Here is a 57,671-nt window from a genome sequence, read left to right as displayed (position 1 = left end):
TGCAAATCAATAGATAGCTAAATCCAATCTCAAGACCGGCAATGCAAGCACTTAAAAAAACGGCTAATTTTTTAATTTTAAATATTTCTTCACCTTCATGAATAACACGACTGAGGATATCCGTATATTTTTCTGAACCCTCTACTTCATTGGATCTTTTCTCCAGATCTTGCTGGTGTTCTTTTTGGTCTTTTTCCTCAGCCTTCATAAATTCAAAATGGTGTGATAAATTGGCTCTACTGTTCTTTTAACTAACTAAGGTAAACAAATTATGTTTGTACAAGAGGATGCAATAGTAGAACAGGTGCTAATTGATCAGCTTTTCTACCTTTTCTTTGTATGCCTCCCCAACAGAAAACTCCATCTCTCCTAAAAATACACTGTTTTTTCGAATGGAGGTAATTTCACCAATTGCTACTGCATAGGATTTGTGAATTCTGATAAATTGATCTGCTGGTAATGCGGATTCAGCTTCCTTGAAACTCATGCGTACCAGCAAAGGTTGTGGGTTACTTTTTAAATAAAATTTGATATAATCTCCATAACCCTTAAGCCATAAAAGGTCTACGAATTTTATTTTTACCTGGCTGTAATCCACGTTTACGAAAAAATGATCGAGCACTTTTTTTGCTTGGACAGGAGTGTGGGCTACTTGTAAATCGAAGCGGTCTTTGGCCCGGTTACAGGCTTTCAGGAAGCGCTCCATAGGTACTGGCTTGACCAGATAATCTACAACATCAAGCTCAAAACTTTCTAAGGCGAATTCTTTATAGGCCGAGATTATGATTGCCAGTGGTTTTTTTTCAAGACTTGAAATAAACTGTAACCCCGTTAATTCCGGCATTTGGATGTCAATAAAGATAAGGTCTATTTGTTGCTTTTGCATCTCCTCCATTGCATCAAAAGCATTGTCACAAGTGGTCACCAAATTAAGGAATGCTATTTTGCCAATATAGTTTTTAAGTAATTCTAGGGCAAGAGGTTCATCATCTATGGCAATACAGTTTATCATGAATTGTTTTTTTTGGCAGGATCTACCTTCAATATATTCGTTTTTGCTTTAAAATGAAACTTATGTTCTTCTGCTTTTGATCCTTTGACCCACTTCTGCAGTCTGTGGCTTTGTTTGAATTAACCCGGATTATGTAATAGGATTCGTGATGAGTGTTGCAATCGCAAGAAAATCAGGCTGTTTGGATATTTTAGCATAGCACCGCTATGGTGAAATTCAAAACAGCAACGAAGTGGCTGATTTTGAAGCGATTTCAGCACGTAATAGATTGTCAATTGCATATTTCGGGATTAAGCATTTCAGGTCATTTTCTGAGCTTTGCTGTGTGCTAAGAGATGTTTAGCTGGTAGTAAAAATGGAGAAACCCCTACACGATACAAATGTAAAGGTAGAGGCGTCTCCATTATGAAAATCTTAAATTTCGAGTAGGAAATTCAGGGCTAAGTATTTACTCCGAATTTAATCTACGCGTATATTTTGGTAGTAAACTTTATTGCCATCTTTAACGCTGATGATATAGTTTCCTCTGATGGCTTTTTCAAAATTGAAAGTTTTGTCAATGTTTGCCTGGCTAGTTAGTGTTTCACCAAATACCTTGGCTTTGTCTTGATTGATAATTTTAATATCCACATTATTTAAGTCCTTGTTGCTAAGATTGAGACGTACTTTTTTGCCTTCTGTTTCAAATACATTTGATTTCTTTGTCACCTCTTTGTTTATGATTTTCACTGCAGTATCTTCAATGTCAATAGTGTAAACCACTGATTGAGTCTCATCGTTTACTTTAAGGAAATAGGTGCCAGCTTCAAGGTTCTTGAAGTTAAAACTCTTTGCGTAATTTTTATCTGTGACATCATCGTAAAATAAAATATTGGCTTTGGAATCATTCAGGGATACCACCGTTTCTTTAGAAGTGGAAACCATTTCAAATACCAAACTTTTGGCGGCTATTCCATTGACCAGATTGATGCTTGGCTCATAGGCCATGGAAGTAAAAGAGATGAACATAAATGCGGCTACTGCGGTACTTTTTAACAAATTTTTCATGATAGTATTTTTAGAATGTTTGATTAATAACTGTCTGTTTGTGATTGAGTTATAGGTCAAACATAAGCAGCTCTAGCCTGCCTATTTATTAAGTGCGATGAAAGGAGAAAAGATTGCGACAAAGACTTAAAATGTTGCGATGAAAAATTCGAAGAAGATATAATTTACCTAGAAAATCGGTTTCAGCTCAGGTTTCAAAACGGTGAAAAACAATAATTAGGGTAGTTAGCAATTGGGATTTTAGATTTATAAAATCCCCTAGGAAGGAAAGATAATATGAGGCAAATTACCTGTTGTCCTTCAAGATTAGTATTTTTAGGCTCGATGTGTGAAAGTTCAGTCACTTCAAGTATTATGAACTTTAGTCAGGTCTCAAAACCGTGCTATTGTATTTTTTTTAAGAATAGCCAAATTCAGAGGATTTCATCTTAGGTGAAAGTATAAAAACGAAATAAACCCAATTTAAAGAATACATGAAATTTTTAAAAGTACTTTATTTATTGACCGCATGTGCATTGCTAAACGCCTGCAACAATGAAGTTAATCAAAATGTTTTAACTACTGACATTTGCATTCTGGGTGGGAGCGAGGCTGGATTTACGGCCGCTATTCAAGCTTCCCGGCTTGGTAAGAAAGTGGTGCTTATTGAACCGACGGGGCATCCGGGTGGGATGGTAGTAGAGGGATTGGGGAAGGACATGCGGTTTGGAAATGCACGCGTGATTGGAGGAATAGCACGCGAATTTTATGAAAAAGTGGAAGCGCATTACGGGCTAAAAGCAGAATTTGAAAACCCAAAATGGTATTCAAAATATGAGCCTTCAATTGCTGAAGCGGTAATTGAGCAGATGTTGGAGGAAGAAAAAAACATTACCATTATAAGAAATACTCGGATAAAGGAACAAAACGGAGTAGAAAAAAAAGGGAATAGAATAGAAAAGGTTATTCTTGAAAATGGCTCAGAAATAAAGGCCAAAGTATTTGTTGACGCTTCCATAGAAGGTCATTTGCTGCATTTTGCTGGAATAACTACTGAAACAATTCGGGAGGGGAATGAAAAATATGGGGAGAAGCTTAACGGCGTTCAGGAAGTAAATACTTTTAAGCAGTTTACGGTAGATGTTGACCCTTATATTATAGAAGGCGATTCTACAAGTGGACTAATCCCTACCATTCAAGCTGGGGAATTAGGAAACCATGGAGATCCCAGCCATTATATTCAGGGCTTTTGTTTTAGGATGTGCCTGACAAAAGATGAGCAAAACAAGCTACCAATTAATAAACCTGAGGACTATGTATCTGAAAGGTATGAAATTTACAGAAGGCACCTGAAAGAAGGAGGCCAGCTCTTCAGGCCTGAGGCCAATAGGCATAATGGTAAAACGGACATAGGCAGTTGGCACGATCTATCAGCAAATCTTTATGGAGAGAATTGGGAATACCCACAAGGGGATTATGAAAAACAAGACAGTATTATCCAATATCACCGTTCTTTTACTTTAGGATTGCTGTGGTTCTTACAAAACGACGAAAGTGTGGATAGTCTTACCAGAGCCAATTGGGAAGGATGGGGTTTGCCTAAAGATGAATTCACAGACAATGGCAATTGGCCACGTCGCTTGTATATTCGAAGTGGAAGACGAATGGTATCTGAATACGTCATCACTGAACACAATGTCGATATTAAGGTTAAAGATACGGTTTCAGATCCGATTGCGATAGCATGGTGGCCGCCGGATGTGCACCACGCCAGAAGAATTGTAAAAGATGGCAAAGCTTATAATGAAGGGTTTACCCATGTAGAAAACGATGGAACTTGGAAACCTTTTAAAATCTCATTTCAGGCCACAGTGCCAAAGAAAGATGAATGTAGTAATGTATTGACGCCTACCTGTCTTTCCTCAAGCTATGTGGGTTATGGAAGTATTCGAATCGTTCCTACTTTTATGATAATGGGTCAGAGTGTTGGTGCAGCAGCGACTATTGCGGTTAATGAAAATTTGGATGTACAAGATATACCCTTCCCAGAATTGGAAAAGGTCTTGCTGAGTCAGAATCAATTGCTTGCTCTTCCGGATGATTGGTTGGAAATAATCACCAAAAATAATTAAATCAAAAAAGCCTCTGCAATTGTTGCGGAGGCTTTTTTACTATTTTGATTTATTTACTACCTACGGAAGTAATAAAAATGTCCATCTTCGGCTCCTGCCAAAACGTCCAGTATCCCATTTTTATTCCAATCAACAAAAGTAGGGCTTGTGGTATGTCCAGCAAGGATTACTTCAGATATAGGGCCTTTATGGTTAAAGACTACCTTATCAGGGCTTTCGCTAATGTTTTCAAATAAGGAAATATTTACGCTATTGATCAATAGGTCCAGGTCACCATCATTGTCCCAATCCATAAAGCTGATTTTCCTTCGCCCACTACTACCAGCGTCTGAAATGTTAAGTCTTAAGACGCCAGGGTTTGTATCTTCCACTTTGTCTTTGTTGGTAAATGTGGAGCCATTTTCTCCGTAAAAGATGCGTTTTCCGGGCTGAAGAATTGGTTCACCATTACCTTGTTTCCCTTCAAAGTAGGCAAGGTAGCCTTCATGATCTAGCATCACCAAATCCATAACCCCATCTTTGTTCCAATCGATAGCATATGGAGTAGTTCTCCACTGTGTCGCCAATTCATTGGCTTCAGGTTTCCACCAGTTCCACGCTGGATGTGGGGGTGTTTGGTCTGCCCAATCTATTTTTACAGGTTGAGGAGCCAATAATCCATTTCCAGTGTTTTTGATCCATTCTACTCTACCCCAGATGGAGTTGAAAACAATGTCTTTGTGGTTGTCGCCATCCCAGTCAGCTACGGTCAAAGTGGTGTAACCCCATTTTGCTTCGGCAGGTCCTTGAATAGATCCGTTGTCACCGGCTTGGATCCTTACCGGTTCACCATCGATTTCCAATAGTTTTGGCTCAGCCCATTTTGGATTCGCCGCCCCATCCAAATTTTCTATAAAGGCAAAGTGGCCAGCAGAGTTACCTGCAATGATGTCTTCATCGCCATCATTGTCCCAGTCAACACTAACAGGTGTTACCAAAGCCCCAAATTTAAGGTTGTCTGCTTGTTGTCTGAAGTATTTTGGGGAATCAAAAATAGGAAGTCCATTTTTAGTTTCTCCTGTGTTTTTTATTAATGCCACGCGGCCATCTTCATCACCTACTACCAAATCTACATGTCCATCTTTATCCCAATCCAAGGCTACGGGAATGATCATTTCTAGATTCATGGTAATTATACCCTCCTCGTTTTCTAAAAATTTACCTTCTTTGTAAATAGGTTTTTCTCTGGTGCCTGTGTTTTCAAAATACGTCATTTTATCCAGAAACTCTCCACAAATAAGGTCAAGGTCTCCATCTCCATCAAAGTCTGCGAAATTAGGTGAAGGAGCACCATATACATTTATCTCTTTTCCTCCAGCTTTAATTCTTCCACGGTTTTCGTAATTGCCGTCTTTGTTCTCTAATAAATATACATAACCAAAAAGCGGTCCATTGGTCCAAACACCTTGGTCATTGTAGGCATCGTCCCAGCCGTAAGAAGACCAATCATCCATGCCAACAATAATATCAAGGTCACCATCTCCTTCATAATCTATCATCTTCCACTGGTTGAATCTAGGCTTTTTACCCAGTTCCTTGGTAAGTTCCTCAATGGGAAAAAGGTCTTTAGGTGTTGAGGCCAAGTCAGTTTTGAAGTTCATTAACTCTGCACCAGGAGTCAATACCTTAACACCTTGGTCTGTATGGGAAACTTGTACTTTAGATATGGCATCTCCTATTCTAACAGGAGGTGCGAAATCTGGGAAATCTTCACCGCTGGTATTTTCAAAAAAGTAAAGTCCATTGAAAGGTTTGTCCGGACAGGAAACAAGCATGTCCATGTCACCATCCCCATCATAATCCATAGGCAATGGCCAAGCCCATAATCCCACACCTAGAAATGAAGTGGCTCCAGGGTTATTGTATTTTACGATTTCGAAGTCACTAGATTCTTCAACTGCCTCTTCGGTTGCTTTAGGACTTGAGCAAGCTGCTACCAAAACCAGCATGGCAAGTATTAAAAAGTTTTTCCTAAGGGGGTTCTTTAATTTTCTCATTTTAATAATTTGGGTTTCTTCTTTCATATTATTAATCGTTGTTTGCAAAGCTGTGTTTTATTAGTGGCGGACATTGGCAAAAACTTTGTTTTACTCAGTTTTTCATTAGCAATGTATCTGTTTAGAAAATTCGCCTTTATTATTGTCTATGTGCCAAAGCTGAATTGTCTTATTAGGTACCCTATTATAATGAAAAAGACCACCCAAAACTGAGTGATTGTGTGCATTTCTACCGTATTTTCCCTTTGCCTTCATTAAATATCTAAAATAATATTTTATTCACATAATCATATGTTGTTTTCATAAGGTTAATTGATGTAAACCCTAATACAATCCTTTTAGGTGGTGGGAGAGGGCTTTGCCTTTCCTTTCTTGCTTTGCTTAGTTTTTCATTTTTAGGGAATGTTATGATTGATAAGGAATAGGGTAACTGATAGATTTACAGTTGTGTGAAAAATTAGAACCAATCAATTGGCGCCTTTAATAAAAGAAGGGGATCATGATCTTATTCGACCTTAGCTGAATAGCATTACTTTTTTCCAGAAGTTAAAAATCTTATTATTTTTATTTGGAATTAATCCAAATAGATGTACATTCGCTTTTCAATAGTTTATTAATAATTAATCTAAATAAATGAAAGGCTTATTGCTAACTTGTTTAACTACTATGATCCTTTTGGCCTGCTCTACCGGTGAAAAGAAAGCCAAGGACAGTTCTGAAGTAGCAAATCCTAGTATTGTTACTGCAGGGGGTACCCTAACTGAAATCGTGTATACGCTTGGTTTGGGTGACAGGATCATTGCAACTGACCGTACTTCTACTTATCCGGAAAAGATGCAGTCTTTGCCTAGTATAGGTTACAGGAATCAAATTAAGGCAGAGGGGATCTTGTCCCTTGCTCCGGATATCATTCTTGCTGAAGAGGACTACTTGTCAGAAGATGTGGTGGATCAATTGAAATTGATGAACCTGGAAGTTCATTTTTTCAAAAAACCAGAAAATCCAACAGACACCAAGACGCTTGTTAGTGAATTGGCGACATTATTTGAAGTGCCTGAGCGTGGGATAGAAATAAATGAGGGAATAGACGAGGATCTGCAAATATTGGCAGATTACTTGGCTGACAATGAGGAAAGGCCAAGCGCAGCCTTTGTTATGGCAAGAGGACCGGAGACTTTATTCGTGGCTGGTGAGGAGACCTTTGCAGAAACAATCTTCAATTTGGCTGGTATTCGTTCTTCCGCCCAAGGTTTCGAAGATTTTGTCCCCTTGACACCAGAATCGCTGGTAACCATGTCACCGGAATACTTGGTTTTATTTGATTCAGGTTTGGAAAGTTTGGGAGGCATAGAAGGTATGGCTAGAATTCAAGGGATCAAGGAAACAAAGGCCTATCAGGAAAGCCAAGTACTTAGTTTTGACGGACATTATTTATCAGGACTCGGGCCTAGGGTAGGACAAGTAGCATTGGAACTAGCTAAAGCAGTAAGAAACAAATGATAGCGCTTCCACTAACTTTCTCAAAACAGCGATTAAGTCGGTGGGTGCTAATCGGATTGTCTGTGTTACTTGTTGGCATTGTAATGCTCTCCCTTACGAAAGGAGCGTATTCCATAGGCCTGTCCCAAGTTATAGCGGCTTTAATTGAACCTTTCGGTTACCATTTAGATGCATTTGACCTAAGAGCTGCCAATGTTTTGATGCAGATAAGACTACCCAGAATAATCCTCTCAGTATTGGTTGGTGGAGGTTTGGGAATTGCCGGAGCAGCATTGCAGGGTTTGTTTAGGAATCCTTTGGTAGAGCCAGGGCTAATAGGAGTGAGTAGCGGGAGTGCACTGTTTGCCGTTATTTTTCTGGTCGTTTTTCCAGGAATAACAAGCATTTTTCCAATACTGGAACGTTTAGGCTTGCCAATGTTCTCTTTTTTGGGAGGCTTGGTTAATGTGTTCGCAGTGTATTATCTCGGGGCGAAAAAAGAAGGTGAAAATACGGCCACTATTATTCTAGCGGGAGTAGCCATTAATGCTTTGGCTGGGGCTTTGATTGGACTCACTTTGTTTTATGCGGACGATACCGCATTGCGGAGCTTCACTTTCTGGAGTTTGGGTGATTTGAGTGTTGCTTCCTGGGAGAAGCTTCCGATTGCAGCGCTGCTAATTTGCATTCCTTCCCTCGTATTATTGAAAGGATCAAAGAATTTGAACGCATTGGCTTTGGGAGAGAAAGAGGCCTTTTATATGGGAGTAAATGTAAACCGCACAAAGGTAACCTTACTTGTTTCCACCGCTTTGATTGTTGGGGTGGCTGTTTCTTTAACCGGAATGATTGGTTTTGTGGGTTTGATTGTGCCTCATTTGATGAGAATAAGTTTTGGTGCTGATCACAAGTTGGTTTTACCAGGTTCTTTTTTACTAGGAGCCATCTTATTGAATTTCGCTGACCTATTGGCCAGAACCATTGCCATACCAGCAGAGATGCCCATAGGCGTAATAACCTCCTTATTGGGAGCACCTTTCTTTATGGGATTGATTTATAATTTAAAAAAATAAAACGCCAATGCTAACTGCCTCAAATATTCAATTTCGAATAAGAAATCGGACCATATTGGATACCACTAGTTTAGAAGTGGCAGCAGGGCAGATTATAGCCATATTGGGGCCAAACGGTGCAGGTAAATCAAGCCTATTTAAATTGCTTTCAGGTGAGTCTAGCTGTACATGTGGAGAAGTAAGCTATAATGGCAGAAGTATAGCCAAATACAAAGCCAGGGATTTGGCAGAGCTGCGAGCTGTAATGCCCCAGCACTCTTCCGTTAACTTCCCATTTACGGTTCGGGAAGTGGTAGAGTTGGGACTTATCTCAATTCAACCTAAAAGTCCAGAAAAGACAGTTGATGAAGTCATGGCTTTGGCTCAAATCAAACATTTGCAGGGCCAAGAATATTATCAATTGTCAGGAGGAGAAAAACAACGTGTGCAACTCGCTAGGGTTTTGGCCCAGGTTTGGGAAAGAAAGCCTTATCCTCGCTATGTATTGCTGGATGAGCCAACTTCTAGCCTTGACATCGCCCAGCAACATGCAGTTTTGGAGATTTTACTTCAACTCAAAAGCAGAAATATCGGGGTGTTAATAATTCTTCACGATCTAAATCTTGCCGCGCAATATGCAGATGAAATCATCCTCTTGAAATCCGGTAAAATTTGCTATTGTGGCCCTATGAAAGAAGGAATGGATGGCTGTTTGCTTGAAAAAGTCTTTGACCATCCCATTAGAATTATGAATTGTCCAGTAACCAATCAATTGATTGTTCATAGTACCAATAAACCAAAAATGTATTCTTCATCCCGAGCTATGCAATAATATAGGTGTTGCTTATTTCGGGTTCAAATCAAACTTTATATTATAAAAACAAATGGAAGGCATACCTACTTCATTGATTAATTTAAAAGCTTCTTGGGAAGAGCTTAAAACGGAAAACCCTAAACTTAGAATCAGGGATGCTGCAAAGCATTTGGATGTTTCAGAAGCAGAATTGCTAGCAACAGGGCTAGGACAAAACGTAGTTCGACTGTCAACAGATTTTGTCGATCAGGTTAAGAAATTTCCTCGACTTGAAAAAGTAATGTCGTTGACAAGAAGTGAAGGTTGTGTATTGGAACATAAAGGAAGGTTTCAGAAAATAGAAATCCATGGTTCAGCCCCTCATCAGGTTGGTACAGTGATTGGCCCCATAGAACAAAGAATTTTTTTTAACGCATGGAAATATGGCTTTGCAGTAAATAGCGATACGCCACGTGGGCCTATGTTTAGCCTTCAGTATTTTGATGCCCAAGGTGATGCTATAATGAAAGTATACCTACAGGAGAAATCAGATGATGATTTTGCAAAGACAATGGTTTTGGAGCACCTTCATAAAGATCAAGTTTCAGCTTTGGATCCTGTGCCTTATGCCTTGCCAGAATATACAAGCGAAGATGACTTGGATAAAGCCTGCTTCTCTTCTGACTGGGAAAACATGAAAGATACCCATGATTTCTTTGGGATGTTACGGAAGTACAAATTGAATCGCCTGAATGCAGTAGAGTGGATTGGTGACAATTGGGCCCATCAGGTGGATAGATTGTCGGCCAGACAAGTGGTCAATACTGCTTCTGAAACGGGACTTCCCATCATGGTTTTCGTTGGTAATAAAGGAAATATTCAAATTCATCAGGGTAAGGTTAAGAACATCAAACAATTGGAAGATTGGCTTAATGTAATGGATCCGGATTTCAATATGCACCTTAATGAAGAGGTGATTGACAAGGCTTTTGTAGTGCATAAAAACACAGTGGATGGCTTGGTATCAGCGCTGGAGTTATTTGACAAGAAAGGAGACATGGTTTGCCAATTTTTTGGATTGAGAAAACCAGGCATTCCACAAAAAGAAGCGTGGAAAGATTTGCTTGATAGCTTGAATTAATAATAGCGCAGGGGAATGGTGCCCTTGCGTAAAAAATTTAAACCAATGATTAGAATTAATCTAATTAAACTTAACATGATGGTTTTATTCCTTCTTCACCCCTTAATTGGACATGGAGCGGAGGGAGATAAAATCATTGTAGACAATTATGGCAATCCACTTCCACAGGCAGTGGTTCAAGTGGATCAGTTGCCTCCTATTGTTGCTGGGCCTTCGGGAGAAATAAGCCTGGCTCAATTGGGGACCGGAGATTCCGTTTTGGTATTTGCATTGGGGCATGAAAGCAAGCAATTCAGCTGGGCAGAATGGAGCATGGCTGATGTCATAGTCCTGAAAGAAAAGGAAGGAGAATTGAATGAAGTGGTGGTTTCGGCTACCCGAACTGACCGTACTGTTGCGGATTTGCCCATGCCGGTGAGTGTTATTGGTAAAAAAGCCATACAGCAGACAGGAGGGATTCGGCTTTCAGAAGTACTAAGTGAGCAGACAGGTTTACAGATTGTCTCTAATCATGGTACAGGATTGCAAATGCAGGGCTTGGATACGGACTATATCCTTATCCTTCTGGATGGGGAACCCTTGATTGGCAGAACTGCCGGAACATTTGATTTGAACCGGATTTCTGTTTCCAATATTGAGCGAATAGAGATACTCAAAGGACCTGCCAGTGCAATTTATGGCAGTGAAGCCATGGCTGGTGTAGTAAACATCATTACTAAATCTGCTGGTCAGGGTAAAAAAATTGACCTTGGATTGAGGCAGCGATCCTTTAATACTTGGAATCCTTATTTGGATTTTGGAATAAGAGAAAAGAAGTGGAATGTAGATGTTTTCTACGATTACTATAGGACAGATGGGTATGACCTGAGCCCAGAAGTAACGGGAAAAACCCAAAACCCTTACCAGTCTCACAGTGCACAAGTAAAGCTGGGAACCAACCTAGGCGCGGGCTGGAATTTTAATGTGTTTTTTCGAGGCTATACTGAGCAAGCCACAGGTTTATTGGAAGTGGAAGAAAGTTCAGGCCCAGAGGTACTTGATGTCGATGACAAACGAAAGGAAATTAATATTAACCCAACCTTAAGGTACAAGCCCAACAATGACTGGTTGATCACCCTTAGGAATATGAGTACTCTGTTTAGTACCAATTCAGATACGAGGTACCAGAAGGAAGGAAAGGTGTTTGATATACAGGAATTCGATCAAATTTTTCAGCGAACGGAATTGCAGTCGGATTATCAGATCAATCAAAAACAATTGCTCACATTGGGTTTGGGATTCTCAGGCGAAACGGTAGAAGCCACCCGATATGATGATAGAAATCATTTTGACGCCACTTATTTTTACTTGCAACACCAATGGGATGCTTCTGATAAGATCAATATTGTCAGTGGTGCCCGTGGTGATTTTCATAGCGTATATGGAAGTCGTGTAAGCCCAAAACTTTCCGGACAATACAAGTTTTCGGATACTTTTAGCTGGCAGTTGTCAATTGGTTCCGGCTTTAAGGCACCTGATTTTCGGCAACTACTATTGAACTTCAACAATGCCTCTGCTGGCTATTACGTGTTTGGCTCCAGTGTGGCAAATGAAGCCCTAGAAAAATTGGAGGAAAAAGGGCTGGTAGCAAAACGACTTATTCAGCCAGAGAATCTTGGAGAGCTGAAAGCAGAACATTCCTGGGCCGTTAATACAGGTTTTCGATGGAAACCTGCGGAGGCTGTATTGGTACAGTTGAATGGCTATAGAAATGACTTGCAAAACATGATAGAAACGGCCCCAATTGCGCAGCTGGTTTCCGGCCAAAATGCCTTTTCTTATTTCAATATCAGCCAGGTAATTACTCAAGGGGTCGATGTTGACCTGCAATACAAATGGAATGATAAGCTAAGCTTTGGTGCTGGATATGCCTATTTGGATACTCGTGATTTGGATGTATTGGGTCAAATTGACAATGGGGAGATTTATAAAAGAAATACAAGTAACCAAACTGTTCGGGTAACGAGGGCTGATTATGGAGGGCTGTTTAATAGAAGTGCTCACAGTGGCAATTTCAAGGTGAATTATTTAGAAAACCGAACAGGAATAAACTGGGCTTTAAGGGTGCTGTATAGAGGGAAGTTTGGGTTCTCGGACTTAAATGGTAACCTGATATTGGACGATGAAAGAGAGTTTTCCCCTGGTTATTTCAATGTCAATTTAACAGCTACAAAAAAGTTTGACAATGGATTCCTGATAGAATCAGGAGTTAACAATCTGCTTAATACTACCAATTTAGCCCAACCGAATATGCCGGGAAGGTTACTGTTTGTCGGGATAAAAATACCACTATTAAATTTATAACTATAACACAATACTTCATATGAAAAATTTATCAATGCTATTGTCTCTTTTCTTAAGTTTATTTGTTTTTATGGCCTGTGATCCTGCCGATGAGGATGAACCTCAATTGCCTTTGGTGGCTGAAATGGTAGTAGACCTTTCTGCTCCGAATGATGTAATAGATCGAGGTACAGGGCAGGTAGTGGAGGAAAAGCCTTTCCAATACTATAGTTTAAGTGAAAATAAGTTACTGTCCGAAAATGAGAGCTGGGACCTTGCTTTCAAAGGCACTACTATCCGTACGAATGCTGCCAAAAATGTCAGGGCCACTTTGGTAGATGGGGTTTTCCAGGAAATTAAGGAAGTGCCTGAAACCGCTACTTTTACTTTGGATACAGAAACAGAATTGGCAATTCCTACTGGTAGCGGTAATGGCTGGTACAGTTATAACCCAAGCACTCATGCAATTAAACCTATTCCGGGCAAGGTGATTTTACTGCAGACGGCATCAGGTAATTACGCAAAAGTAGAAATCCTGAGTTATTATAAAGGAAGTCCCTCCGATGAAGAGCTGGATCCCCTAACGGATGAAGGGGCCACTTATACTTTCCAGTTTGTGCTACAACCGAACGGGACAACCAAATTCGAGTAATTAAACCCGATATAGTTTTATTTGCAAGTTTCAGTTTTCGAGTCCCTGTTAAAACCATTTATTTCTGGCAGGGACTCTTTTACTTCTTTCAGGTCAGTGTTTATTTTTTTTAAGCGATTTAGAAAGTCCTCATAGAAGTTCTTTTTTAAATTTTCCGCTTGGATAGTCTGATTTTTAGGCTTCATAAAGTACTCAACTTTTTAATGAAATTGAATGTCATAATTAATCTTTCAACCCATGGCAGTAACCTTGGGTTTGTACACTACTTTTATAGACGCATTTTACTTCAAAATCCCTCGGGTTTAATTGATTTTTTGAATTTCAGCTTCCCTATCAAATAATGCGTTGACAGGTCATTGATCTGAGGTGAAAAGACAAAAAGAAGAAATGCCTATCTTTAACCCGGATTATGTAATAGGGTTCGTGATGAGTGTTGCAATCGCGAGAAAATCAGGCTGTTTGGATATTTTAGCATAGCACCGCTATGGTGAAATTGAAAACAGCAACGAAGTGGCTGATTTTGAAGCGATTTCAGCACGTAATTGATTGTCTATTGCATATACCGGGTTTAAGATTCCTATTCCACACTCGGTAAAAACTTTGAGACCTAATGGAGCCTTTTATAAGACATGTACTGTACGACTATTCCTACTTTATTTTGTTTGGGCTTTCCTTGGGCTACTTTTTACTGCTATATTTTGGTATAGGAGCTCTTTTTTTAGCCATTTGTAGATTTTTGGAATCTCGTAAACTGCTTCACAAAATTCGGCCCGAGGAAGTTTCTCGCCGGCAGATTATTTTTGAAATCAAACATTCTCTGAAGTCCATTGTGGTCTTTGGGTTTTCGATTATACCTGTTATTTACTTTGTACGTTTAGGTATTATAGAATTATTACCCAATACCTGGCTTACGGGATTGGCTGGGCTTATTGTACTTACTTTATGGAATGAGGTTCACTTTTACTTCGTGCACCGATTGATGCATCAAAAATTCATGATGAAACAGGTGCATTACATTCACCATAAATCGCATGTCCCAACAGTTTATTCTGTGTTTAGCTTTCATTGGGTGGAGGCCTTATTATTAAGTACGGTACCTTTAACCATATTGCCGTTTATTCCATTTTCTATACTTGCCGTTTTCATATTCCCTCTGGTAAGCATTTTGTTGAATTTTGCCGGGCATTGTAATTATAGGTTTGGAAATGGCAAAGGGAATGGGTGGGAGCACTTTGGCACCTGTCACAATGAGCACCATAGTAGAGGTAGAAAAAACTATGGCTTTGCACTTAATCTTCTGGATAAATTGTTTTCCAGACAAAATAGATAACAAATGAATGAAGTATATATAACCGCATCAGGTGCCTTTTTACCTAATAAAGCTGTTTCAAACGAAGAAATGGAGGATTTTCTGGGGAGGATCAACGGGAAGGATAGTCGTGTAAAAGAACGGATTTTAAAACAAAATGGTATTAAAACGAGGTTTTACGCCCTAAACAAATCCCAGGAAACCACCCATTCCAATGCTCTTTTAGCTGTAAATGCGGTGAAGAATGCCCTCAAAAAAAGCAATTTACGGTCTGCTGATATTGAGTTATTGTGTACAGGGACAACCCAAGGAGATTTACCAATACCAGGATTTGCCAGCATGGTGCATGCTGATTTGGACTTCAAGCGCTGTGAAGTAGCCAGTTTTCAGAGTGTTTGTGCCAGTGGGATCATGGCATTGAAAAATGCCTTTAGTCAAATTAAAAGTGAAGAGAAACAGAATGCAGTCTGTGTAGGAAGTGAGCTTCCGAGTAGAATGTTTAAAGCCTCAAGATTCGAGGCACAGGGAGTAGAAGCTTTGCCTTTTGATGCGGAGTTTTTGCGTTGGATGTTATCTGATGGAGCTGGTGCTTTTGTGCTTCAAAACAAGAAAAATCATGAGGGGATTTCTTTGAGAATAGACTGGATTGACATTAAGTCTTATGCCAATGAATTCCCGGTGTGTATGTACACCGGCAAGTTGGACAATAAAAATGAAGGAGGAAAATCATGGCTAGATTATTCAAGCTATGAGGAAGCTTCTAAAGCCGGAGCAATAAATTTGAAACAGGATACCAGGCTCTTGGAAAAGGTAATTAAAACCGGTGTTTCGCATTACTTTGAGTTAATCGATCAGGGGAAGATTAGTGCTTCTCAAATTGATTGGTTGTGTTGTCATTATTCCTCTGAGGTTTTCAAAGATACGATCAAGGAGCTGATGGAAAAGGGAGGAGGAGCCGTAGCCGAAGAGAAATGGTTTAGCAATCTTACATCCAAAGGGAATACCGGGGCAGCCTCAATTTTTATTATGTTGGAAGAATTGATGTATTCCGGAAAGCTAAAAACTGGTGATACCATACTCTGTATGGTACCTGAAAGTGGTCGATTCATCACTTCTTATATGCGATTAACAGTGGAGGGAAATGCTAATTTGAAGACCAAGGCTTACCCAATTAGAGAAATAGAACCACCTGAATTGATTATTGATAAGAATGAAACTTCAGAGTGGTTGATACGAAATCTTGCCCAAGTTTGGATTGATTTTGAAACGGACTTGCTCAAAGTACCTGTAGTCGCCAAGATTCATGATGGGAAGTTGAGTATGGCTGATTATAAGCTGTTGTTAATAGACCTTAGACAACAAGTCATAGATGGTTCTCAATGGATTTCCAGAGCTGCCTCAAATATAGACATTGACTTGTTTGAACTGCGTTCCGCATTTATCAAACACACTGCAACAGAACACAAAGATTACCAAATGCTTGAAAGGAACTTTGAGGCTTTGGGGGAGAGTATGGAAACCATAAGGTCCGGTGATAAAAACATTGGTACTGTTGCCTTGACTTCTTTTATGTTTCAGCAGGCAAGCAAACCCAATCCCATTGATTTGCTAGGGGCGATGTTTATTATTGAGGGGATAGGAAAACGATTGGCCGGTTTTTGGGGTGAAATGATTCAAGACCAGTTGGAGTTGAAAGACAGTCAGGTTTCTTTCTTTACTTACCATGGCACGGCTGATGAAAATCATTTTCATAATTTAGAGCAGGCATTGAATCATCCCAAAATGAATATAGATATAGCAAAGGCGATCGTTAAAACAGCGAAAGCAACGGCAAGGTTATACAAGATGCAATTGGAAGAATTGGGGAATTATTAGCGAGAAGTATGAAAGACAATATATTAGATTTATCGAAACATGATGAAAGGGATCCCAACCCTTGGTTGGCCTTATTTCTTGATGATAGCATTCCGATTAACCAAACGACCAAGTTGGTTTTAATGAGGGACAATTCTTCACGCTCTGTAAGGTACTTGCTGCCCTTTATTGAAGTAGGATCTAAGATCACCATGTTCTTCATTCATATTTTCAAGTTTTTTTTTCCCAAACTTATCAATTCTTCAAAAGTTCTTCATAGGATCTTGGCTTGGGGACTCAAGCGCTTTGTAAGCCCGGATGCCAATTTGCTTATTTTTAGGCATTTTCATATTGGTACAGAGATATTACAATTTATTGGAGGCAATATTCCGAATGTGGAAGTTGCGGGAGACCCGCTTAAACCACGAAATTTTGAGGATGTAAAAGACGACTTGTTTTTAAAACATGATTTGAATTTGTACAACTTTGTAATTCGCCTTAACCGTCAATTGAGAGAAAAAAACATAACAATAGGCCCGCCTGAACAGATGAACTTAAGTATGATCACAGAGGATCAATTTGATCATATTGATTTCCCCGACCGGTGGACAAATATTCTGGACTTGAGGTCTGCTATAGAACTTTTCACTCCTTTCTATCAACTGTTCCTTACCTCCAATGACTTTATCAGGGCTTCCAATTCTTTGCAATTGGATGAAACAATCGCCATATATGCTTCTCAAATTCTAGGTACGCCAGGCCACCTTGGTTTGATCAACAACAAACACCCTATGGTTCCTGTCACCACATACAGTGCAGCCTATAGGTTGGTGCTCCATGGGCTAGCCGCTGAAACACTGCATGAAGTTTTGGTGAAAATGAAGTTGAATAAAAATGCCGATGGGGTGGTGATGCCAAAGAGGTAATTGTAAATCAGGCTTATGCAATGGCTGCTTTATCGCATAAGCCTGATTTAGGATAATTAACGCTAATTTTTAGCGTATTTCTGCTCGCTTACTCTGCTAGCTTTACTACAGTCCTTCCTTTTAATTTTCCTTTAAGCATTAGCGCAATTTTTTCAGGCAGTGTCTCAAGTGTTACTTCATCACAAGTAGCCGTCAATTGTGAAGGTTTCCAATCTTTGGCCAATTTGTTCCAAACTTGCTCTCTGTAGCGCATAGGGTAATTCTGCGAATCGATTCCAATAAGCGAAATACCCCTTAGAATAAATGGGAAAACGGTCAAGCTTAGGTTAGGGGAGGCCACATTGCCACAACAGGTAATGGTGCCCATTGCAGCTGTGGATTTGATAATGTTCTCAAGGATAACGCCCCCTACGGTATCTATTCCGCCTGCACAAAGGGGTTTTAACAAAGGGCGTTTGTCTAAATTTTCAAAATCAGCACGTAAGATTATTTCTTTGGCCCCTAGATCCGTAAGGTAATCTTTTTCATGCTCTTTGCCGGTGATGGCCACAACAGTGTAACCCAATTTAGAAAGGATCGCCACAGTCAATGCACCAACTCCGCCCGAAGCACCGGAAACCATGATTTTACCATCCTCGGGTTTAACCAATTCGGTTAGTCGCAATACGGAGATTCCAGCGGTTAAGCCTGCTGTCCCGTAAATCATTGCCTCTTTCATGCTAAGGTTTTCGGGTAACTTTACTGCCCATTCTGCAGGAACCCGAATGTATTCACTGAATCCCCCAGCCGTATTCATCCCGAGATCATAGCTGGTAACAATTACCCTATCCCCTTCACTAAAGCCAGAATTATCAGATTCAGCAATAATACCTACAGCGTCAATGCCGGGTGTGTGAGGGAAATTTCTTGTAACCCCTTTATTTCCTGAAGCGGAAAGCGCATCCTTATAATTAAGGGAGGAGTAGGATACTTTGATTAGCAAATCACCCTTAGGTAGCGCTTCAATATTTCTTGTTTTAATGGATCCAATAAATTCACCATCCTTATCTTCAACAACAAAAGCCTTAAATTCTTGGTCATTCATATACTGCTTTTTTTAGTTTTTTGGAGTTAATAAAGTTTTGATATCGTATTTGATAAATAATTCTAAATCAGTTAGCGACTAGGCGACTTGCATTTCCACAATTTGTGTGCCCTTAAGTTTAATTCCTTTTATAAAAGCTACATTACCTCCTCCTTTTTGGCCTATTTACCCAAAGTTGGTGGTGGTAATACTGCTAATATAGGTTTTGTCTAAAGCGTTTAAAGGGGGATCTTATAATGTCTTTAGCATAAAGTTTTTAAGCATTGACTTTTTCATATTGTTCTCTGGAGGCCTTAATGTCGCTCATATTATTGTTTGCCCATTCCGTTAAGGCTAAAAGGTGTGGCAGTAGTGATTTTCCTCTCTGGGTCAATTCATACTCTACCTTGGGTGGGATTTGGGGGAAGACGGTTCGCTTCACCAATCCATCCGATTCCAGAGACTTTAAGGTTACAGTAAGCATTTTTTGAGAAATTGTTCCAATGCATTTATGGATCTCGTTAAAGCGCAATACTTGCTCCTCTGCCAATAACAAAATTATTAGCATGGACCATTTATCACCTATCCTGTCTATTACATTTCGGACCGGACAATTTTCAAGATTTTCGTTTTTTTCAAATATTTTTTTACCCATAACTAATTGATTTATTGCATTACTTACCTTGACGTAAGTATCCTACTCGTACGTAAGTTCTTGTTAAATATATACTTACTATTTACCTTTGACTTACCAAAAGTAACTAGAATACTTTAGGTAATCAAAATAAATTGTGTTTAAATTAAAACTTAAAAAGATGAAAATAGCAGTAACAGGAGCATCAGGAAAGCTTGGACGTTTGGTAATTGAAGAATTGAAAGAAAGAACGTCGGCAGAAAATATTGTGGCATTGGTTAGAAACCCACAAAAGGTTGCAGATTTAGGTGTGGAGGCACGGGAATTTGATTATGATCAAGCAGCGCAACAATCCGCTGCCTTAAAAGGAGTTGACAAACTTTTGTTGATCTCGGGAAATGAAATCGGGAAACGATTGCCCCAACATATCAATGTGATTGAAGCAGCCAAAAATGCTGGAATCAAGACTATCGTTTACACAAGTTTGTTAAAGGCGGACAGTTCCACATTAGGTCTTGCGGGCGAGCATATTGGGACAGAAGAAGTATTGAAAAAATCAGGTATTCCTCATGTGATCCTACGCAATGGTTGGTACACAGAGAATTATACAGAGTCGCTTCAGGCAGTAATTGGTTTAGGTACATTGTATGGAAGTTCTGGAGACGGGAAGATTTCTTCTGCTACCCGAGGAGATTATGCAGCAGCAGCGGCTACGGTTTTAACCTCAGAAGGTCAGGAAGGGAAAGTGTACGAACTTGCCGGTGACGAAGCTTTCACCATGAGTGATTACGCGGCTGAAATAAGTCGTCAAACCGGAAAAGACATCCCTTATGTAAATTTACCTGAGAGTGATTATGCTCAGGCACTAATAAAGAGTGGTTTACCAGAAGGCTTGGCCCAATTTCTAGCCTCAAGTCATGTTTCCACAGAAAAAGGAGATTTGTTCGATGCTGGTCACCAACTTTCAAAATTGATTGGCCGACCAAGCACCTCTTTAAGCAAAGCCATTTCAGCTGCATTGGCTTAAAAAAACAGGTAGAAAGATTGATGCAAAAAGGTTACAACTACCGAAAGGCAAAGTTGTAACCTTTTTTTATTAGAAATTTTTTTTCTGGGAGTTAAAGAAAAATTGGGGGATTTATGATTTTTTATCCAATCACCCTCTCCCTATATATGGCATGCCATTGGCCATAATGGTCATAAAGGGAATATTGGCGTCAGGAGGGAGGCTGGCCATATAGACGATTGCCCTGCCAATTTCATTGACGTCCATGGTGGGCTCAACTTTTCGGGAACCGTCCGCTTGTAGGGTGCCTTCTTCCATTTTTTTGGTCATGTCACTTTTGGCATTGCCAATGTCAATCTGACTGCAGGTAATGTTTTGATCTCTTCCATCAAGAATAGTGGATTGGGTCAGTCCTGTTACTGCATGTTTGCTTGCGGTATAAGCCACGGACATTGGCCTGGGAGCATGAGCGGAGATAGAGCCATTGTTGATGATTCGACCACCCTTTGGGCTTTGGGTCTTCATTAATTTAAAGGCTTGTTGGGTGCATAGAAATGCTCCCGTGAGGTTGGTGTCGATCACCTTTTTCCAATCTTCATAACTCAAGTCTTCCAAAGGAACGGCTGGCGCATTGATCCCTGCATTGTTAAAAAGCAAGTCCAAACGTCCGTACTTTTCCCGTACTTTATCAAACAATGCATTCACACTTTCAGGTGATGTGATGTCGGAGGGGTAAATCAAAACATTGTCTTGGCCACAAATTTTGGCGGTTTCCTCCAATGTTTCTTTTCTTCTTCCGGTTAATATGAGTGTCCAATTGTCCTTGGCCAAGGCTTGCGCCACGGCCCTTCCTATACCTGAACCTGCTCCGGTGATTAGCGCAGTTTTTATCGTATTCTTCATAAATTGGGCTTATTTTTTGGGTACTTGTATGTGCTCTTCCTGAATGTAATTGGTGATGATCTCCGTGGTATCTTTGTCAGCAGTGAAACCTAAAGCATCTGCCTTTTTGGTGTCAAAATTTGGAGGCCAGGTAAGCACAATGCTTTGAAGAAAGGCATCGGGTTCATAGGAGATAAGGTCGGTTATGCCTTTATGGGTAACCTGTTCCAGACTGTCAATCATCTCCTGTACGCTTACAGTTATGCCAGGAAGGTTAATGGTTCGGTCGTCTCCTATGTCTTTGCCGGCTAGTTTGGCCGCATGAATAAAGTTACGAACCACCTGTTTGGGTGAGAGTATCCAAAAAGGCGATGAAGGAGCAACAGGGTAACTCGTAGGCTTACCGTTTAATGGTTCCCGAATGATGCTACTTAAAAAAGAGGAGGTCGCTGCATTTGGTTTTCCTGGCCTAACGGTGATGGTTGGGAGCCTTAGGCACCTGGCATCTACAAAACCACGTCGACTGAAATCATTCATTAGCAAATCTACCATGGCTTTCTGGGTACCATAGGAGCTTTTGGGTTTCGGTGCAGTTTCTTCGGTGAGTACTTGATTTACATCACCACCAAAGATTCCACAGGAACTAGCAAACACCACTTTTGGGCAATAAGCCAGTTCTCTACATTTCTCTAGCAGGTGCAGGGAACCGTATAAGTTGACACGCATTCCTAGGTCAAAGTTTTTTTCTGCTTCACCACTGACCACTGCTGCCAAGTGAAATATCAGTTCGGGCTTCTTTTCTATTAGCGGATCAATTAACGATGGGTCGCTAAAATCGCCTTCAATGCATTTAAATCCTGGGTTATTTTTGATGTTGTCCAAAAAGGCCTGGTCAACTAGCGTTATTTTTCCTTTGGATTCGGGGTGTTGTAGTAGCCATTCTGTAGCCAATCTGCTACCAATAAATCCGCCTCCTCCTATGATGAGTACATTCATGTATTTGGGTTTATGTTTAGACAAAAGGGAATATGTAGGAAAGCAACCAAACCTGCGCCATCCCTACCAATGAAATGCAAGCGAGCAGAAAGGTCCAGGTTTTGAGGGCCTCTTTTTCTGTTAGTCCGCTCATTCTTGCTACCACCCAAAAAGCGCTGTCATTCATCCAAGAAATAAACAGTGAACCAAAGCCCATGGCCATCAATAAGTAGACGGGGTGAAAACCCAGGGATTGACCATCTCCTATAAGTGCAGACATAATGGCCACACTGGAAATCATCGCCACAGTTCCTGATCCCTGTGCAGTTTTTAATACCGCGGCTATCAGCCAGGCAAGGGGTATAAAATGTAGCGGAAAATTTTCTGTAGCCAATCTAATGGCCTCTCCAATGCCACTATTATTGATCATGGCGCCGTAAGCACCGCCAGCACTTGTGATAAGAATGATTATACCTCCTATTTCCAAAGGCTTGCCTACCTTAGTCCATAATTCTCTGGAGGCCATTTTCTCAGATTTGGCCCACAAATACAAGGCTGCCCCTGCTCCTGCAGCCATGGCTAGATTTTTATTACCTAAGAAAACCAACCATTCAGGAACGTGTCCGGTAATGGCCTGAACCATTGTTCCTGAACCTATCATCAGGATGGGTAAAACAATGGGAGCGAGTGCCCAGGTCAAGGATATTTCTGAAGCATCGCCTGTGTTTTCTGGCAATGCTATCCGGATGGGCACATCCATTTTTTCATTGATTCTTTTACCAATAAATAATACCAATATGGCGGGGATAATCCCTAAAATCATTCCAGAAAGGATCACGGTTCCCAACTCTATTCCTAGGCTTTCGGCCATGATAAGTGGGCCTGGTGTAGGAGGGACTATACTATGGGTTATGGCTGCACCACCTCCTATGGCAATTACATAAAGGATATAGTTTTTACCCGTTTTGAGGGCCAGGCTAATACCTAAGGGGATAAGTAAGAAAAAAACCGTATCTAAAAAAACCGGGATGGAAAGCAAAAAGGCTGCAATAAGCAGGGCCAAAGCGGCTTGTTTTTCACCCAGTTTATTAAGCAATTGGGTTACGATTTTTTCTGCGGCACCGCTCTCCAGCATGGCAGTTCCTATAATGGCCGCCAGTGCAATCACCCAAGCTATTTTCCCTGCCATTACACCAAAAGCGATCATGGGTTCATCGAGTGCAGCAACAATGCCTTTGTTCTCCATAAGGTTTGGCGTCATAAGACCGACAAAAACAGCAGCCAGTACCAAAGCAACAAAAGGGTGAAACCTCAACCGGGAAACCAAAGCTACTACCAGTGCAATACTGGACAATAGAATGGCAAATGGCCAATAGTCAGCATGATAAATAGATTCCATGCTTTAAATAAGGGAAAATATTCTGAAAACTAATGGCTAGGCATTTTAAAATCGATATTTTAATGGAAAGATTTTCATTTTTTGTATAAATGTAGTTTGTTTGCTCAATTCGGATGGTTTACATTAGGAAAAAATTATTGGTTTTATTTTAGATGTTTAGTTTTTGATTTGATGAGAATGGACGAAGGTAAAGAGGAGGATAAAATAAGAAGGGCTTTTAAGGAAAAAGACTGGGCTGAAATTAAAAGTGCAGATTCCTGGGTAATTTTTAAAGTAATTAGTGAATTTGTTGAAGGTTTTGAAAAGCTTGCCAAAATTGGGCCTTGTGTTTCTATTTTTGGTTCTGCCAGAACAAGGTCAGACCACCATAATTTTCAGAAAGCTGAGGCCATTGCCGCAAAGCTTGTGAGGCATGGTTATGGGGTAATAACCGGAGGTGGTCCAGGCATCATGGAAGCAGGAAATAAAGGTGCTCATTCAGAAAAAGGAAAGTCTGTAGGGTTAAATATTGTCTTGCCCTTTGAGCAATTTAATAATATATATATTGACCCGGACAAACTGCTTACCTTCGATTACTTTTTTGTCCGTAAGGTGATGTTTACCAAGTATTCTCAGGGATTTATCGTTTTGCCGGGAGGTTTTGGGACCATGGATGAATTGTTTGAAGCTTTGACCCTTATCCAAACCAAGAAGATCGGTCGTTTTCCAATAGTACTTGTTGGTAAGGCATATTGGGAAGGATTGATCGAATGGATCAAGACCACCATGTTAGAGTCCAACGCCAATATCAATAAGGAAGACCTAGATCTTTTTGTGCTTGTGGACTCTGCAGATGATGCAGTTGCAGCCATAGACGATTTTTATAACAAATACCTATTATCACCAAATTACTAAGCCATTGAAAAAGAAGCATACTTATAATTTATACTTCCTTGTAGCGCTGCAATTTGTAATTATTGGCTATTTGCTATACCAAACCAAAGAGGAAAAACCTCAATTAAAAGTCAATGATGGTGAAGCTGCTGAATTGCGTGAAGGAAAGGCAAGAAGCATTCCTCGTGTACGAATATTTGATCTTCCAGACAAGCCTGAGTTTGCTGGGGAAAAAGTTCCTATAGATCAACCTGATGTTTTTGAAAGGTATGAGAGGGAAATTTATGTCAATGCCTATTGGGAATCTAATGCCTTGCTGATGCTCAAAAGAGCAGGTAAATATTTTCCTTTCATTGAACAGACCTTGAAGGAAAATGGTATTCCTGACGATTTTAAATATGTGGCGGTCATTGAATCAGGCTTATTAAATGTCACCTCCCCGGTGGGAGCCAAAGGTTTCTGGCAATTTATGAAAGGGACGGCTGGAGATTTCGGATTGCAAGTCAATCGGGATGTAGATGAAAGGTACCATTTCGAAAAATCAACCATAGCCGCCTGCAAATACATCCGGGCAGCCTATGGCAAATTTGGAAATTGGACCAGCGTAGCCGCAAGTTACAATATGGGTATGGCAGGAATTGCCAGGCGTAAAAATCAGCAACTCAGTCCTGATTATTACAATCTTTATCTTAATGAAGAAACCAGTAGATATATTTTTAGAATTCTTGCAATGAAAGAGATTTTTGAAAACCAAGCGAAATATGGTTTCGAACTTCAAAATGACGATTTGTATTCCTTACCCCCACTTAGGGAAATAGAAGTGAGTGAAAGTATTGACAATCTTGCATCTTGGGCAATTAAACAAAAGAGCAATTACAAGGAAGTAAAAATCTACAATCCTTGGCTAATTAACTCCAAACTTATTGTCAGAAAAGGACAAACTTATGTAATAAAATTGCCCTTGTAAAAACCTTTTCTTAAAGAATTGGTTTTTATCCTTAACTTGAATGGAATAAAAACCTGTTATATGAAAAAACCTGTCATTATTACCTTTATAATTGGGCTAGTTTTGCTTGGTTTTTTTTATTTATTACCAGTATTGGTAAATAACTACCTGAATAAAAACGCAGAGCGAATTGTCAGTAATATGATCCTCCGGACCAGCGATTTTGTGGGGCATGAGGTTAATTTTGGAAAAATTAGGTTGGATTATAATTACCGTGGTACTTTTTTGAAAATGGACTCGGTTAGTATTTACCCGGGTAAGGAGTTGATGGAGGAGGATAAGATCAAATTCAACCTTTCTTTCAAAGAAGCCAGCTTGACGGGTTTTCAATGGGTGGATTTTTTGTTTTACAATAGCATCCATCTGGACTCTGCCTATATAGCTGATGTGGTCTTGGAGACAATTACTCCCGATCTGGAAGAAATAACTGATAAGATGGGGCAAGATGAAGGAAGTCAGGGAGAAAACTACAGGCTGATTGAACTTAACCATTTTCGGGTCAATAAAGCCGATTTTATTAATAAAGACAGCAAATCAGATTCTACTAGACTATTGATAAATGACTTATTTGTATTTGCTGATGGGTTTAGTTTAAGTGATGAGGACATAAAGAGTCAGGAGGCAATATTTTCAGTAGATATTATAGAAGGTTATTTGGGTGAGGTGCAGCTTCATGTCAATGATTATATCAATGTGATACAAGCCAATGACCTATCCTTCAATACTGCAGAACAAAGGCTGAGTATTGATAAGGGAGCCTTTAAAAACAAATTGAGAAAATATTCTTATATCAATCGGTTTGATAAAGAGACCAATTGGATGGAGGTGAACAATGCCAGGCTGGAGATAACAGGCATGAATTTTCAATCCTATTTTAGAGAGGGAAAAATAGACGCAGATAATGTACAATTGGATCATTTGGAATTGGAGGTTTTCAGGGACAAAAGAAAAGTGGAGGATACCTCAAAAAGGCCCAAAATGATTCATGATATTATCAAGGACTTGCCTAAGAGCATATGGTTGAAGGCAATCAATTTTGAGAATGCGACAATTAGCTATCAGGAGAGGCCTGACACCAAGGCCCCTTCTTCTGGAAAGATTTTTTTCGATCAAGTCAATGGGGAGATTTTGGGCTTTACCAATTATGCGGAAAAGCTTTCGCAAAATGATACCCTAAGGATCACTGCTAAAGGAAGGTTAATGGGGGAAGGGCAGATTGATATGCAGGCTGATTACCTGATCAATGACAGGGATGGGAAGTTCTTATTGGAGGGCAATATTGGAGCAATGAATCTGACCAGTCTCAATAATATGATTATGCCAGCCACAAGAGTGGCGCTGAAGCAAGGAAGGTTAGACAATCTTTACTTTAATATTACAGCAGATGACCTAGATGGCACAGGAGATGTCGTGGCAAGGTATTCTGATTTGAAAATAGAAATACTGGATAAAAATTATAAGCGAAATAAAAATGTTTTTAGGGATATTGGTGCTTTTCTTGCCAATACACTTGTGATTAGGACGCATAACCCACAAAAATCGGGAGACCTTCAGAAAGGCGAAGTGTATTTTCAGAGGGAAAAACACAAGTTTATTTTTCATTATTGGTGGAACCTGATATTAAGTGGGCTGAAATCAACAATTACTGGAGACACTGAGCAAGACCTACGCGAGAAGGCCGCCAATTAGATCCTTTACTAAAAATGAACCATTTGTATAATTTAAGGCTTATTCTAGTTATGTTCTTTTCAGTCGGGTTTATCTATGATTATTATAAATTATTCTGATCCATAAGGGTTGTGATGAGGTTTATGATTATGGAATTCTTCACCCTTCTTAGGATTGAAAAAACCTTCAAAGAACAAAATTGTCCGGTGCTAGGACAGTAAATTTAGCAGCAATTAGAACAGTTAATACCTAATTTAGGTTAAACCAATACAAGCGAAAATCTATCCGATGTCAGCAGAAAATCAACCTTCTCAAGAACATATTGAAATATATGGGGCCAGAGAGCATAACCTCAAAAACCTTGACCTTACTTTACCTAGAAATAAATTGGTGGTGATTACTGGATTGAGTGGCAGTGGTAAAAGTTCACTGGCATTTGATACCATTTATGCGGAAGGCCAAAGACGGTATATGGAAAGTTTTTCTGCCTATGCACGATCTTTTTTGGGGGGAATGGAAAGGCCTGATGTAGACAAAATCAATGGGCTTTCTCCAGTTATATCCATTGAGCAAAAGACTACATCAAAAAATCCCAGATCCACTGTAGGTACCGTAACTGAGATTTACGATTTTATGCGTCTCCTGTATGCCAGGTCAGGTGAGGCTTATTCCTACCTTTCAGGTGAGAAGATGGTTCGGCAGACTGAAGATCAGATCGTGGAGCAGATTTTCAATGTCTTTTTGGACAAAAAACTATCCATTTTGGCCCCGGTAGTAAAGGGTCGGAAAGGGCACTATCGAGAATTGTTTGAGCAGATCCGTAAGATGGGGTATTCAAAAGTTCGGATAGATGGAGAAATAGTAGAGTTGGAGCCTAAAATGCAAGTAGACCGTTACAAGATCCATGATATAGAAATTGTGGTCGATAGGGTTCTTGCAGAAGAAGGAGACCGGTATAGGATTTCCCAATCATTAAAAACTGCCCTACAACATGGGAAAGGAGTAATGATGCTACTTGATGAAAAAGGGGAAATACATCATTTTTCCAAATACCTGATGGACCCACATACGGGATTGAGTTATGATGAGCCGGCACCAAATTCTTTTTCCTTCAATAGTCCTTATGGAGCATGCCCTTCTTGCAATGGTCTGGGAGTAATTGAAGAAATTACTAGGGAAAGTGTAATTCCCGACCCCTCTTTGAGTATCAGTAGAGGTGGGATAGCCCCTTTGGGGGAATACAGAGACATTTGGATTTTCAAAAAAATTGATGCCATTCTTAAGCGATACAAAGGCAGCCTGGCAACACCCATTGAGAAATTGGACGAAGAAGTAATACAGACCTTACTGTATGGTGATAAAATGGAAGTGGCAGTTGATTCTGTAAAATACCCAGGCACAAAGTGGAACACTACCTTTGAAGGAATTTTGAATTTCCTTCAGAAACAAAAAGAAGGAGGGTCTGATAAAATCCAGAAATGGATCTCTGATTTCACAAGCACCAGAAAATGTCCCGAATGTGAGGGCTACCGACTTAAAAAAGAAGCACTTCACTTTAAGATAGCCGAAAAGCATATTGGTGAATTGGCACAAATGGACATCACAAGTCTGGGGGAATGGTTTGCCAATATTGAGGAGCGAATGACCGAAAGGCAGAAGATCATTGGCGCAGAGGTTTTAAAAGAAATCAGGAAAAGAATTGGCTTTCTGCTGGACATAGGGTTGAATTACCTTTCGCTAAACCGACCTTTAAGAACCTTGTCTGGAGGGGAAGCCCAAAGGATTCGACTGGCAACTCAAATAGGAACCCAACTAGTGGGCGTTTTGTATATTTTGGATGAGCCGAGTATAGGTTTGCATCAAAGAGACAATGTGAAGTTGACACATGCACTCAAAGACTTGCGAGACCTGGGAAATTCAGTCATTGTCGTAGAACATGACAAGGACATGATGATGGAGGCTGATTATGTGTTGGACATAGGACCTGGAGCAGGCCGCCATGGTGGTCAAATTGTAGCCAGTGGTACCCCTCAAGAAATTTTAGCCTCCAATAGCCTAACAGCCAATTATCTTAATGGGGTTCTAAGCATACCTGTTCCAGAAAAAAGAAGAAAAGGCTCAGGAAAAAAATTGAAATTAAAAGGGGCAAGTGGAAATAACCTGAAAGATGTTAACCTGGAAATCCCTTTGGGAACCATGGTTTGTGTGACAGGTGTATCAGGGTCAGGCAAAAGTTCCCTGATTCATGAAACCCTGTATCCTTTGCTTAACAGGCAGTTTTATAATTCAAAGAAAGAACCCTTGCCTCATAAAGAGATAAGTGGTCTTGAGCATTTGGATAAGGTAATAGAAGTGGATCAATCTCCTATTGGGCGAACTCCACGTTCTAATCCTGCGACCTATACAGGTGTTTTTACCGATATCAGGGCTTTGTTTACAGATTTGCCTGAATCCAAAATTAGAGGTTACAAACCCGGAAGATTTTCCTTTAATGTTAAAGGAGGTCGTTGTGAGGATTGTGAAGGTGGAGGAATGAAGTTGATCGAGATGGATTTTCTTCCTGACGTTCATATTCCTTGTGAAACCTGTAAAGGGAAGCGCTACAATAGGGAGACTCTGGAAGTTAGGTTTAAGGGGAAATCTATTGCTGATGTACTAGACATGACCGTGGAACAGGCCGTAGAATTTTTTGAGCACATTCCAAAGATCTTAAGAAAAATTCAAACGTTGCATGATGTAGGGCTGGATTATATAACCTTAGGTCAACATGCCACCACCTTGTCGGGAGGAGAAGCGCAGCGTGTAAAACTAGCCACAGAGCTTTCCAAGAAAGACACTGGAAAAACCTTTTATATTCTGGATGAACCTACAACGGGCTTGCATTTCAAAGACATTGGTTTGCTTCTTGGCGTGCTTCAGCAATTGGTAGACAAGGGAAATACAGTCCTTATTATTGAACACAATATGGATGTGATTAAGGTGGTGGATCATATTATAGACCTTGGACCAGAAGGTGGGGAGAAAGGTGGAGAAATCCTTTTTAGTGGAACTCCTGAAAAATTAGCCAATCACCCTAGTAGTCATACCGCTAAGTTTTTAAAAGAGGAATTGAAGAAAAAGGAAGATGTGCTGATATAGTCTGGGGCTGAGCTAATGGTTTAAGGAGTATTGGTAATAGTACTAAAAGCAATTTGTATTGTCTGTCCAGGAATGTGATAAGCGTTTGTTCCAAGGCAACATGGATTGGCTTATTCATCTGTGGTATTTATGGATGTCAGAGATTTATTAAAAATTAGTCATTAAAATTTAAGCAGCTTATCTGTTGGTCTTTAAGTGTTGTTAACGCGCAGAGACCATGGGAAGGCCCATTTTTAGTTCAATGTTAAGGGAAGGTTAAATTCATCAATTTAATTTCAAAATTTCATAATTCGCTTTTTTACAGGGTGATAGAATTTTGCGTCAGATTTGTAACCGAATCTAAAACAGACGTAAAAATCTAACACTAACCATGAAGAAATTATTTAATTGGATGATGATCGCTACAGTCGCTGCCGTTCTTATGACAGCATGTACTGAGGAAGAAACGCCAAATAATTCCGTTGCCATATCCGGAGTTCCTGCTACAGCAGTAGTAGAAGCTGGCCAGAGTGTGGCCCCTGTTACTGCTACCATTACAGCAGCAGATGGATTGTCCACATTGGTTGTTCGGAAAGATGGAGCTACTGTAGAAACCATTAATTTTAATGGAGAAGTTACCGCAAACCATGAGTTTACTTACCAAACTACTGCTGAGGATGCGGATAAAAACCTTGTTTTCGAATTTGTAGCTACTGATAAAAATGGAGACACGCAGACTTCTACCTATGTACTTACTGTAGGAGAAATTGCTTCAGTCATAAAAATTGAAAACAATATCACTGCTGATGAGGAGTGGGAAACCGGAAAGGTTTACGTTCTAAGTGGTAGAATAGCTGTTACTGCTGGAGTTACACTTAAAATCAACCCAGGTGTAATCGTTAAAGGTGAAGCTGGATCTGGATCTAATGCAACTGCTCTTGTTATTGCCCGTGGGGCCAAGATTGAAGCAGTAGGTACTGCTGATCAACCAATAATATTTACTTCTATCGCTGATGAAATAGCACCTGGTATGGTAGCTAGTCCTAACCTTGATCCTGATATTGATGGATTATGGGGAGGTTTGTTGGTATTGGGCAAGGCTCCTGGTTCTTTCGCAGGTGATGTAACTGAGGTACAGATTGAAGGTATTCCTCCATCCGATTCAAATGGACTATATGGTGGAGATGATCCAGAAGATTATTCTGGAATTATCAAATATGTTTCTATCCGTCATGGTGGAGCCAATATAGGAGAAGGAAATGAAATCAATGGTTTGACTTTAGGAGGCGTTGGTTCTCAGACGATCATTGAAAATGTTGAAGTAATCGCTAACCAAGACGATGGCATCGAATGGTTTGGTGGTACTGTAAGCGTAAAAAATGCCCTTATCTGGAATTCTGGAGATGATGCTTTAGATACCGATCAAGCTTGGGCAGGTACACTTGATAACTTTATTGTAATCACAGGTTCAGCCACAGACCATGCACTTGAAATTGATGGCCCTGAAGGCGCTTACAATGCAGGTCACACCGTTCAAAACGGAAGCATTGTAGGAAATGATGTTTCAGAGTTGGGAGACTTCAGAGATGGAGCCCGAGGAACTTTCAAAAACATACTTTTCAAAAGCTTTGCTGATCCTGCAACTACGGATGGTAGAGGTGATCTTTCCCTAAGTGGAGACAAGTCTTTAGAAAATTTCGAAAATGGTATTCTTGCTTTCGAAAACCTTGAGATAGTAATCGCTGAAGGAGTATCGCTTAGCAGTGTATTCAAACATGGGACTTCTGCCCATGCAAGTACAGTAGCAGATGATGCAAGCACTGTAGGAGCAGACAAGGCTGCCTTTAGTGATTGGACCTGGGCTGCTGAAGCAGGCAAATTGACAGATTTAAAATAAACACCAACCACCATTTTTTGAAAGGGATACGTAAGGTATCCCTTTACAACTTTTTTATTGTATCGCTGTACTATTAAAAAAAACATAATGAAAAATTTTACCTTTAGCTGGATCTTAATAGGGTTTTTGCTTTTGTCCTCAAATGTGATGGCCCAAAATGGTACCATTCGGGGAACAATTTATGATGAAGGAACAGGAGAGCCCTTGTTTGGTGTGGCTGTTTCAGTTGTCGGTGCACAATTAGGTGCAGTTACCGACTTTGATGGAGATTTTGAAATTCAATTGCCAGAAGGTATTTACACCTTGCAAGCCTCATTCATTTCTTTCAACAGTTTGAACCTTGAGGAGATAACTGTTAACAAGGGACAAGTCACCCTTCTTGACAACCTTAGGATGTCGGAATTTACCTCCGATTTAGAAACGGTAACCATATCAGCAGAAGCCATCAGAACTACTGAGGCGGCTTTGATGACAGTAAAAAGAAATGCTACCCAGTTGATGGATGGAATTAGTTCTGCAGCTTTTCGCCAGATTGGGGATGGAGATGCGGCATCTGCAATCAAAAGAGTAACGGGTGTTTCCATCGAAGGAGGGAAATACGTGTACATACGTGGGTTAGGAGACCGTTACACCAAGACCGTCTTGAATGGGGTGGATATTCCGGGCTTGGATCCAGACAGGAACACCATACAAATGGATATTTTCCCTACCAATATTATTGACAACATCATCGTTTCAAAATCCTTTACAAGTAACCTTTCAGCAGATTTTACTGGAGGTATTGTGGATATTGAGACCAAAGACTTTCCGGAAGAAAAAACAATGCGGCTTTCCATAGGTGGAGGCTATAACCCTTCCATGCATTTCAATTCTGATTTTTTAACTACGGAAGGAAGTGCCACAGACTTTTTAGGTTTTGACAATGGTTTTAGAGCGATCCCTACACAAGGCATTGAGGATATCCCACAATATGCAGATGTTGTAGGTAACCCAGGAGGAGAAAAAGGACAGCTTTACCAGAGCATATTGAAAGATTTCAATCCTGTGTTTGGGGGTAAAAAGCAGCAGAACCTTATGAATTATAACTTAGGTTTCTCACTTGGAGATCAATTTGCCCATGGGAATAATACCTTCGGTTATAATTTTGCCATTACTTATAAAAATACTTCTGAGTTTTTTAAGAATGCTCAGTTTAATCTTTATGCAAAACCCAGAGAGGCCGATCAATCTGAATTAGAACCATTGGAAAGGTCTGTGGGGAACTATGGAGAAAACAATGTACTGCTTGGTGGTTTATTTGGCCTGGCTTATAAAACTGATTATTCTAAATACAAATTGAATTTTATACGTTTACAAAACGGAGCATCTAAGGTTGGTAATTTCGCCTTTGAAAATACCAATTTGGGAGCTGTTTTTGAAGCGGATCAGTACAATATTGAATACAGCCAGAGAGCATTGACCAATTTATTGCTTAGTGGTATGCATTATAGCAAAGGCGGGGAATGGGAATTGAACTGGAAAATTGCGCCTACCTTGTCATCTATAGATGATCCGGATGTAAGAGTGCTAAGGTTTAGAAAACCCAACAATACTATATCTACAGAAGTCGGTTTGCCTCAAAGAATTTGGAGATCTCTCGAAGAGAAAAACTTAATAGGAAAGCTTGATCTTGCTAAAAACCATAGCCTATTTGGTCAACCTGCTAAACTGCGATTTGGCTCCTCTTATGCTTACAAAAAAAGGGATTTTCTAATCCAGGACTTTCAATTTGCTACTGGAAATGGGACATTTACAGGTGATCCCAATGAGGTGCTTGTAGAAAGCAACTTGTTTTCAGAGGAGAATAGGAATGGGGTTCGATACAGTCCCCTGTTTATCCCCAACAACCCCAATAGCTATGATGCCAACCTAAGTAATATCGGGTTGTATGCTCACAGTGAATTTACTCCTGTGGCCAAGTTAAAAGCAATCGTAGGCTTGAGGGTAGAAAAATTTGACCAGTACTATACCGGTTCAAATCAAACTCAAACCATTGTATACAATAATGAGAAAGTATTGGGAGACGTGGACCTTTTTCCTACGGTAAACCTGATAAGGAGCCTTAAGGAGAACCAGAATCTTCGTTTCTCTTTTTCCAGCACCATAGCCAGACCTTCCTTTAAGGAGATGTCCTTTGCTGAGATCTTAGATCCCATTACAGGGAGGACATTCATAGGTGGTTTGTTTGAAGAAAGGACACAGGGAGGAACAGAAGTTTTATGGGATGGAAAATTGCAAGCAACCCGAATCAATAATTTCGACCTTAGGTGGGAGCAATTCCTTTCTGCAGGACAACTCTTTTCGGTAAGTGCATTTTATAAGACTTTTGATAAGCCCATTGAGATGGTGCAATTCCTTTCTGATCCAGGAGCTTTCCAGCCTAGAAATGTAGGAAATGGAACAGTGGCAGGAGTCGAATTGGAAATGAGGAAATCACTAGCATTTGTTAGTCCATCTCTTGAAGCTTTCTTTTTTAACTTCAATGGTACTTTGACCAGCTCAAAGATTCAAATGTCAGAAGCGGAATTGATGTCCCGACAGTTGACAGCTAGAGAAGGAGAAAAAGTAGTAAAGACAAGGGACATGTCAGGTCAGGCTCCTTATATTATCAATACAGGCTTGAGTTATAACAATAAACTATCGGGTCTTGAAGCAGGTCTGTTTTATAATGTTCAAGGTGCCACACTTAATTATATTGGTTTTGGGAACAGAACAGACACCTATAGTGTCCCTTTTCACGCGGTAAATTTAAGCCTTAACAAGACTTTTGGAGCAAGTGAAAAAATAAAGGCGGGGATAAATGTTCAAAATTTACTTAACCAGTCCAGACAAGAAGTCTTCCGTTCTTACAATGCTGATGATCAGATTTTTTCCAGTTTGAATCCAGGTACATTGATAAACATTAACTTTTCTTATGGGCTTTAAACTGTTCAATGGTAATTTTTAAACCCGGATTTGTAATAGAAAGAAAATCAGGTTGTTTGGATATTTTAGTATAGCACTGCTATGGTAAAATTGAAAGCATCAAGGAAGTGGCAGATTTTATAGCGATTTCGGCATGTATAAGATTATCTATTGCATATTTTGGTTAAAGGCTTATGTACATAAGAATCAACCTAGTTCTAAAGTTTTTGAAATCATTACAACAGCACTTTTTACTCGAGTTTAAGTTAGGTTGATAATTAATTTTTTGCATATCCTTCCTTTTGGGAGGATATTTTTTTTGCTGCTATGTTAATAAATTGTTAACTTTAGTTAACAGTGTATTAATTTAGACAAATGCCGAAGTCTCTTCTTATAATGGTTTTGCTATTATTGGCTACTGTTTCCCCAACAGTTCTAGCCAAAAACCATGCGCATTTGCCAATTATAGAAACTCCATCTGAGCGTACAGCTTTAGTGATGTCTTGGCGGTTAGGAAGTGAGCAGTTCAGTGTTTTGCATGAGCAATTGAGAAAAGACTTTGCTAAATGGGGGACTTCCCAAAGAATGGTAAAGAATATATTTTACCGCTCCCATAAACAGTTGTTTCAGGAATACAGGCAGTACAGTTTGACCCAAGATACTTTTATTTCGGGCAGCTATGATTGCGTAAGTGGCTCATTAATTTTGGCCGGTTTACTGGACTACTTCGGATTTGATTATGAGGTCATCGAAACGACCTACCATGTTTTTTTAAAGGTAGCCTTAGCCAATGAGTTTATTGTTTTGGAAGTAACTGATCCTGAAACTGGGTTTATAGCAGATAGGGGAGCTCAAAAAGCTTATTTGGCGAAATACAGTAGTGGGGAGGGAATCCTTAATCAATGGAATGTTTTAACCAGTAATGAAGGGGAAGCTATACCTACAATTTATAGAAGCATTGACCTGCAAAACCTAATAGGACTTCAGTATTTTAATCAAGCCATCAACCATTATAATAACAAAAACGAATTATTGGCTTATCAGTATAGTGTCACTGCTCTAAAAATGTACAGATCGGAAAGAATTTTAGACTTTTCAAATTTTTTGAAGCAAAATTTATTACTGTCAGCTTCTCGTTAAACCCGGATTATGTAATAGGATTTCTCCGTCCTGACCAATAGTCAGGGGTGAAGCCTGTCCCGTGTTTACGGGAAGTATTGCAATCGCAAGACAATCAGGCTGTTTGGATATTTTAGCTCAGCACCGCTATGGTGAAATTGAAAACAGCAACGAAGTGGCTGATTTTGAAGCGATTTCAGCACGTAATAGATTGTCTATTGCTAAAATTCCTTTAATCGGATTCGATGACAAAAAAAATGCTTCCTATATGGTATAGGAAGCATTTTTAAATGGGTCTGTAATTCTCTTAATCCTTTAAAACTTCACATTTGTCATAGGCTGGGTCTATGTCAATGAATACTTCTTCTTTGGCTACAACAAACCATTTTGCCAAGATGTCTTCTTCTTTTTTACGCCGTGCTGCGGCTTTTAGTTTTTCGTAGTCATCAGAGATATTGGCCCTGTGGGCTGGATATCTTGCTTTGTAATAGAGTATCCTAACCCCTGGTTCTGATTTTTGGTTTCTAGGATCTACATCATCAAACCTGATGACGGGTGTGATGTCACCTATTTCCATACTGTCTAAGGTAAAAAATAGTATGGGATCTTCTAAAGTTCGAGAGGTTAATCTGTTGGATCCAGTGGTAGGATCAGTGAAAAAGCCTCCGGCATCAGATGTTTCTCTATCATCAGAGTTCTCTTTAGCAGCCTTGGCAAAAGAGATATTTCCATCCACAATCTCTTTACGTAGACTGTCCAAAGAGTGTTCAGCCTTTAAGATGTCTTCCTCTGAGGGGCTTGGCATCATTAATATATGCCTTGTATTAAAGGTGTTTCCTCTTCGTTCAAGTAGTTGAATGATATGGAAACCAAATACAGTCTCTACAGGGTCACTGATTTCCCCTGGCTTGAGTTCAAAAGCCGTGGCCTCATATTGTGGAGCCAATTCTCCTCTTTTATAAAACCCAAGGTCACCACCTAATGGTCCAGATGGGCCTTCAGAATACTGTTTGGCCATTTCAGCAAAATCAGCTTCACCACTAAGAATTCGCTCTTTAATTTCAGCTAATTTATTAAACACCTTGTCTTTTTCAGATTGGCTTATTTCTGGTTTTTTCACAATTTGTCCAACCACTACTTCCGAGGAGAAAAATGGCAGTGAATCTTTGGGGATGGAGCTATAAAATTTCCTTACATCGTTTGGAGATACTTGCAAATCTTGGGTGATCACACCCTGCATTTTTTGTACGACCAGTTGTTCTTTTACGGCATCCTGGATCTCGTTTTTTAATTGATCCCCAGTTTTACCATAGGCTTCGATAAGTGTTTCTTCATCACCACCAAACTGTTGAAGTACCATATTAAATCGCTGATCGGTTTGAATAATTACTTCTGCTTCAGAAACAATCACGGAATCAATTTCTGATTTAGCCATCATCATTTTATTGATTAGCAAGGATTCAAATACCTGACATCTTGAAGGGATCTCAAAACCTTGTTGAGCCTGTGAAGAGGCTTCCAAATAGGCTTTTTGAAGATCCGACTCCAAAATAATATAGTTGTCTACTTTAGCGATGATTTTATCAAGCACTTGGCCTGTTGGCTTTTTTTCTTTCTCTTTTTCTTCAGGTTTGGCAGATTCCGTAGTGTCTTGTGCCAAAGCCATTTGGAAAAAGGAAAGACCGAATACCAACAGTAAGCTGAGGCCTTTGGTCAATTTATTCATATATGGTAAACTCATTGTTTTCAAGTGCATTGTTATAAATATCTCTTTTTAATTTTTCAGCAATCTCTGCTCTTCTTTTATTTACGATGATTTTTGAAATCTCGTCTTTCACAAATTCCAAAGGAGGAACCTGATCCTGAAGCCTGTATTCCAATATTTTGAAATAATAGGCATAGGTTTCATCATCTACATGTATCAACTTTTCGTTACGGAGCAATTGAACATGGTTGTTGTTTTTTGTCAAGGGTGTATTTAATATTATGTCATCGAAGTTGATCCATGTGGAGTCCTCCATGAAATAATTGTTGGCATAGCGAATGGCAAACTCCTTTAATTCTTCCTTTTGACTCTCGCTGTTGCTATTTAGCAAGCGTTCCAACTGCCTTCTTTGAGGAATGTTTTTTTCAAGTTTTACAAAATTGGTTCGTACGATTATCTCCTTTAACGCGAAGTTCTGGTTATTATTTGTGTAATACTCTTCAATTTCTTTTTGGGTTACGTCTTTGTCAAGTGTTTTTTCTACGTAGTTTTTCTCGAATTCATAAGCAATCAGTGCATACCTGTAGTCCAGTAATTTTCTGTTAATCTCAGCCTCGTTAAGTGTGAGGTTTTGGCTTGCTTCACGGATAACCAATTGCTTTTTTACCCAACTTTGGATATAACGATTTACCAATTCAGCTGAATCCAAATCCGGAGACATTTCTCTGCTTATGTGGTCGATGTCTGAATGGTAAAGATTCGCATTACCAACTGTGGCCACAATAGCATCATCTGTATCCGCTTGTTCATTTTTCATTTTGAACAAATCGCATGAAGACATGAAAAGCATAATGCTTCCTGTCATAAATGCCTTATTTAGCAAGAGATTGATATATTTTTTCTTTTTCATCCTCATTGACCTGGATGGTGTATTTTTGTTTTAGTTCAGTAATCAGTTTTGTTTCAAGGTATTGTTGGTAATCCTGAATGAGTCTTCCCCTAGTTTCCTCGTACTTTTTCTGCCTAGCAGGAAGTGTTTCTCCCAATACAATTAGAACTGTTTCCTCATTTTGATGCAGCTTATGGAAAGTCTGATTTAAATCGAGTTCACTCAAAAGCTCATTATTGTCTACTTCAAAGGTTTTTTGTTCAACTGTAAAAAGCAAAGCGTTTTTCTCCAAAAACCTGTTTTTCAATTCAGTAGAAAGACTATCGGTTAGTGTTTTTGTACTTAACCATGACTCCACTTTGGAAATGTTTTGACCTTTTATAGCTTTGACAATCAGGGCTTTTACCCTTTTACTCCACATGTAGTTGTCAGAATTGTTTTGGAAATAGTCTCTTTGACCGGTACTGTCTTCTAATGCTTTTTGCCAAACCTCATTGTTCATTAATTCAAATAGTAACATGCCATTTTTGTACTCATTCACCAACTGCCGGTAATCCTTGTTGTTTTGATAAAGGTGCTCTTCTTCCCAGGTTGCCAATAGGTTTTCCAAATAATCCCCATAAACCTCATCGAAGGAGACGTTGAGTAAAGTATTTTCTGATGGCCCTTCTTTTTTAAGGTAAGCAATGAAATCCTGGATTGTGGCGTCTTTCCATTCTGAACGAACAATCAGCTTGTCTCCTTTGTTGGATAGGCCTTCTAGTTTTATATAAAGCTGAGCAACAGGCCTTCCGCTTGAGCTTGAAAATGCATTTTTAAGGCTATTGATGAGTTGACTGTTTTCTTTAACGTTAAATTTCGCCTTTTGCATCGCCAAAACTTGGTCTTTTATTAAGTTTGAACGACTGTCTCTTAATATATTGGATTTTATTGTTGGGAGAACTTCGTTAAATGGAGGTACTGGTTTTGCACCTTCTAGGCGAATAATATGGTAGCCGTATTCTGTTTTAACGGGAGCTGAAAAGTCGCCCTTTTTGCTTAAAGAGAATGCAGCATGTTCGAATTCCGGAACAATGGATCCAACTCCAAACCAAGGAATCATTCCTTTGTTTGCCTTACTTCCAGGATCTTCAGAATAGGTTTTTACCATTTCCAGCCATTGAGATGGATTTTCAATTAAATTATGATGTATCTGGTTGATTTTATTGAAAGCCATTTGATCCTCTTCAGCACCTGCCGAACGTATCAAAAGATGAGAAACGTGTAGCTGTCCTGGGTTTGGTCTTCTATCTTCCAGTTTGATAATATGGTAGCCAAAGTCTGATATGATTGGAGAAGAAATCTCACCGACTTTTAAATTGTAGGCCGCTTCTTCAAAAGGTAAAACCATTTGCAAGGCCGTAAAATATCCTAAACTGCCTTTATTTGAACTTGCCGAAGGGTCATCTGAATGTTGTACTGCGAGCTGGTGAAAATCTGCTCCTGCTTCGGCTTCAGCCTTTATTTTTTCGGCCATTTTAAAGACCGCAATGGAATCTTCCTTAGATGCGTTTTGAGGAAACTGGAAAAGTATATGACTTGCTTTTACGATTACCTGCATTCTGCTGTATGCCTTTCTTAACTCGCCTTCTGTAAGAGAATTTTCCAGCAGGTAAGGTTTTTTTAATTGATCCTTGAAAGCAGAAAACTCGTCGCTGAATGCCTTTGTCTTGTGCATGCCGAGATCCATTGCATATTTTACCTTGAGTTTGTAATCAACAAAAAGCTCAAAATTCTCCTCAAATTCCGTTCTGCTTATAGGTGCAGCATCCTTTTGGCGGTTTTTATTTAGAATATAAAGAAATTCCTCTCTATCAGAGGTCTCTCCATCTATCTTTAAAAGGTAGTCCAACGGTGGATTTGCTTCCTTGATGGGATCAGGAACCGGAGTGGCACTTGCAAATAAAATTCCTAACATAAGGAAATATATATGCTTTAAATTCATAGGACGATGGATACAATTTAATCTGCAATGTTACAAATTTTACCCCACAATTCGGGTTGTTGGTCCGGATAAGTGAAGGGATTTAACATTTATTTGGAATTGAGTTTTTTTATTAGGCGACAGGTATTCTTGGAATGGTTGGTTTCAAATTCTATTTTATCCATTATTTTTCTCACCAATAACAAGCCTAGTCCGCCTTTTCGCCTTTCTTTCATGACTGAATTAACTTCAGGAGATTTGTATTCAATCAAATTAAATGCTTTTCCTGAATCGGTAATTTCAAAAATAATATTGTCTGTATTTATACTCACCTTTAGCAATATAAAACTATGTGGATCACAGTCATGAGAATGAATAATAAGGTTGGCGCATACCTCTTCAACAGCCAAAATCAATTGATTTTGGCTTACATCATTTAAGTGGGTAGGGGCAAGAATTTTTGACATAAATGTCCGTAATTCTGCCAACCGACTTTTTTCACAAAATAGCTTTAATTCATGCTTCATGGAGTAACTTTTCCGCTTCTTCCTTTGTACTTGTTATTGTGATCAGTTGGTCTAGGCCTAGAATATGAAAAACATTCATGACCTTTTCATTGAGACCGTAAATAATAAACAGCACATTGTTCTCCTTAAAATCTTCTAAATAGGACATAAAAACTCCCAAACCTGCAGAGGATATGTATTGCAGCTTATAGGCATCTACAAGAATGTCTTTTATTCCATCGTTTAGTACTTCTTGAATCACCTCATCCAGTTCCACTGAATTGCTGGCATCCACTTCTCCTTCCAGGCGTATGATTAAATGGCCCTTCTCTTCCTCTTTGTTTATAGATAACATATTTGATTATACGTTTTAAGCTTTTTTTAGTTTATGCTTTAAATTTGATGACCAAAATTGAGTAATCATCGTCGGGTAAGGTCTCCCTTCCTACGAAATCATAAACTTCTTCAACTATTTTACTTTTTATTTCCATTGCTGAAAACGTTTTGAAACGATCCAACAGTAAGCGTAATTTGTCATATCCAAACTCCTGGTTGTCTTTGTTTTTAGCTTCTACGATACCATCAGTATACATGACCATAACATCTCCTGCCTGGTATTTTAGAAATCCTTCTTCCAGGTAGTTTTCGTATCCATCGTTTCTAACAATCCCAAGACCCATACCTTTGATGTTCAAAAACCGTGAGGTATCCTTACCACTGGAATAATATAAGGTAGGACAATGCCCCGCTCGAGCAAAATGAATTTCCTTCGTTAAGGTATTGATGGTGTAATACGTAGTAGTTATAAAGTTGTTCTTTTCAAGGCATCTGCTTAAGGCATTGTTGGCTTTGGATAGGAAGTCTTTTGGTGGCAGATTTAATTGTACCAAGCTATGAAACACCCCTTTCATTTGTGACATGTTAAAGGCTGCAGAAGTTCCTTTTCCAGAAACATCTCCGATGATTAAAGCAAAATTTTCTTTATCGAAACGAAAGGTTTCATAGTAATCTCCACCTACTTCATCTGCAGCAGCTGAAAATCCATCTATTTCAAAGCACTCATTGTGATGCAATTCTGAAGGTAGCAGACTGCGTTGTACCCTTTGTGCAATTTCTAATTCCTCTCTATACCGCTCGTTTTTGATGGCCTCATTGAGAAGTCGGTGATTTTCAATGGATATAGAAGTTTGACCAGCAAAGGTGGAAATGATGTTAATCATCTCTTTATTAAAGCCGTCTTTGACTTCTTTTAAAAGAAATAGATCTCCTAAAACCTTCTTATTTGCAGAGACAGAAAGTACCAGTACAGATTTGTAAACTTCATGCGGAATCTGACCATATAGGTACTCTTTTCGGTCGTTGGACTGGCCATTTAAATAGGTGGAAAATGGCGCGGTCTTTTTCAATAGGCCCATAACTTCCTGCCGTTCACGGTTGCTAATGAATTTTTGCAACTTGATTTGGGAAGTTTGTTCAGGTTCAGAAGCATAGAGTTCTAGCCAGGCTGCATCGACGTAGGCAGCACTCATGCAGCTATCCATCAAAATATCCAAAACCTGTTCTTCATTCTCCCCAGGTTTTATGGATTGACTTAGCTTTTGAAAACTGATAGCTTCCGTTAGCTTCTGCTCAAATACCGATGAAGTAGGCAGGTTAAACAAGGTCACAAGTGAACTGAAAACCGCATACAAGAGTACGAAAACAAACAGTCCCAAAAGGAAGAGGTTTTCTGAGAGGTTAATGAAATGGATGTTTTGCTGTGTATACGAGACCAGCCGAAAAAAGAGGTAGACCGTACAAGCGATGATAACTACCAGAAATAATATTGACTTCCACTTTTCCGCAAAGGTTAGGTAGGGTATCCACTTTAGGTTGATGGAAAGGATGGCACCATAAATGATCAGAAAGATAAGCCCAAACATAAAGCCATAATTGAAGCTGGCTTGGCTGATCAAAACAAAGAACATGCTGATCAATAGAATTACCTCATAGGCTTGCCATTGCTGAACGATGGCTTTACTTTTTTGGTAGAGTATCAGGTGCTTCCAGCTTAGAGTAGTTGAAATAAGAAAGATGGAAACTACTGCAAAGTTGACATGGTAAAAGAAATTCTTCAGCAGTGGGTCTTCAGATAATCTTGAGTCCCCCAATAGGTAGTAAAAGAAAATTATCAGAAAGGAGGTGCCGGTCGCCATTAAACCCGTCGAAGCAGCCCTCCATATAAAATGGATAAAACTTCGGTGTTGATTTTTCTTTATGGCATCATTGAAAAAAATATATAACCAGATAAAAAAGAGGATTTCAAGAATCCAGGTGATTTCTTTACCGATTAAACCCTCCATTTGGTTGATTTCTCCAAATACTCGGATCAAATTAACAAGAAGTAAGGCTAGCCATGAAAGGACGGCCAGCAGAACATAAATTTTGCCTCTTTGTATTTGGGGTAACTTCACCATAGAAAATCTTACAATAATAAAAATAGAATACCAGAAACCATCGGTAACCGTAAAAAACTATGGTCGATTACTCTAAATTAATTAGCAATGGTTTTGGGATTATTCAGGTATATCCTCCATTTGGGTTCAGATAAATAACCAATCCCTGAAATTATTATTACCCAATATACGCAATGGTTTTGTTAATTCGTGTTTTTCCCACTTCTAAACTTTGCCAATAGGCCTATTGGTGTGGCTGAGACTTACTGCATTATTGTTTTATCCCCTGCTCTTTAATTTCCTCTATTTTTTGCGGTAGTATAATGGCAAGTAAAGTAAAAATCCGGCGTATTAGGTTACAATAACTTTCACGGCCGGATTTTTTATTATAAACATGGCAAAACTTTTTGATGCGCTTAAACCTAGGACAAACGACAGCTTTTTAATAATTGGGGTAATGGCATTAGAATAAACGATTACCGGATCATCCTAGCACAGCCATGACTTCCTTGCTAATACCTTGGTATTTTTTAACCAATTCCCTGTCGAGCAAGAATAAGCGGATATGCCTTCTATTGCAAAAACCGGGATTAAGCAGTTCTTTTTTCTAGTGACTCTTTTAGTTTTTTGGCTACAATTTTATCTTGACCTTTTTCGAGCATAAATACGGTCAAACGTAGACTTTTTGGTTCCTCCCAATCAATGGTTTCTATGGATGGATTACCATCTCTTAGATCAGCTCCCACGTCTTTGGCAGAGAATGAATGCTGGCTTCCTTCCCATGAAATTTTCAATGAGGGGTTATGATTGGCTACTTCAGGTACTACCACTTCAGTAGTGATCCCTGGTAGGTCAGCAATTGCCTCATCGATAAGGGCAACTCTGTCTTCCCACGTTTGCCAGATTTTATCGTGGTCTCTGTTGATAAAGGTTTCTAAGGCCATGTACATGCCTAGAATTTCTTCTTTATTGACTTTTTGACCACGTCCAATATTTCCACCTCTTGGAGGAGCACTAAGCCTGGCGGCTTCAATGAGGTGCTTTTTCCCCATTAAAATTCCAGCACTTTGAGGTCCTGCCATGGCTTTACCACCGGAAATGGCCACAAGATCAAATCCCATGTCATTAAATCGCCATAGATTTTCTACTGGAGGCACATCTGCTGCAATGTCATTCATAGTAGGAATACCATGCTTTTTAGCGATGGCAATCCATTCCTCATGCTTGATTTGGCCTACTGGCGCCTCACGATTTAAAAACCACATCATGGCAGTTTTTTCGTTGATGGCAGCCTCTAGTTCCTGCTTTGTTTCAATCATTATCAATTTTACACCAGTGTTGGTGAGTGCATGATGGTAGCCATTGGCATGACTTTTTTGGAGGATTACTTCTGATTTCATCCCAGTGCCTTCCAAAAATGGTAGTTGGGCAGCTTTTTTGGAATCTTTGCCAGTAAGTACACCTGCCATACCCAGAACCAATGCAGACCAACATCCTGCGGTGACCATTGCACCTTCAGCATGGCAAAGACCTGCGATTCTTTCGCCTACTCTGTCTTGTACGTCGTTAAGTAAAACGTATTTTTTGGAAGCCAGATTAATGGTTTCCATTACTTCAGGTGGCATCAAAGAAGCAGTCATGGAAGTATAATTTCCAGCTGCATTAATAAAGGTTCTTAGGCCCAATTCTTTTATTAAATCCCTTTTAGCTACTGTGGCGGTAGTTGATGGCAAGGTTTCGGCCAATAAGGTACTGCTACCTGCCAGTCCACCTAAAACGGGAAGTGAGGCCAGGCGCTTGATTAATTTCCTTCTAGATATCATGATGTTGTTAGTGTGATTTTAGGGTTTTAATTTAATAATTATCGATGGTCTTTTTAAATTTACCCGAGAAAATATATCATTTTTGAAATCAATAGGCGTTTTGCTGGGTTTAACGGTAATCCAATTGGATCGATAGTACGCTAATTTTAATTGAATAAAAAAAAGGATGCTTAAAAAAGAACAACCTACTATTACCAATGAAATTAAAATATTGGCAAAAATTCTTTGGAACTACCACCAACTAAAACATGATTTAAAAAAGGCAGATGCCATATTTGTATTGGGTAGTCATGATACCAGAGTGGCTGAAAGAGGAGCCAAACTTTGGTTGGATGGCATGGCTGATTATTTGATCCTTTCAGGAGGTTTAGGGAACTTTACACTAGGTATTTGGGATGAGCCTGAAGCAGACAAATTTGCAAAAATTGCATTGCAAATAGGCGTGCCAAAATCAGCCATTATTATAGAAAACCAATCTACCAACACCGGTGAGAATATTCAGTTTACACAGAAAATACTGGATGAAAGAAAACTGGATTTAACTTCATTTATCATTGTTCAAAAACCCTATATGGAGAGGCGTTCTTATGCTACGTTTAAGAAAAATTGGCCGGAGAAAGCTGTTTGTGTTACCAGCCCAAATATATCTTTTGAGGATTACCCCAATGAGGAGATTTCTATGGCTGTAGTTATTCAGTCAATGGTTGGAGATTTGCAAAGGATAAAAGAATACCCCAAACTTGGTTTTCAAATTGAGCAGGAAATACCTCAGGAGGTATGGTTAGCTTTTGAAAAATTGGTAAAGCTTGGCTTTGATCAGCATCTAATTAGTTAATTTAATTCTTCAAGCTCCTGTTATTTGGCTAAAGCTACTTTATAGGTTTCCAAAGCCCTTTCTCTGGCTTTTTTGTGTTCAATTATCGGTTCTGGATAATCAGAAGTACCGTATTCGGGCACCCATTTTTTAATGTATTTTTTATCCTTGTCGAACTTGTTCATTTGGGACTCCGGGTTGAATATTCGGAAATAAGGTTGAGCATCTGTACCTGTGCCAGCAGCCCATTGCCAACCTCCATTGTTGGAGGACAATTCAAAATCGAGTAGTTTACTTGCAAAATAGGCTTCACCCCAACGCCAGTCAATCAGCAAATGCTTGGTCAGAAAGCTAGCAGTGATCATCCTTACCCTGTTGTGCATGTAGCCAGTGCTGTTTAGCTCCCTCATGCCTGCGTCTACCATGGGGTAACCCGTTTTACCCTCACACCATTTTTGGAAGGCTTCTTCGTCATTTCTCCACAAGATCCTGTCATATTTTTCTTTGAAAGAGCTGTCAATTACTGAAGGCTTCTGATAGAGGATCATCATGTAAAATTCTCTCCATATTAGTTCATTGAGGTATGTTCCATTTAGTTCAGCAGCCTCCTGGACAAGCCGGCGGATGCTAATTGTTCCAAAACGTAAGTGAATACCCAATCGGCTGGTCCCTGACTTGGCAGGGAAGTTTCTGGTTTTATCGTAATCTTGAATTAGTTTTTCGTCGATTTTTAGTTCTGGAATTTCAATAGAACTTTCTTCAAATCCAATGTCTTTAAGGGAAGGAAAAGGCAGCGGGGCTGTTTTATAAAATGATTTTTTTCTTCCATCCAAATCGACAAGTTCCATATCAAGCTCTTTCAGTTTTTGAAGCCAGACTTTACTGTAGGGAGTAAATACCTGGTAGAAGCTGCCCTCATTGTTGGTGATTTCATCTTTTTCAAAAATCACCTGATCTTTAAAATCCTTAAAAGGGATGTCTTTTTCTGCTAAAAACTCCTCGACCCTTTTGTCCCTATCTCTGGCGTAGGGTTCATAATCACGGTTGGTGTATACATTTTGAATAGTATATTCTTTGGTCAATTCAGTAAAAAAGGCAAGGGGTTTACCTTTCCTAACCAGAATCGAACTGTCATATTCCTTCAATTTTCTATGGAGGTTTTTAACCTGTGAATGGATGAATTGAACCCTAGGGTCTTTCTTCTCTTCCAGATTGTCAAGAATGTCTTCATCAAAAATAAAAAGAGGTAAAACATTCTTTTCATTTTCATAGGCCTTAAACAAACCGATGTTGTCAGAAAGTCTTAAGTCTCTTCTAAACCAAAATATCGTCACTTTATCCATACTACAATAATCAAAAAAGGGAGATATTGTTTAATAGGCTCAACGATTTTCTTTGTCGATGATATTGATTAGTGCAGGGGCTTCCCTAGGTTCTGGTTTGAATAGGTCAGGGGCTACCTCTTCTAAATTTATATTGAAATCACCTCTAAGGTATTCATCGGAATCATTGATGTACACCTGTTTGTTTCGCTTAAAGTTTTGAAACAACTCTTTAAGAGAGCTGAAGAGGAGGTTTTGAGAAATGGATACCCCATAAGTATTTGGGGCCCGATTATTAATGTTAAGTGCCGTAAGATTATTGAAGTTATTGCGGTTGTAAACCCTTACACGGTATTGGCCATTCTCTGTCAAGAGGTACTCAGCCTGCCAATCTCCTGCGATGGTATTTAAGTCTGCCTTGCCTTGTAGATCGGTAAATCCACCATCTCTTGTAACCCGCAACCTTCCGTCAAAGAAGGTGTAAGCCACTCGTAGTTGGAATGTTTCCAGTGCTGACTCATCCAATCCCATTAGGTCAAAATCTATTTCCAGATTTTCATCCACCTGAGCGATCAGGTTATTGAGTTGGGAAGAAATCAATTGGCTGAGGTTAGAGAAACCAATACCGGCACTATTAAATTGGCCTTCTGGAGAGAATCTCCTAAGCATTATCAATGAGAAAACCTGACGGTTTTTTTCTTGTTCATCATTGGCTATCCTGTTTTTGAAAGCAGAAATAGTAGTTTGTAACTCACTGTCTTCAGGGAATTCTGAAAAGTCAAAATCAAAGGAAATATTGGGTGACAACAATTCACCTTCTAGATCCATAATCACTTTTACAGGAAATCGACGTTTTATTTGACTGTTTTCAAGTGAACTTGTGGTGGAACTTGTTTGAAGAGATGTTAGGGAAACATTTTCCTGATAAATGGCAGATATATCCATTACCCCTTGATAAGGGTCTCCGTACCAATTGATAATTCCTCCCGGCTCGATCACAAACTTTTTGTTGATCACATTGTATAAAGAAAAATTATAGAGGGCATCCACTATTTCATAATTCCCCGTCATGGTGAAATTCCCCTGAGTATCAATATTCATATTGATAACGCCTTTTCCATGGCCCTGAATATTCTCTCCTGTTTTTGGATCTATTTGAATTTCAACATAAGCATCTGGGGTTATATCCAGGTTCAGGTTCATCCTGAGATTATTAATCGTCAATTTATCGACGGTTTCTTCCAGTTCAAGCAGTTGGGTAGTGTCTCTAAGATTGATGATATTTATGAAATCTTCCTGAGCTTGACCATTAGATTCTCCCATTGGAATGTAAATTTTCGTATTGGGCTGGGATGTGGCATTTGCTGTGAGGTCCAAATTATTGGCTGCCCCAAACACACTGATGTCTCCAGTAGCGAATGCGGTTCCAAAGAATAGGTCATTGTCTGCAGCACTGGTGTTCATTACCTGAAAATTATTCATTTGAGCGGTAAGATCCAGAAGGAAGTTATCGAAATTATCATGCACAATCCCTCCTCTAAGGCCTGCTATATTGTTGTTGACATCTCTTAATTCCAAACCTCTAAAGCTAATTTCATTGGGTTCAAAAATCACATTTCCATCTACCATGTAGGTTGTGTTGAGGTAATTAAACCTGAAAGTAGCCCCATCCAACTTCCCCAATCCTTCTACAATCGGGTGGGTAACGGTTCCTCCTACTTTTAGATTTCCATTGAGTTTTCCATCAATATTGGTCAGGTAATCGGCTATAAATGGTTCAATAACCGATAGTCGGGCATCTGTAAAACGCGCATTTAGAGCCATTTCCCGCTCATCATTACCCAAATCACCAGTAAGGTCAATGACTTTGGCCCCTTCTCGGATATTTTGAATGGAAAGGTTGACCACATCATCTGCATAAAAGGCATTGGCTTCAATCTCCCCAACCAAAAATTGATTGATGTAGATGTCTCTAATAGATAAAGCCCCTTTCATTCCTTGCTTATTCCAGCCTTCTTTAAGGTTTATCATTCCGTTTGCTATCCCTTCATATTCTTTGAGTCCAAAAGAATTAAGGAAATCAAGGTTCAATTCATTGATGTTGATCTCCATTTTGTCCTCCGGATTATGGTTGATTTTACCCTGTGCTGAGATGTACTCATTTCCATGGTATAGTTTAATTTTATCGAATTGGGTTTCATCGGCTTTGATGCTGATGCTATTGCCCTCCTCGAATTGCCAATAGTCATCCAGTAATTTGATTTCTGAAGGGGAGAGTTTTATAAGCGTTTTGTCCGGAGATAAATTTACTTCTGCACCTATGTCAAAATGGCTTTCGGTAAGCAACTGATCCAAATAGAAGGTAATGTCCAACTTGGACTGGTTCCATATTGTTTCTACTGCGAGGTTATGAAAATTAAAACCTGAATTGAGTTGAATCTCTTTGGACAATACATAAAATGAGGCCAGTACTTCGTTGCTGTTCTTGTATTTGGCAGTGTTCAAATCAATATTATTATCGATAAAATAATTGTTGCCGTAATAAATAGTATCTATCCCACTGTAGAAGTTGAACACTGTGTTTTGCTCGGTTTGATAAAATGCGCCTTCCACCTGCGTATTATTTGAAATAAACAGCATAGGGTCAATCAAATTCAATATTGGATTGGCATCCCTTAAATCCACGGTTATATCTATCTGATAGGGATTGCTGGCGCTTTGTTTGGAAACTTTAGGACCTGAATAATTATTGGTTAAAATGGCATAATAATTTTTCCACAATTGCTGCAGGTCATTTTTTAATTGCTCCACCTTAAAATTCCCACTGATGCCTGCTACCAGAAGGTCCGAGTTAAGGGATATCACCCTAGAATTATCTGTGAAAAGGGATTGAAAGAGGAAATAGTCTAGAAAGAGATCACGTCCATCATAACTGACCAGCACATCTCTAAACCTTGCTACCCCTTCGATGTCATCCAGGTTTATTCCCTTAGTGTCTAGTTCGAAATTCCCACTGAGAAAAATGGCGTTGTCTGTTAAATTTATTTCGTTCAAGAATGCTGTATCCAGATCTAATATGAGATTTGCTGAGTCTTTGTTGTTTCTCAGGTCTAGCATCCCATCTACATCCATTACCAAATTTGGATCATCTACGGCTAATTTCCCCTCAAATAAGTCTTTAGCAAAAGTTGCTTTGGTCTCAATGTTTTTAAAGTCGTAATGGTTAATACCTAATTTACTGAAATTGGCATCCAATTCAATAATTGCTGTAGAAACACTAAAGCCTGAGCCTTTAATCTGACCTTTGAAACTTGTCTTTTGAAAATTCTCAGGATCCTCCATTAAAATACCCAGGTCCAGATTCGTTACCTCCAATTGCCCATTATAGGTTGGTGCACCGTCTTGTTTAAGATAGTTGAGGGTACCATTCAGCCTGCCAATTTCTGTACGGAAGTTCCCATTGGCTATAAAATCGGTTAGCTGGCCTTCAAAATCAGAGTTAAAGCGGATGATGCCGAATTTATTGAGTTCATTTCTTGCTTGCGCCGTGACGTAAGGGTATAGGTCTTTAGGGCTCATGCTGGAATTGATCAATGAAAGATCAAAGTAGGTTTCAGACACCTTTGGCAAGCCTTCAATATTGAATTTTCCAAACAAAGCACTTCTATCCCCAAACCTTAAGAGAAGCTCATCGGAATAAATAGAGTCAACCCGTCCGTTGACCTGACCGCTAAGGTAGAGTCGGTCATCAATGGAAGGAATATTGTCAGAAAAATACCCCAAGTCCCTGATATCTAAAACTGCTTCATCCAACTGGGCTAGAATCTCCACCTTTCGATTAAAATCTCTTAAATCTCCGGGAGAGTCATATTCGAATTTGAGATAGTTTTTTATTTCTGTTTGATTGGACTTTAAGTAGAGATCTTTGAATTCCATCCCTGTACTCGAATAGGTGAAATTGGTTTGCAGTTGTTGAAAAACCATTCCGGAATTGGCTTCCACACCTTTCATGTGCTTGAGGTCAAATGCCACCGTATCTCTTCTGACATAGAAATCTATAGCACTTGCCACTAGGTCTCTAAACTGAAGGTTGCCATAATCAAACTTTATATCGAAGGGAGGGAGGGTGTAATCCACGATATCCAAAGAGGTTTTTATCAAGGAGACATTACCAATTGTAAAGGTGGAAGCCTTCAAGTTGTTTTTTTCTTTCTTTGGAAGAAGAATTTGTCTTACCCGGCTAAGAAATACGGAAATATTCAATCCCTCACCATCGGGATGAGTTAAAATCCTGACTTTTCCGTTGTTGAGATTGATTTCATCAAATCCAGGCTGTTCATTGTCCATTAGTCCTTTAATGGAGAAGTCGATATATACCTCGTCAAGGTCCATCATCAAACTGTCCTGAAGATCTCTTATCGTGACTTCCTGTAGGCTGATGGCATCCCACCAACGAATGTTTACCCTGCCTATTTCTGTTTCATAACCAGTCTCTTTGCTGATATGGTTGGTGAAGAACCCGGCGAGGTAAGTTTGTAAGACTGGGATTTGCAGTAACAAAGTAATCGTAACCAGGAAAATGAGCAAGTAGCTCATGATCCTAAACGTCCATCTGAGGGCGTTCAGTAAAATTTCCTTAACTTTCGATTTATTTTCCAACAGGCACGAAATGAGTTGTAATATATTAGCAATAGAATCCTCTTGTGATGAAACGTCAGCAGCAGTGATTTCTGATGGCAAAATACTTAATAATATTGTCGCCACGCAATCTGTACATGAGAAATATGGTGGGGTAGTTCCAGAATTGGCCTCTAGAGCCCATCAGCAGCACCTTATTCCGGTGGTGGCTGAAGCAATAAAATCTTCGGGGATTGCAAAAGAGGAATTAAGTGCGGTTGCTTTTACCCGGGGTCCAGGGTTGATGGGTGCGCTTTTGGTTGGAGTGTCTTTCGCAAAGTCATTTGCTTATGCTCTCGATAAGCCTATCATTGAGGTTAATCACATGGAAGCCCATGTACTGGCACATTTTATCGATTCTCCACAGCCTGCTTTTCCTTTTATTTGCCTAACGGTGAGTGGAGGGCATACCCAATTGGTTTTGGTCAATAGCCCATTGGACATGGAGGTTTTAGGGGAAACACAGGATGATGCAGTAGGGGAGGCTTTTGATAAAATCGCTAAAATTATAGGCTTACCCTATCCCGGTGGTCCGCATTTGGATAAGTTGGCGGCAAAGGGAAATCCTCAGGCCTTTACTTTTCCATTGTCGGACATGAAAGGACTCTCTTTTTCATTTAGTGGCATAAAAACTGCAGTACTTTATTTTCTTAGAGATAATATTAAAAAAGATCCGGATTTTATTGAGAAAAATCTGGAAAACATATGCGCTTCGGTACAGCACACGCTTATTAAAATGCTAATGCAAAAATTGGTAAAAGTGACTAAAGAAAGAGGCATTAAGGAAATAGCCATTGCAGGAGGTGTCTCTGCCAATTCCGGTTTGAGGGAAACCATTATGGAGGAAGCAAAAAAATACCGGTGGAATGTTTATCTTCCCAAACTAGAATATTGTACAGACAATGCGGCAATGGTGGCAATGGCAGCGCATTTTAAATTTCAAGCTGGAATATTTACAAATTTGAACGTCAGCCCGTTGGCAAAATTGAAAATTGGAAATCATGGCTAAAAAGAATAAATTCGAGAAAATAATAAATATTAAAAATAAGAAAGCAAGTTTTGAGTTTGAATTCATCGATAAATACAAAGCAGGGCTTGTACTGAAGGGGACGGAGATTAAGTCAATTCGGGAAGGAAAGGTCTCGCTTACGGAGGCCTATTGCTATTTCCGAAACAATGAATTGTTTATAAAACAAATGCACATAGCACCTTATACGCTGGCCGCTCATTTTAATCATGACCCAGTTAGAGAAAGAAAGCTATTGCTACAAAAACAAGAATTGAAAAAACTGCAAAACAAATTTGCAGAAAAAGGACTTACCATAGTGCCTATTAGGGTATTTATTAATGACAAGGGGCTGGCCAAGATAGAAGTGGCGCTGGGTAAGGGTAAGAAAGTGCATGACAAACGACATTCACTAAAAGAAAAAGATGCAAAACGAGACCTTCAAAGAATGGCATTCTAATCCTACTTTTGGTATCTGTAGGCTTTCGCTCCTCAGTGTTTATGAGAAACCTGTGAGTGATGCCGGGTTAAGCACCCAAATACTTTTTGGGGAGTTGTATGAAGTTATTGTGGTGAGTGATAATGGACAGTGGTTAAAAATTGAAGGTTTAGAATTCATTGGCTCAGGTTGGATTCTTGCTTCCCAACATCATCCCCTTACGAAAGAAGCATTCGAATTTTTTGCGAAATCCCCCCGTCAAATAGTCTCCCAAGGGATAGGGGAAATAAAGTTGAAAGATGCTACTATGTTTTTATTGCCCGGTAGTCAGTTACATGCCGGACAAAATGAAATCTTCGAGTGGGAAGATTCAATAAAATTTAAGGGGAATAGTAGGTCTTATGAAAAGAAGGCCAATAGGCAGGAAATTAAAAAAATAGGCTTAAGTTTTCTTCATGCCCCTTATCTATCCGGGGGTAGAAGCATTTTTGGTTTAAATGGATCTTCCTGGATTAACTTGCTTTTTAAAATAGGTGGGATAGTCTTCCCGAATGAACTCGGTTCACTAGGGCATATAGAAGGAAGGCAGGATGTTTCTGAAATTGATGTAGGAGATGTAATTATTTTTGGCACCCAAAGTGGCATGCCATTTCAGGTGGGTTTATTTATTGGTGAGGGCACATTGCTTTGGGTCAAAGAAAAAGTAAAGTTCGGGGCTTTTGATCCGGAAAAATGGAGCACAACCAATAATCGCTTTAAAAACAGTGTTCAATTGCTAACCGTAAAAAAACTAGTAGATTGATGAAGGAGATATCAGAAAAGAAAGTGCTTGTCCTGAACTTAGATCATTCACCGGTAGGGGTAGTCAATGTACACAAAGGTTTTGTGTTGACTTATCTAGATAAAGCCACTTTACTGGTAAAGTACGATTACCTTCAAATAAGGTCAGTAGACCATGTTTTTGATTACCCTGCAGTTATTCGGCTCAATCATTACAAAAACATCCCTTACAATGGAGTTTTGCTGAACAGAAACAATCTTTTTAAGCGGGATAAATATACTTGTCAGTATTGTGGGTCTGAGAAAGACCTGACCCTTGACCATGTTATTCCTAAATCCAAAGGGGGAAAAACTACTTGGAGGAATCTCATTACTGCCTGCCACCGCTGCAATACCATTAAGGGCAATAAAACTCCTGAAGAAGCAGGTATGCCGCTTGTGAGCTTTCCTTTTAAACCAAATCTTTCCTATTTTCTTGCTGAATATGCCGAACGCCATGCTGAAGAATGGATTCCATTTCTAGCCATGAGGCAAGTTTGATCAAAAGGGACTGTATATATTTTAGATCTTGATATTTTGTTGGTTTACAGTTTCTAATCCTAAAATAATTCGTAAATTTGCAATCCATTCGGGTGAATGGGCCTTCTAACAAAAGGAATCATTAATAAAAACCTCAGCCTGATGATCCTAGGGCTGTTGAAAATCAGGGTTATATATTAATTATGTCAAATCAAGAAGATTTTAATTGGGACAAATTTGAAACCAAGGGTTTTGGAGAAGGCTACACCAAAGCTGAGAGAGAGGAAATGGAAAACCTCTACGACAATACCCTTACTGAGATTACAGAAAAAGAAGTTATCACAGGTACCGTAGTTGGTATCAATGATAAGGATGTAATCATAAACATTGGTTTCAAATCAGATGGACTAGTTCCTCTAAATGAATTCCGTGATATTGAAGGTTTGAAAATCGGTGATGAAGTAGAATTATTCATCGAGGAGCAGGAGAATTCATTGGGTCAGTTAGTTCTTTCCCGTAAGAAAGCCAAGATGGTGAAAGCTTGGCAAACCATTGAGGAAGCATTGGAGCAAGACAATGTGATCGAAGGTTTGGTTAAGAGAAGAACCAAAGGTGGATTGATCGTTGATATCTATGGTGTAGAAGCCTTCTTACCTGGATCTCAAATAGACGTTAAACCTATCAGAGATTTTGATATCTATGTAGGTAAAAAGATGGAAGTTAAAGTGGTGAAAATAAACCACGCTAATGATAACGTTGTTGTTTCACACAAAGTCTTGATCGAAAAAGATCTTGAGAAACAAAAAGCTGAAATCCTTAACAACCTTGAAAAAGGTCAAGTACTTGAAGGGATTATCAAAAACATGACCAATTTCGGTGTATTCATCGATTTGGGTGGTGTAGATGGTTTACTTCACATTACAGATATTTCTTGGGGACGTATCAATCATCCAGAAGAAGTGCTTAACCTTGACGACAAAGTTCAGGTAGTAGTACTAGACTTTGATGATGACAAGAAAAGAATTTCTTTGGGTATGAAGCAATTGACTGCTCATCCTTGGGATTCTCTTTCTGCTACTTTGGAAGTTGGTTCTAAAGTTAAAGGTAAGATTGTAAACGTAGCTGACTACGGTGCATTCCTTGAATTGGCTCCTGGCGTTGAAGGTTTGATTCACGTATCTGAAATGTCTTGGTCACAACACTTAAGAAATCCAGCTGACTTCGTGAAAGTTAGTGACGAGATCGAAGCTGTTGTTCTTACTTTAGACAAAGAAGAGCGTAAGATGTCTTTAGGTATCAAACAACTTACTGAAGACCCTTGGACTAAACAAGAAATGTCTACCAAATATGCTATCGGTACCAAACATAAAGGTATTGTTAGAAACCTTACCAACTTCGGTCTTTTCTTAGAGCTTGAAGAAGGTATCGACGGATTGGTTCACGTATCTGATTTATCTTGGACTAAAAAGATCAAGCATCCATCAGAATTTGTGAAAGTAAGTGACGAATTGGATGTTATCGTTCTAGAATTAGATCTTGATAGCAGAAGATTGGCACTTGGGCACAAACAATTGGAAGAAAACCCTTGGGATACTTTCGAAAATGTGTTCCCAATTGGATCTACTCATAAATGCTCTATCATCTCTAAAAATGATAAAGGAGCTGTACTTGAATTGCCTTACGGTCTTGAAGGATTTGCTACTACCAAAAATCTTGAAAAAGAGGACGGAAGCCAAGCAGATGCAGGTGAAAGCCTTGACTTCACTGTAATTGAGTTTTCTAAAGACGACAAGCGAATAGTACTTTCTCACACTGCTACCTTCAAAGAAGAAGCAATGCCTAAAGCTACTACTAAGAAAGCAAGCAGTCCTAAAAAGAAAGCTGCAAGCAGCACTGACAGTGGAGCTGGCGCAGAAAAATCTACATTAGGAGATTTGGATGCATTGTCTGCATTGAAAGAAAAAATGGATCAGGGTAAAAAATAATTGACCCTAGTTTATAATATTAAAGCACTAGCCTTTTCAAAGGTTAGTGCTTTTTTTTTGCCCTATTTTTTTGCTTCATTTGCATTCTCTTTTAACCCGAAATATGCAATAAACAATCTATTACGTGCTGAAATCGCTCCAAAATCAGCCACTTCGTTGCTGTTTTCAATTTCACCATAGCGGTGCTATGTTAAAATCTCCAAACAGCCTGATTTTCTTGCGATTGCAACACTTCCCGTAAACACGGGACAGGATTCAGCCCTGACTATTGGTCAGGACGGAGAAATCCTATTATATAATCCGGGTTTAATCTTTTAGCTTCTCTAAATAATGACTTGCCTTGATGGCCTGTCTCACTTAATATAAGTAAGTATTTAGGCCTAACCGGAGGCTTTTGCAATCCATCATTCCCCTCCTTATTAATTAGTGGGATTATTTTGTTCCCCTCTCTAATGGGTCTTATTTATTCTCCTGATTGCGCTTGCAAAGCAA

Annotated in this window: 43 protein-coding genes (1 of these 43 running past the window's edge); 25 read left to right on the top strand and 18 right to left on the bottom strand. The window is 39.4% G+C overall.

From position 1 onward, the window contains the following. The 3 genes from AC13EX_RS03895 to AC13EX_RS03885 all read right to left on the bottom strand — a co-directional run. Positions 1-208, bottom strand: partial view of a formate/nitrite transporter family protein gene (locus AC13EX_RS03895; protein WP_482891618.1) — the beginning only. Its footprint begins 650 nt before the window's first position; only the first 208 of its 858 coding nucleotides appear in the window; the start codon lies at positions 206-208; its stop codon lies beyond the left edge, outside the window. A 99-nt stretch (positions 209-307) separates the two neighbouring features. Beyond that, positions 308-1,012: a LytR/AlgR family response regulator transcription factor gene (locus AC13EX_RS03890; RefSeq protein WP_048641906.1), complete on the bottom strand. Its 705-nt coding sequence runs from the start codon at positions 1,010-1,012 to the stop codon at positions 308-310. A gap of 459 nt (positions 1,013-1,471) precedes the next feature. Beyond that, positions 1,472-2,059, bottom strand: a complete 588-nt coding sequence (locus tag AC13EX_RS03885) for a hypothetical protein (RefSeq protein WP_482891617.1) — start codon at positions 2,057-2,059, stop codon at positions 1,472-1,474. A 473-nt stretch (positions 2,060-2,532) separates the two neighbouring features. On the opposite strand from AC13EX_RS03885, the gene AC13EX_RS03880 reads away from it, so the two are divergent. After that, positions 2,533-4,170, top strand: a complete 1,638-nt coding sequence (locus AC13EX_RS03880; protein WP_482891616.1) for an FAD-dependent oxidoreductase — start codon at positions 2,533-2,535, stop codon at positions 4,168-4,170. Positions 4,171-4,226: 56 nt separating this feature from the next. Here AC13EX_RS03880 and AC13EX_RS03875 read toward each other — a convergent pair whose 3' ends face one another. Continuing rightward, entirely contained in the window at positions 4,227-6,206 is a 1,980-nt protein-coding gene (locus AC13EX_RS03875; RefSeq protein WP_482891615.1) for an FG-GAP repeat domain-containing protein, read from the bottom strand. A 633-nt stretch (positions 6,207-6,839) separates the two neighbouring features. Between AC13EX_RS03875 and AC13EX_RS03870 the strand changes: the two genes are divergently transcribed. The 9 genes from AC13EX_RS03870 to AC13EX_RS03830 all read left to right on the top strand — a co-directional run bounded on the left by AC13EX_RS03870 (position 6,840) and on the right by AC13EX_RS03830 (position 17,734). Beyond that, positions 6,840-7,706 (top strand): heme/hemin ABC transporter substrate-binding protein, encoded by an 867-nt coding sequence (locus AC13EX_RS03870; protein WP_482891614.1) that lies wholly within the window; start codon positions 6,840-6,842, stop codon positions 7,704-7,706. Beyond that, positions 7,703-8,758 (top strand): FecCD family ABC transporter permease, encoded by a 1,056-nt coding sequence (locus AC13EX_RS03865; RefSeq protein WP_482891613.1) that lies wholly within the window; start codon positions 7,703-7,705, stop codon positions 8,756-8,758. Before AC13EX_RS03870 ends, AC13EX_RS03865 begins: the two co-directional genes overlap by 4 nt. 7 nt (positions 8,759-8,765) lie before the next feature. Further along, positions 8,766-9,569 (top strand): heme ABC transporter ATP-binding protein, encoded by an 804-nt coding sequence (locus tag AC13EX_RS03860; RefSeq protein ID WP_482891612.1) that lies wholly within the window; start codon positions 8,766-8,768, stop codon positions 9,567-9,569. 52 nt (positions 9,570-9,621) lie between these two features. Continuing rightward, on the top strand, positions 9,622-10,671 hold the full coding sequence (locus AC13EX_RS03855) for a hemin-degrading factor (protein WP_482891611.1): 1,050 nt from the start codon (positions 9,622-9,624) through the stop codon (positions 10,669-10,671). Between the two features lie 45 nt (positions 10,672-10,716). Beyond that, a complete protein-coding gene (locus AC13EX_RS03850; protein WP_482891610.1) occupies positions 10,717-13,014 on the top strand; it encodes a TonB-dependent receptor plug domain-containing protein in 2,298 nt (765 codons plus the stop codon). Positions 13,015-13,033: 19 nt separating this feature from the next. Further along, entirely contained in the window at positions 13,034-13,645 is a 612-nt protein-coding gene (locus AC13EX_RS03845; RefSeq protein ID WP_482891609.1) for an HmuY family protein, read from the top strand. Positions 13,646-14,255: 610 nt separating this feature from the next. After that, positions 14,256-14,975: a sterol desaturase family protein gene (locus AC13EX_RS03840; RefSeq protein WP_482891608.1), complete on the top strand. Its 720-nt coding sequence runs from the start codon at positions 14,256-14,258 to the stop codon at positions 14,973-14,975. Between the two features lie 3 nt (positions 14,976-14,978). Next, positions 14,979-16,829, top strand: coding sequence for a 3-oxoacyl-[acyl-carrier-protein] synthase III C-terminal domain-containing protein (locus AC13EX_RS03835; RefSeq protein WP_482891607.1), 1,851 nt, complete (start codon positions 14,979-14,981; stop codon positions 16,827-16,829). Between the two features lie 8 nt (positions 16,830-16,837). Continuing rightward, positions 16,838-17,734 (top strand): DUF6999 family protein, encoded by an 897-nt coding sequence (locus AC13EX_RS03830; protein WP_482891606.1) that lies wholly within the window; start codon positions 16,838-16,840, stop codon positions 17,732-17,734. Between the two features lie 88 nt (positions 17,735-17,822). Here AC13EX_RS03830 and AC13EX_RS03825 read toward each other — a convergent pair whose 3' ends face one another. Then, on the bottom strand, positions 17,823-18,818 hold the full coding sequence (locus AC13EX_RS03825) for a YhdH/YhfP family quinone oxidoreductase (protein ID WP_482891605.1): 996 nt from the start codon (positions 18,816-18,818) through the stop codon (positions 17,823-17,825). Positions 18,819-19,074: 256 nt separating this feature from the next. Continuing rightward, positions 19,075-19,452, bottom strand: a complete 378-nt coding sequence (locus tag AC13EX_RS03820) for a winged helix-turn-helix transcriptional regulator (RefSeq protein WP_482891604.1) — start codon at positions 19,450-19,452, stop codon at positions 19,075-19,077. A gap of 160 nt (positions 19,453-19,612) precedes the next feature. Between AC13EX_RS03820 and AC13EX_RS03815 the strand changes: the two genes are divergently transcribed. Beyond that, the gene (locus AC13EX_RS03815) at positions 19,613-20,458 is read left to right on the top strand and encodes an SDR family oxidoreductase (RefSeq protein WP_482891603.1); all 846 of its coding nucleotides are present in this window, start codon (positions 19,613-19,615) and stop codon (positions 20,456-20,458) included. Positions 20,459-20,587: 129 nt separating this feature from the next. Here the strand turns inward: AC13EX_RS03815 and AC13EX_RS03810 are convergent, their stop codons facing one another. From AC13EX_RS03810 to AC13EX_RS03800, 3 genes are read right to left on the bottom strand one after another with little or no spacing between them, the layout of a single operon-like run. Beyond that, positions 20,588-21,340, bottom strand: a complete 753-nt coding sequence (locus AC13EX_RS03810) for an SDR family oxidoreductase (protein WP_482891602.1) — start codon at positions 21,338-21,340, stop codon at positions 20,588-20,590. A 9-nt stretch (positions 21,341-21,349) separates the two neighbouring features. After that, positions 21,350-22,315: a D-erythronate dehydrogenase gene (denD, locus tag AC13EX_RS03805; RefSeq protein WP_482891601.1), complete on the bottom strand. Its 966-nt coding sequence runs from the start codon at positions 22,313-22,315 to the stop codon at positions 21,350-21,352. Between the two features lie 16 nt (positions 22,316-22,331). After that, complete coding sequence (locus AC13EX_RS03800) at positions 22,332-23,693, bottom strand: GntP family permease (RefSeq protein ID WP_048641932.1); 1,362 nt, start codon at positions 23,691-23,693, stop codon at positions 22,332-22,334. Positions 23,694-23,864: 171 nt separating this feature from the next. On the opposite strand from AC13EX_RS03800, the gene AC13EX_RS03795 reads away from it, so the two are divergent. From AC13EX_RS03795 to AC13EX_RS03760, 8 genes are all read left to right on the top strand, one after another. After that, positions 23,865-24,587, top strand: coding sequence for an LOG family protein (locus AC13EX_RS03795; RefSeq protein WP_339710567.1), 723 nt, complete (start codon positions 23,865-23,867; stop codon positions 24,585-24,587). Positions 24,588-24,591: 4 nt separating this feature from the next. Further along, positions 24,592-25,533, top strand: coding sequence for a lytic transglycosylase domain-containing protein (locus AC13EX_RS03790; protein ID WP_482891600.1), 942 nt, complete (start codon positions 24,592-24,594; stop codon positions 25,531-25,533). Positions 25,534-25,593: 60 nt separating this feature from the next. After that, complete coding sequence (locus AC13EX_RS03785; RefSeq protein ID WP_482891599.1) at positions 25,594-27,261, top strand: hypothetical protein; 1,668 nt, start codon at positions 25,594-25,596, stop codon at positions 27,259-27,261. A 267-nt stretch (positions 27,262-27,528) separates the two neighbouring features. Continuing rightward, complete coding sequence (gene uvrA, locus AC13EX_RS03780; protein ID WP_482891598.1) at positions 27,529-30,378, top strand: excinuclease ABC subunit UvrA; 2,850 nt, start codon at positions 27,529-27,531, stop codon at positions 30,376-30,378. Between the two features lie 370 nt (positions 30,379-30,748). Beyond that, entirely contained in the window at positions 30,749-32,254 is a 1,506-nt protein-coding gene (locus tag AC13EX_RS03775) for a hypothetical protein (RefSeq protein ID WP_482891597.1), read from the top strand. An 87-nt stretch (positions 32,255-32,341) separates the two neighbouring features. After that, the gene (locus tag AC13EX_RS03770; RefSeq protein ID WP_482891596.1) at positions 32,342-35,218 is read left to right on the top strand and encodes a TonB-dependent receptor; all 2,877 of its coding nucleotides are present in this window, start codon (positions 32,342-32,344) and stop codon (positions 35,216-35,218) included. A 354-nt stretch (positions 35,219-35,572) separates the two neighbouring features. Then, positions 35,573-36,337, top strand: a complete 765-nt coding sequence (locus AC13EX_RS03765; protein ID WP_482891595.1) for a hypothetical protein — start codon at positions 35,573-35,575, stop codon at positions 36,335-36,337. Between the two features lie 103 nt (positions 36,338-36,440). After that, positions 36,441-36,593, top strand: a complete 153-nt coding sequence (locus tag AC13EX_RS03760) for a hypothetical protein (RefSeq protein WP_482891594.1) — start codon at positions 36,441-36,443, stop codon at positions 36,591-36,593. A gap of 30 nt (positions 36,594-36,623) precedes the next feature. On the opposite strand, the gene AC13EX_RS03755 is transcribed toward AC13EX_RS03760, so the two are convergent. The 7 genes from AC13EX_RS03755 to AC13EX_RS03725 all read right to left on the bottom strand — a co-directional run bounded on the left by AC13EX_RS03755 (position 36,624) and on the right by AC13EX_RS03725 (position 45,637). Then, on the bottom strand, positions 36,624-38,057 hold the full coding sequence (locus AC13EX_RS03755) for a peptidylprolyl isomerase (RefSeq protein ID WP_482891593.1): 1,434 nt from the start codon (positions 38,055-38,057) through the stop codon (positions 36,624-36,626). Then, positions 38,035-38,886: a peptidyl-prolyl cis-trans isomerase gene (locus tag AC13EX_RS03750; RefSeq protein ID WP_482891592.1), complete on the bottom strand. Its 852-nt coding sequence runs from the start codon at positions 38,884-38,886 to the stop codon at positions 38,035-38,037. Before AC13EX_RS03750 ends, AC13EX_RS03755 begins: the two co-directional genes overlap by 23 nt. A gap of 7 nt (positions 38,887-38,893) precedes the next feature. Beyond that, complete coding sequence (locus AC13EX_RS03745; protein WP_482891591.1) at positions 38,894-40,867, bottom strand: peptidylprolyl isomerase; 1,974 nt, start codon at positions 40,865-40,867, stop codon at positions 38,894-38,896. A 116-nt stretch (positions 40,868-40,983) separates the two neighbouring features. Continuing rightward, positions 40,984-41,400, bottom strand: coding sequence for an ATP-binding protein (locus AC13EX_RS03740; RefSeq protein ID WP_048641942.1), 417 nt, complete (start codon positions 41,398-41,400; stop codon positions 40,984-40,986). Beyond that, positions 41,390-41,734, bottom strand: coding sequence for an STAS domain-containing protein (locus AC13EX_RS03735; RefSeq protein ID WP_339710542.1), 345 nt, complete (start codon positions 41,732-41,734; stop codon positions 41,390-41,392). Before AC13EX_RS03735 ends, AC13EX_RS03740 begins: the two co-directional genes overlap by 11 nt. Before the next feature lie 31 nt (positions 41,735-41,765). Then, positions 41,766-43,835, bottom strand: a complete 2,070-nt coding sequence (locus AC13EX_RS03730; RefSeq protein ID WP_048641944.1) for a GAF domain-containing SpoIIE family protein phosphatase — start codon at positions 43,833-43,835, stop codon at positions 41,766-41,768. A 569-nt stretch (positions 43,836-44,404) separates the two neighbouring features. Then, on the bottom strand, positions 44,405-45,637 hold the full coding sequence (locus AC13EX_RS03725; RefSeq protein ID WP_482891590.1) for an aminotransferase class V-fold PLP-dependent enzyme: 1,233 nt from the start codon (positions 45,635-45,637) through the stop codon (positions 44,405-44,407). A gap of 166 nt (positions 45,638-45,803) precedes the next feature. On the opposite strand from AC13EX_RS03725, the gene AC13EX_RS03720 reads away from it, so the two are divergent. Beyond that, complete coding sequence (locus tag AC13EX_RS03720; protein ID WP_048641946.1) at positions 45,804-46,472, top strand: YdcF family protein; 669 nt, start codon at positions 45,804-45,806, stop codon at positions 46,470-46,472. A gap of 20 nt (positions 46,473-46,492) precedes the next feature. Here the strand turns inward: AC13EX_RS03720 and AC13EX_RS03715 are convergent, their stop codons facing one another. Both AC13EX_RS03715 and AC13EX_RS03710 read right to left on the bottom strand, forming a co-directional pair. After that, positions 46,493-47,794 (bottom strand): cryptochrome/photolyase family protein, encoded by a 1,302-nt coding sequence (locus tag AC13EX_RS03715; RefSeq protein ID WP_482891589.1) that lies wholly within the window; start codon positions 47,792-47,794, stop codon positions 46,493-46,495. A gap of 39 nt (positions 47,795-47,833) precedes the next feature. After that, on the bottom strand, positions 47,834-52,369 hold the full coding sequence (locus AC13EX_RS03710; RefSeq protein WP_482891588.1) for a translocation/assembly module TamB domain-containing protein: 4,536 nt from the start codon (positions 52,367-52,369) through the stop codon (positions 47,834-47,836). A 73-nt stretch (positions 52,370-52,442) separates the two neighbouring features. Between AC13EX_RS03710 and tsaD the strand changes: the two genes are divergently transcribed. The 5 genes from tsaD to rpsA all read left to right on the top strand — a co-directional run bounded on the left by tsaD (position 52,443) and on the right by rpsA (position 57,179). Continuing rightward, positions 52,443-53,459 carry a tRNA (adenosine(37)-N6)-threonylcarbamoyltransferase complex transferase subunit TsaD gene (gene tsaD / locus AC13EX_RS03705; RefSeq protein ID WP_048641949.1) on the top strand — a complete coding sequence of 339 codons (1,017 nt, stop codon included), beginning with the start codon at positions 52,443-52,445 and terminating at the stop codon, positions 53,457-53,459. Next, complete coding sequence (gene smpB, locus AC13EX_RS03700) at positions 53,452-53,916, top strand: SsrA-binding protein SmpB (protein ID WP_014020310.1); 465 nt, start codon at positions 53,452-53,454, stop codon at positions 53,914-53,916. Before tsaD ends, smpB begins: the two co-directional genes overlap by 8 nt. Next, positions 53,882-54,697 carry an NlpC/P60 family protein gene (locus tag AC13EX_RS03695; RefSeq protein ID WP_482891587.1) on the top strand — a complete coding sequence of 272 codons (816 nt, stop codon included), beginning with the start codon at positions 53,882-53,884 and terminating at the stop codon, positions 54,695-54,697. The genes smpB and AC13EX_RS03695 overlap by 35 nt, the downstream gene beginning before the upstream one ends. Continuing rightward, the gene (locus AC13EX_RS03690) at positions 54,697-55,215 is read left to right on the top strand and encodes an HNH endonuclease (RefSeq protein ID WP_482891586.1); all 519 of its coding nucleotides are present in this window, start codon (positions 54,697-54,699) and stop codon (positions 55,213-55,215) included. The genes AC13EX_RS03695 and AC13EX_RS03690 overlap by 1 nt, the downstream gene beginning before the upstream one ends. Positions 55,216-55,397: 182 nt before the next feature. Continuing rightward, positions 55,398-57,179, top strand: a complete 1,782-nt coding sequence (gene rpsA, locus AC13EX_RS03685; protein WP_048641952.1) for a 30S ribosomal protein S1 — start codon at positions 55,398-55,400, stop codon at positions 57,177-57,179. The last annotated feature ends 492 nt before the right edge of the window (positions 57,180-57,671 follow it).

Source organism: Cyclobacterium sp. L-R (assembly GCF_056859355.1).
This window is presented reverse-complemented; position numbering and strand designations above follow the sequence as displayed.

What these genes read in the sequence shown, in the direction of transcription:
- AC13EX_RS03860 (WP_482891612.1), top strand. Translation starts at nt 8,766, where the DNA reads ATGCTAACTGCCTCAAATATTCAATTTCGAATAAGAAATCGGACCATA.
- AC13EX_RS03825 (WP_482891605.1), bottom strand. Translation starts at nt 18,818, where the DNA reads ATGAATGACCAAGAATTTAAGGCTTTTGTTGTTGAAGATAAGGATGGT.
- AC13EX_RS03730 (WP_048641944.1), bottom strand. Translation starts at nt 43,835, where the DNA reads ATGGTGAAGTTACCCCAAATACAAAGAGGCAAAATTTATGTTCTGCTG.
- AC13EX_RS03765 (WP_482891595.1), top strand. Translation starts at nt 35,573, where the DNA reads ATGCCGAAGTCTCTTCTTATAATGGTTTTGCTATTATTGGCTACTGTT.
- AC13EX_RS03715 (WP_482891589.1), bottom strand. Translation starts at nt 47,794, where the DNA reads ATGGATAAAGTGACGATATTTTGGTTTAGAAGAGACTTAAGACTTTCT.
- AC13EX_RS03810 (WP_482891602.1), bottom strand. Translation starts at nt 21,340, where the DNA reads ATGAAGAATACGATAAAAACTGCGCTAATCACCGGAGCAGGTTCAGGT.
- AC13EX_RS03890 (WP_048641906.1), bottom strand. Translation starts at nt 1,012, where the DNA reads ATGATAAACTGTATTGCCATAGATGATGAACCTCTTGCCCTAGAATTA.
- AC13EX_RS03815 (WP_482891603.1), top strand. Translation starts at nt 19,613, where the DNA reads ATGAAAATAGCAGTAACAGGAGCATCAGGAAAGCTTGGACGTTTGGTA.
- AC13EX_RS03885 (WP_482891617.1), bottom strand. Translation starts at nt 2,059, where the DNA reads ATGAAAAATTTGTTAAAAAGTACCGCAGTAGCCGCATTTATGTTCATC.
- AC13EX_RS03745 (WP_482891591.1), bottom strand. Translation starts at nt 40,867, where the DNA reads ATGTTAGGAATTTTATTTGCAAGTGCCACTCCGGTTCCTGATCCCATC.
- AC13EX_RS03755 (WP_482891593.1), bottom strand. Translation starts at nt 38,057, where the DNA reads ATGAGTTTACCATATATGAATAAATTGACCAAAGGCCTCAGCTTACTG.
- AC13EX_RS03870 (WP_482891614.1), top strand. Translation starts at nt 6,840, where the DNA reads ATGAAAGGCTTATTGCTAACTTGTTTAACTACTATGATCCTTTTGGCC.
- denD (WP_482891601.1), bottom strand. Translation starts at nt 22,315, where the DNA reads ATGAATGTACTCATCATAGGAGGAGGCGGATTTATTGGTAGCAGATTG.
- rpsA (WP_048641952.1), top strand. Translation starts at nt 55,398, where the DNA reads ATGTCAAATCAAGAAGATTTTAATTGGGACAAATTTGAAACCAAGGGT.
- AC13EX_RS03740 (WP_048641942.1), bottom strand. Translation starts at nt 41,400, where the DNA reads ATGAAGCATGAATTAAAGCTATTTTGTGAAAAAAGTCGGTTGGCAGAA.
- AC13EX_RS03770 (WP_482891596.1), top strand. Translation starts at nt 32,342, where the DNA reads ATGAAAAATTTTACCTTTAGCTGGATCTTAATAGGGTTTTTGCTTTTG.
- AC13EX_RS03690 (WP_482891586.1), top strand. Translation starts at nt 54,697, where the DNA reads ATGAAGGAGATATCAGAAAAGAAAGTGCTTGTCCTGAACTTAGATCAT.
- AC13EX_RS03865 (WP_482891613.1), top strand. Translation starts at nt 7,703, where the DNA reads ATGATAGCGCTTCCACTAACTTTCTCAAAACAGCGATTAAGTCGGTGG.
- AC13EX_RS03795 (WP_339710567.1), top strand. Translation starts at nt 23,865, where the DNA reads ATGAGAATGGACGAAGGTAAAGAGGAGGATAAAATAAGAAGGGCTTTT.
- AC13EX_RS03820 (WP_482891604.1), bottom strand. Translation starts at nt 19,452, where the DNA reads ATGGGTAAAAAAATATTTGAAAAAAACGAAAATCTTGAAAATTGTCCG.
- AC13EX_RS03875 (WP_482891615.1), bottom strand. Translation starts at nt 6,206, where the DNA reads ATGAGAAAATTAAAGAACCCCCTTAGGAAAAACTTTTTAATACTTGCC.
- AC13EX_RS03775 (WP_482891597.1), top strand. Translation starts at nt 30,749, where the DNA reads ATGAAGAAATTATTTAATTGGATGATGATCGCTACAGTCGCTGCCGTT.
- AC13EX_RS03720 (WP_048641946.1), top strand. Translation starts at nt 45,804, where the DNA reads ATGCTTAAAAAAGAACAACCTACTATTACCAATGAAATTAAAATATTG.
- AC13EX_RS03725 (WP_482891590.1), bottom strand. Translation starts at nt 45,637, where the DNA reads ATGATATCTAGAAGGAAATTAATCAAGCGCCTGGCCTCACTTCCCGTT.
- AC13EX_RS03855 (WP_482891611.1), top strand. Translation starts at nt 9,622, where the DNA reads ATGGAAGGCATACCTACTTCATTGATTAATTTAAAAGCTTCTTGGGAA.
- tsaD (WP_048641949.1), top strand. Translation starts at nt 52,443, where the DNA reads ATGAGTTGTAATATATTAGCAATAGAATCCTCTTGTGATGAAACGTCA.
- AC13EX_RS03735 (WP_339710542.1), bottom strand. Translation starts at nt 41,734, where the DNA reads ATGTTATCTATAAACAAAGAGGAAGAGAAGGGCCATTTAATCATACGC.
- AC13EX_RS03800 (WP_048641932.1), bottom strand. Translation starts at nt 23,693, where the DNA reads ATGGAATCTATTTATCATGCTGACTATTGGCCATTTGCCATTCTATTG.
- uvrA (WP_482891598.1), top strand. Translation starts at nt 27,529, where the DNA reads ATGTCAGCAGAAAATCAACCTTCTCAAGAACATATTGAAATATATGGG.
- AC13EX_RS03850 (WP_482891610.1), top strand. Translation starts at nt 10,717, where the DNA reads ATGATTAGAATTAATCTAATTAAACTTAACATGATGGTTTTATTCCTT.
- AC13EX_RS03830 (WP_482891606.1), top strand. Translation starts at nt 16,838, where the DNA reads ATGAAAGACAATATATTAGATTTATCGAAACATGATGAAAGGGATCCC.
- AC13EX_RS03750 (WP_482891592.1), bottom strand. Translation starts at nt 38,886, where the DNA reads ATGACAGGAAGCATTATGCTTTTCATGTCTTCATGCGATTTGTTCAAA.
- AC13EX_RS03845 (WP_482891609.1), top strand. Translation starts at nt 13,034, where the DNA reads ATGAAAAATTTATCAATGCTATTGTCTCTTTTCTTAAGTTTATTTGTT.
- AC13EX_RS03695 (WP_482891587.1), top strand. Translation starts at nt 53,882, where the DNA reads ATGCAAAACGAGACCTTCAAAGAATGGCATTCTAATCCTACTTTTGGT.
- AC13EX_RS03710 (WP_482891588.1), bottom strand. Translation starts at nt 52,369, where the DNA reads ATGAGCTACTTGCTCATTTTCCTGGTTACGATTACTTTGTTACTGCAA.
- AC13EX_RS03880 (WP_482891616.1), top strand. Translation starts at nt 2,533, where the DNA reads ATGAAATTTTTAAAAGTACTTTATTTATTGACCGCATGTGCATTGCTA.
- AC13EX_RS03840 (WP_482891608.1), top strand. Translation starts at nt 14,256, where the DNA reads ATGGAGCCTTTTATAAGACATGTACTGTACGACTATTCCTACTTTATT.
- smpB (WP_014020310.1), top strand. Translation starts at nt 53,452, where the DNA reads ATGGCTAAAAAGAATAAATTCGAGAAAATAATAAATATTAAAAATAAG.
- AC13EX_RS03785 (WP_482891599.1), top strand. Translation starts at nt 25,594, where the DNA reads ATGAAAAAACCTGTCATTATTACCTTTATAATTGGGCTAGTTTTGCTT.
- AC13EX_RS03835 (WP_482891607.1), top strand. Translation starts at nt 14,979, where the DNA reads ATGAATGAAGTATATATAACCGCATCAGGTGCCTTTTTACCTAATAAA.